This is a genomic window from Sinosporangium siamense (assembly GCF_016863435.1).
GTDB classification, from domain to species: domain Bacteria; phylum Actinomycetota; class Actinomycetes; order Streptosporangiales; family Streptosporangiaceae; genus Sinosporangium; species Sinosporangium siamense.
Genome location: NZ_BOOW01000054.1, coordinates 1 through 57,184, shown reverse-complemented (window position 1 = coordinate 57,184; position 57,184 = coordinate 1). Strand labels below are relative to the sequence as shown.

Annotated in this window: 50 protein-coding genes and 2 pseudogenes (1 of these 52 cut by a window edge); 16 read left to right on the top strand and 36 right to left on the bottom strand. The window is 69.3% G+C overall.

All coding sequences use genetic code 11. From position 1 onward, the window contains the following. The 8 genes from Ssi02_RS35755 to Ssi02_RS35720 all read left to right on the top strand — a co-directional run. A protein-coding gene (locus Ssi02_RS35755; RefSeq protein WP_204032443.1) for an ATP-binding cassette domain-containing protein crosses the window boundary here: on the top strand, positions 1–22 show its end. The gene continues 2,555 nt to the left of window position 1, outside the view; the window shows 22 of its 2,577 coding nt (coding positions 2,556–2,577); its start codon lies off the left edge, out of view; the stop codon is at positions 20–22. Positions 23–84: 62 nt separating this feature from the next. After that, positions 85–1,878: an adenine deaminase C-terminal domain-containing protein gene (locus Ssi02_RS35750; RefSeq protein ID WP_204032441.1), complete on the top strand. Its 1,794-nt coding sequence runs from the start codon at positions 85–87 to the stop codon at positions 1,876–1,878. A gap of 67 nt (positions 1,879–1,945) precedes the next feature. Then, positions 1,946–2,908 carry an NAD(P)-dependent oxidoreductase gene (locus tag Ssi02_RS35745; RefSeq protein WP_204032439.1) on the top strand — a complete coding sequence of 321 codons (963 nt, stop codon included), beginning with the start codon at positions 1,946–1,948 and terminating at the stop codon, positions 2,906–2,908. Then, the gene (locus Ssi02_RS35740) at positions 2,905–4,146 is read left to right on the top strand and encodes a M24 family metallopeptidase (RefSeq protein ID WP_204032436.1); all 1,242 of its coding nucleotides are present in this window, start codon (positions 2,905–2,907) and stop codon (positions 4,144–4,146) included. The genes Ssi02_RS35745 and Ssi02_RS35740 overlap by 4 nt, the downstream gene beginning before the upstream one ends. A gap of 34 nt (positions 4,147–4,180) precedes the next feature. Continuing rightward, complete coding sequence (locus tag Ssi02_RS35735; RefSeq protein WP_204032434.1) at positions 4,181–5,644, top strand: NAD-dependent succinate-semialdehyde dehydrogenase; 1,464 nt, start codon at positions 4,181–4,183, stop codon at positions 5,642–5,644. A 130-nt stretch (positions 5,645–5,774) separates the two neighbouring features. Then, a complete protein-coding gene (locus tag Ssi02_RS35730; protein ID WP_204032432.1) occupies positions 5,775–6,311 on the top strand; it encodes a VOC family protein in 537 nt (178 codons plus the stop codon). Continuing rightward, a complete protein-coding gene (locus Ssi02_RS35725; RefSeq protein ID WP_204032429.1) occupies positions 6,308–8,488 on the top strand; it encodes an alpha-ketoacid dehydrogenase subunit alpha/beta in 2,181 nt (726 codons plus the stop codon). Before Ssi02_RS35730 ends, Ssi02_RS35725 begins: the two co-directional genes overlap by 4 nt. Before the next feature lies 1 nt (position 8,489). Beyond that, complete coding sequence (locus Ssi02_RS35720) at positions 8,490–9,803, top strand: 2-oxo acid dehydrogenase subunit E2 (protein ID WP_204032427.1); 1,314 nt, start codon at positions 8,490–8,492, stop codon at positions 9,801–9,803. Between the two features lie 171 nt (positions 9,804–9,974). Here the strand turns inward: Ssi02_RS35720 and Ssi02_RS35715 are convergent, their stop codons facing one another. From Ssi02_RS35715 to Ssi02_RS35640, 16 genes are all read right to left on the bottom strand, one after another. Next, a complete protein-coding gene (locus tag Ssi02_RS35715; RefSeq protein ID WP_204032424.1) occupies positions 9,975–11,015 on the bottom strand; it encodes a LacI family DNA-binding transcriptional regulator in 1,041 nt (346 codons plus the stop codon). 373 nt (positions 11,016–11,388) lie between these two features. Then, on the bottom strand, positions 11,389–12,168 hold the full coding sequence (locus Ssi02_RS35710; protein ID WP_204032422.1) for an IclR family transcriptional regulator: 780 nt from the start codon (positions 12,166–12,168) through the stop codon (positions 11,389–11,391). Positions 12,169–12,177: 9 nt separating this feature from the next. Then, positions 12,178–12,351 carry a hypothetical protein gene (locus tag Ssi02_RS39525; protein ID WP_204032492.1) on the bottom strand — a complete coding sequence of 58 codons (174 nt, stop codon included), beginning with the start codon at positions 12,349–12,351 and terminating at the stop codon, positions 12,178–12,180. A gap of 54 nt (positions 12,352–12,405) precedes the next feature. Then, the gene (locus Ssi02_RS35700; RefSeq protein ID WP_204032419.1) at positions 12,406–13,524 is read right to left on the bottom strand and encodes an ABC transporter substrate-binding protein; all 1,119 of its coding nucleotides are present in this window, start codon (positions 13,522–13,524) and stop codon (positions 12,406–12,408) included. A 71-nt stretch (positions 13,525–13,595) separates the two neighbouring features. Next, positions 13,596–14,447 (bottom strand): ABC transporter permease, encoded by an 852-nt coding sequence (locus tag Ssi02_RS35695; RefSeq protein WP_204032417.1) that lies wholly within the window; start codon positions 14,445–14,447, stop codon positions 13,596–13,598. Between the two features lie 3 nt (positions 14,448–14,450). Continuing rightward, positions 14,451–15,242: an ABC transporter ATP-binding protein gene (locus Ssi02_RS35690; RefSeq protein ID WP_204032414.1), complete on the bottom strand. Its 792-nt coding sequence runs from the start codon at positions 15,240–15,242 to the stop codon at positions 14,451–14,453. An 80-nt stretch (positions 15,243–15,322) separates the two neighbouring features. Then, entirely contained in the window at positions 15,323–16,423 is a 1,101-nt protein-coding gene (locus Ssi02_RS35685; RefSeq protein ID WP_204032412.1) for a Gfo/Idh/MocA family protein, read from the bottom strand. A gap of 10 nt (positions 16,424–16,433) precedes the next feature. Then, positions 16,434–17,729: an acetyl-CoA hydrolase/transferase family protein gene (locus tag Ssi02_RS35680; protein WP_204032410.1), complete on the bottom strand. Its 1,296-nt coding sequence runs from the start codon at positions 17,727–17,729 to the stop codon at positions 16,434–16,436. Then, positions 17,726–18,826: a 2-hydroxyacid dehydrogenase gene (locus tag Ssi02_RS35675; RefSeq protein WP_204032407.1), complete on the bottom strand. Its 1,101-nt coding sequence runs from the start codon at positions 18,824–18,826 to the stop codon at positions 17,726–17,728. Before Ssi02_RS35675 ends, Ssi02_RS35680 begins: the two co-directional genes overlap by 4 nt. Continuing rightward, complete coding sequence (locus Ssi02_RS35670) at positions 18,823–19,620, bottom strand: enoyl-CoA hydratase-related protein (protein WP_204032405.1); 798 nt, start codon at positions 19,618–19,620, stop codon at positions 18,823–18,825. The genes Ssi02_RS35675 and Ssi02_RS35670 overlap by 4 nt, the downstream gene beginning before the upstream one ends. Further along, a complete protein-coding gene (locus Ssi02_RS35665; RefSeq protein ID WP_204032403.1) occupies positions 19,617–21,131 on the bottom strand; it encodes a class I adenylate-forming enzyme family protein in 1,515 nt (504 codons plus the stop codon). The genes Ssi02_RS35670 and Ssi02_RS35665 overlap by 4 nt, the downstream gene beginning before the upstream one ends. A 14-nt stretch (positions 21,132–21,145) precedes the next feature. Then, the gene (locus tag Ssi02_RS35660; RefSeq protein ID WP_204032400.1) at positions 21,146–22,621 is read right to left on the bottom strand and encodes an aldehyde dehydrogenase family protein; all 1,476 of its coding nucleotides are present in this window, start codon (positions 22,619–22,621) and stop codon (positions 21,146–21,148) included. A 24-nt stretch (positions 22,622–22,645) separates the two neighbouring features. Continuing rightward, entirely contained in the window at positions 22,646–23,452 is an 807-nt protein-coding gene (locus tag Ssi02_RS35655; RefSeq protein ID WP_204032398.1) for an SDR family NAD(P)-dependent oxidoreductase, read from the bottom strand. Beyond that, on the bottom strand, positions 23,449–23,889 hold the full coding sequence (locus tag Ssi02_RS35650) for a Zn-ribbon domain-containing OB-fold protein (protein ID WP_204032396.1): 441 nt from the start codon (positions 23,887–23,889) through the stop codon (positions 23,449–23,451). The genes Ssi02_RS35655 and Ssi02_RS35650 overlap by 4 nt, the downstream gene beginning before the upstream one ends. Continuing rightward, on the bottom strand, positions 23,886–25,070 hold the full coding sequence (locus tag Ssi02_RS35645) for a thiolase family protein (RefSeq protein ID WP_204032394.1): 1,185 nt from the start codon (positions 25,068–25,070) through the stop codon (positions 23,886–23,888). Before Ssi02_RS35645 ends, Ssi02_RS35650 begins: the two co-directional genes overlap by 4 nt. Positions 25,071–25,072: 2 nt before the next feature. Beyond that, the gene (locus Ssi02_RS35640; protein WP_204032391.1) at positions 25,073–27,190 is read right to left on the bottom strand and encodes a CaiB/BaiF CoA transferase family protein; all 2,118 of its coding nucleotides are present in this window, start codon (positions 27,188–27,190) and stop codon (positions 25,073–25,075) included. Positions 27,191–27,293: 103 nt separating this feature from the next. On the opposite strand from Ssi02_RS35640, the gene Ssi02_RS35635 reads away from it, so the two are divergent. Then, complete coding sequence (locus tag Ssi02_RS35635; protein ID WP_204032389.1) at positions 27,294–29,480, top strand: WD40 repeat domain-containing serine/threonine protein kinase; 2,187 nt, start codon at positions 27,294–27,296, stop codon at positions 29,478–29,480. A gap of 81 nt (positions 29,481–29,561) precedes the next feature. Here Ssi02_RS35635 and Ssi02_RS35630 read toward each other — a convergent pair whose 3' ends face one another. Beyond that, positions 29,562–30,788, bottom strand: a complete 1,227-nt coding sequence (locus Ssi02_RS35630) for an MFS transporter (protein ID WP_204032387.1) — start codon at positions 30,786–30,788, stop codon at positions 29,562–29,564. Continuing rightward, the gene (locus Ssi02_RS35625; RefSeq protein ID WP_204032385.1) at positions 30,781–31,032 is read right to left on the bottom strand and encodes a hypothetical protein; all 252 of its coding nucleotides are present in this window, start codon (positions 31,030–31,032) and stop codon (positions 30,781–30,783) included. Before Ssi02_RS35625 ends, Ssi02_RS35630 begins: the two co-directional genes overlap by 8 nt. Positions 31,033–31,129: 97 nt before the next feature. Between Ssi02_RS35625 and Ssi02_RS35620 the strand changes: the two genes are divergently transcribed. Beyond that, positions 31,130–32,128 carry an NAD-dependent epimerase/dehydratase family protein gene (locus Ssi02_RS35620; RefSeq protein ID WP_204032383.1) on the top strand — a complete coding sequence of 333 codons (999 nt, stop codon included), beginning with the start codon at positions 31,130–31,132 and terminating at the stop codon, positions 32,126–32,128. 87 nt (positions 32,129–32,215) lie between these two features. On the opposite strand, the gene Ssi02_RS35615 is transcribed toward Ssi02_RS35620, so the two are convergent. The 3 genes from Ssi02_RS35615 to Ssi02_RS35605 form a co-directional block, all read right to left on the bottom strand. Then, entirely contained in the window at positions 32,216–32,659 is a 444-nt protein-coding gene (locus Ssi02_RS35615) for a DUF8820 family protein (protein WP_204032380.1), read from the bottom strand. A 10-nt stretch (positions 32,660–32,669) separates the two neighbouring features. After that, a complete protein-coding gene (locus Ssi02_RS35610) occupies positions 32,670–33,758 on the bottom strand; it encodes a DUF6745 domain-containing protein (RefSeq protein WP_204032379.1) in 1,089 nt (362 codons plus the stop codon). Positions 33,759–34,255: 497 nt separating this feature from the next. Further along, complete coding sequence (locus Ssi02_RS35605) at positions 34,256–35,545, bottom strand: MFS transporter (protein WP_204032377.1); 1,290 nt, start codon at positions 35,543–35,545, stop codon at positions 34,256–34,258. 218 nt (positions 35,546–35,763) lie between these two features. Here Ssi02_RS35605 and Ssi02_RS40060 point away from each other — a divergent pair. Beyond that, positions 35,764–35,901, top strand: a pseudogene (locus Ssi02_RS40060) (acyl-CoA dehydrogenase family protein); the annotation flags it as partial. A gap of 97 nt (positions 35,902–35,998) precedes the next feature. Here Ssi02_RS40060 and Ssi02_RS39125 read toward each other — a convergent pair. Further along, positions 35,999–36,517 carry a hypothetical protein gene (locus Ssi02_RS39125; protein WP_239130314.1) on the bottom strand — a complete coding sequence of 173 codons (519 nt, stop codon included), beginning with the start codon at positions 36,515–36,517 and terminating at the stop codon, positions 35,999–36,001. Positions 36,518–36,724: 207 nt separating this feature from the next. On the opposite strand from Ssi02_RS39125, the gene Ssi02_RS35595 reads away from it, so the two are divergent. Next, positions 36,725–37,150 (top strand): YbaB/EbfC family nucleoid-associated protein, encoded by a 426-nt coding sequence (locus Ssi02_RS35595; RefSeq protein WP_204032373.1) that lies wholly within the window; start codon positions 36,725–36,727, stop codon positions 37,148–37,150. 98 nt (positions 37,151–37,248) lie between these two features. On the opposite strand, the gene htpG is transcribed toward Ssi02_RS35595, so the two are convergent. The 3 genes and pseudogenes from htpG to Ssi02_RS35580 form a co-directional block, all read right to left on the bottom strand. Further along, positions 37,249–39,126, bottom strand: a complete 1,878-nt coding sequence (gene htpG / locus Ssi02_RS35590; protein ID WP_204032371.1) for a molecular chaperone HtpG — start codon at positions 39,124–39,126, stop codon at positions 37,249–37,251. Between the two features lie 493 nt (positions 39,127–39,619). Continuing rightward, positions 39,620–41,319, bottom strand: a pseudogene (locus Ssi02_RS35585) (AMP-binding protein). A 173-nt stretch (positions 41,320–41,492) separates the two neighbouring features. Then, positions 41,493–42,860 (bottom strand): alpha/beta hydrolase, encoded by a 1,368-nt coding sequence (locus Ssi02_RS35580; RefSeq protein WP_204032369.1) that lies wholly within the window; start codon positions 42,858–42,860, stop codon positions 41,493–41,495. A gap of 483 nt (positions 42,861–43,343) precedes the next feature. Here Ssi02_RS35580 and Ssi02_RS39520 point away from each other — a divergent pair, with 483 nt between their 5' ends. Further along, the gene (locus tag Ssi02_RS39520; RefSeq protein WP_275410791.1) at positions 43,344–43,478 is read left to right on the top strand and encodes a hypothetical protein; all 135 of its coding nucleotides are present in this window, start codon (positions 43,344–43,346) and stop codon (positions 43,476–43,478) included. Positions 43,479–43,630: 152 nt separating this feature from the next. Here Ssi02_RS39520 and Ssi02_RS35575 read toward each other — a convergent pair whose 3' ends face one another. The 9 genes from Ssi02_RS35575 to Ssi02_RS35535 all read right to left on the bottom strand — a co-directional run bounded on the left by Ssi02_RS35575 (position 43,631) and on the right by Ssi02_RS35535 (position 52,704). Further along, positions 43,631–44,620 (bottom strand): hypothetical protein, encoded by a 990-nt coding sequence (locus Ssi02_RS35575; protein WP_204032368.1) that lies wholly within the window; start codon positions 44,618–44,620, stop codon positions 43,631–43,633. 20 nt (positions 44,621–44,640) lie between these two features. Continuing rightward, on the bottom strand, positions 44,641–45,855 hold the full coding sequence (locus tag Ssi02_RS35570; protein ID WP_204032367.1) for a pyridoxal phosphate-dependent aminotransferase: 1,215 nt from the start codon (positions 45,853–45,855) through the stop codon (positions 44,641–44,643). After that, positions 45,852–47,231 carry an aldehyde dehydrogenase family protein gene (locus Ssi02_RS35565; RefSeq protein WP_204032366.1) on the bottom strand — a complete coding sequence of 460 codons (1,380 nt, stop codon included), beginning with the start codon at positions 47,229–47,231 and terminating at the stop codon, positions 45,852–45,854. The genes Ssi02_RS35570 and Ssi02_RS35565 overlap by 4 nt, the downstream gene beginning before the upstream one ends. Then, complete coding sequence (locus tag Ssi02_RS35560; protein ID WP_204032365.1) at positions 47,228–47,815, bottom strand: thiamine pyrophosphate-dependent enzyme; 588 nt, start codon at positions 47,813–47,815, stop codon at positions 47,228–47,230. The genes Ssi02_RS35565 and Ssi02_RS35560 overlap by 4 nt, the downstream gene beginning before the upstream one ends. After that, a complete protein-coding gene (locus tag Ssi02_RS35555) occupies positions 47,815–48,348 on the bottom strand; it encodes a hypothetical protein (RefSeq protein WP_204032362.1) in 534 nt (177 codons plus the stop codon). Before Ssi02_RS35555 ends, Ssi02_RS35560 begins: the two co-directional genes overlap by 1 nt. Then, positions 48,345–49,325 (bottom strand): threonine ammonia-lyase, encoded by a 981-nt coding sequence (locus Ssi02_RS35550; RefSeq protein ID WP_204032360.1) that lies wholly within the window; start codon positions 49,323–49,325, stop codon positions 48,345–48,347. The genes Ssi02_RS35555 and Ssi02_RS35550 overlap by 4 nt, the downstream gene beginning before the upstream one ends. A gap of 76 nt (positions 49,326–49,401) precedes the next feature. Next, positions 49,402–49,782, bottom strand: coding sequence for a RidA family protein (locus Ssi02_RS35545; RefSeq protein ID WP_204032358.1), 381 nt, complete (start codon positions 49,780–49,782; stop codon positions 49,402–49,404). Between the two features lie 9 nt (positions 49,783–49,791). Further along, positions 49,792–51,273, bottom strand: a complete 1,482-nt coding sequence (locus Ssi02_RS35540; RefSeq protein WP_204032357.1) for an MFS transporter — start codon at positions 51,271–51,273, stop codon at positions 49,792–49,794. A 135-nt stretch (positions 51,274–51,408) separates the two neighbouring features. After that, a complete protein-coding gene (locus Ssi02_RS35535) occupies positions 51,409–52,704 on the bottom strand; it encodes a metal-dependent hydrolase family protein (RefSeq protein ID WP_239130312.1) in 1,296 nt (431 codons plus the stop codon). Positions 52,705–52,820: 116 nt separating this feature from the next. On the opposite strand from Ssi02_RS35535, the gene Ssi02_RS35530 reads away from it, so the two are divergent. Further along, a complete protein-coding gene (locus Ssi02_RS35530) occupies positions 52,821–53,840 on the top strand; it encodes an Lrp/AsnC family transcriptional regulator (protein WP_204032355.1) in 1,020 nt (339 codons plus the stop codon). Here Ssi02_RS35530 and Ssi02_RS35525 read toward each other — a convergent pair. Further along, complete coding sequence (locus Ssi02_RS35525) at positions 53,831–54,475, bottom strand: TetR/AcrR family transcriptional regulator (RefSeq protein ID WP_204032354.1); 645 nt, start codon at positions 54,473–54,475, stop codon at positions 53,831–53,833. The genes Ssi02_RS35530 and Ssi02_RS35525 overlap by 10 nt on opposite strands. Before the next feature lie 78 nt (positions 54,476–54,553). Here Ssi02_RS35525 and Ssi02_RS35520 point away from each other — a divergent pair, with 78 nt between their 5' ends. After that, positions 54,554–55,408: an enoyl-CoA hydratase/isomerase family protein gene (locus Ssi02_RS35520; RefSeq protein WP_204032352.1), complete on the top strand. Its 855-nt coding sequence runs from the start codon at positions 54,554–54,556 to the stop codon at positions 55,406–55,408. A 3-nt stretch (positions 55,409–55,411) separates the two neighbouring features. After that, positions 55,412–56,173 (top strand): hypothetical protein, encoded by a 762-nt coding sequence (locus Ssi02_RS35515; protein WP_204032349.1) that lies wholly within the window; start codon positions 55,412–55,414, stop codon positions 56,171–56,173. 161 nt (positions 56,174–56,334) lie between these two features. Here the strand turns inward: Ssi02_RS35515 and Ssi02_RS35510 are convergent, their stop codons facing one another. Continuing rightward, the gene (locus Ssi02_RS35510; protein ID WP_204032347.1) at positions 56,335–57,114 is read right to left on the bottom strand and encodes an SAM-dependent methyltransferase; all 780 of its coding nucleotides are present in this window, start codon (positions 57,112–57,114) and stop codon (positions 56,335–56,337) included. Between the last annotated feature and the right edge of the window lie 70 nt (positions 57,115–57,184).

Here is a 57,184-nt window from a genome sequence, read left to right as displayed (position 1 = left end):
CAGGAGGGCCGCGAGCGCATGAGTGTGAGCGAAGCCGCCGGCATCCGCGACAGACGACCGCGTAACGAGAAGCAGGTGAACACGATGGATTCCTCTGCAACGGAGAGCTCGCCCGCCGGGCGGCGGCACGCCGCCGACGTGGCCGCGGGCCGCGAGCCCGCCGATCTCGTCATCACCGGCGGCCGCGTCGTCGACGTCCTGACCGGGTGCATCTACCGGGGCGACGTGGCGGTCGCCGGAGCCAGGATCGCGGCGGTCGGCGACGTCGGGCACTGCGTCGGCGACGGCACGGAGCGCATCGACGCCACGGGCGTGTTCGTGCTGCCGGGGTTCATCGACCCGCACTTCCACGTGGGCTTCTCGCAGGTGACCGTCGAGCGGCTGGCCGAGCTGCTCGTGCCCATGGGAACGGTCGCGCTGAGCAGCTGCTTCTCTGAGTCCGCCTACATCGCGGGCCACCGCGCGGTGGAGGCGCAGCTGGAAAGGGGAGCTGGCACGGGCCTGGACGCCCTGCTCTCGCCCTTCTTCGCCGGCGCGCTCGGGTTCGGCGAGTTCGGCTGCCTGAACCGGTTCTCGATCGAGGACCTGCGGGCGCTGGTCGAGCACGAGCAGTGCGTCGAGCTGCGTGAGTGGAACGACGACGCGAGCCGGTTGCCTGTCCCCGGGCTGGCCGGGGTGTGGGCCGAGGCGATCCAGCGCGGCCGGGTGATCGGCGGGCACATGGAGGGGCTGTCCGGTCCTGCCGTACAGGCCGCGGTGGCGCAGGGCGTGGCCTCCGACCACGAGGTCACCACGGTTGAAGAGGCACTTGAGCGTGTACGGCTCGGCGTGGTCGTCCAGCTGCGTGAGGGCTCCTCGACCCAGGACCTGCTCAACGTCCTGCCCGCCATCACCGAGTTCGGCGCCGACCCCTCGATGTTCAGCGCGTGCAGTGACGAGCAGGAGCTGCACAGCCTCGCCGAGCTCGGGCACCAGGACCACAAGCTGCGCATGCTGGTCCGCAACGGGGTCGCGCCGGTGGACGCCGTCCGCATGGTGACGCTGAACGCGGCCCGGTCCATGGGCCTGGAGCGGGACTACGGCGCGGTGCTGCCCGGCCGTCTGGCCTCGCTCGCGCTGGTCGAGGACCTGGCCTCTTTCCGGGTCGTGCGCACGCTCAGCCGTGGCCGGCTGTGCGCGGAGAACGGCAGGTACCTGCTGCCCAGCAGGGTTGAGGACTATCCGGCCGAGTGGAACGACATGGTGCGGGTGGGCCGCACCCTCACAGGGGACGACTTCCGGCTGCCGGTGGCGGACGGAACTCAGGCCCTCAGGGTGATCGGGATAACCCCCGGGTCGCTCCGTACGGCGGAGCAGTTGCTCGACCTGCCGGTCCGCGACGGCGGGCCGGTGGCGGACGAGGACCGGGACATCGCCAAGATCGCCGTCGTGGACCGGCACGAGGCGTCGGGCCGTCTCGCGACGGCGCTGATCGGCGGGCTGGGCGTACGGCGAGGCGCGGTCGCGGCGACGATCAACGCCGGGGTCATGAACCTCATGGTGGTGGGGGTGGACGACGAGGACATGGCGCTCGCGGCCAACCGCTGCGCCGAGCTGAAGGGCGGGATCGTGGTGGTCCGTGACGGCGAGGTCCGGGCCGAGGTGGCGTTGCCGACCTTCGGCATCGTCTCGCACGCGCCCCTTGCCCAGACGCTCGCGAGCTCCCGGAGCGTCGCGGAGGCCATCAGGGACGAGCTCGGCTCGCCGCTGCCCGGCCTGGTGCCGAGCGCCGGGTTCGCCTGCCTGGCGGCGAGCATCCCCGGGCTCAAGATGACCGAATACGGGCTGGTCAGGGTCGCGCGCGGCGGCATCCGGGAGTGGGTCCCGCTCGCCGGGTGACCACCGGCGAAGAACAGCATTCTTTTCACGTATTAGTTGGCAAACGATTGCATAGAATGGAACGACGATGACCGAGACGACTACCGGAGCAGCTCCCAGAGTCGGCTGGATCGGCGCCGGCCGCATGGGCGCAGCGATGGCCGAGCGCCTGGCGAAGGCGGGGGTGGACCTGGCCGTGTGGAACCGCACGGCCGCCAAGGCCGCGCCGCTCAAGAAGTTCGGCGCCACCGTGAGCGAGACCATCGCCGGTCTGCGCGACCGGGACGTGGTGTTCACGATGGTTTCCACCTCCGAGGACCTGGAGCGCGTGCTCCTGGGCGAGGGCGGCCTGCTCGCCGGCGAGCGGTGCCCCGCCGTCGTCGTCGACTGCTCGACGGTCTCCACCGACGCCTCCGAGGCGCTGCGGCGGCAGTGCGCGGAACGCGGCGTCGACTTCCTCGCCGCGCCCGTCAGCGGCAACGGCAAGGTCGTCCGGGCCGGTGCGCTCAGCATCGTGGTCTCAGGCCCGGAGGAGACATATGCCAAGGTCGCGCACCTGCTCGGGCACATCGGCGCGTCGGTCACCTACGTCGGCGAGGGCGACATCGCGCGGCTGGTGAAGATCGCGCACAACCTGATGCTCGGCGTCGTTACCCAGACGATGGCCGAGATCACCGTGCTGGCCGAGAAGGGCGGGGTCTCCCGCAACGCCTTCCTGTCCTTCCTGAACGACAGCGTCATGGGCTCGGTCTTCACCCGCTACAAGTCGCCCGCGTTCGTCAACCTCGACTACACGCCGACCTTCACCCCGATCCTGCTCCGCAAGGACTTCGACCTCGGGCTCGCCGCGGCCCGCAAGCTCGACGTGCCCATGCCGGTCACCGCGGCCACCGCGCAGCTCGTCCAGGCCAGTGTCGGCAGCGGCCGGGTGGAGGAGGACTTCGCGATCCTGCTCGACCTGCAGGCCGCCGCCTCCGGGATCACCCTCAAGCCGGAGGACGTGTCCGTGGACGACGGCCTCGGAGCCGCCGACGAGGCGGCGCGGTCATGAGCGGGGCACCGCTGCCCGCGCCGGGGCACATGGGGGTCGACTACGAGCAGCGCGTCGACTTCGACCGGCTGCGGAGCTACCGGCTGGAGCGGGCGCAAGCCTCGCTTGAGGCGAGCGAGTGCGGGGCCTTCCTGCTGTTCGACTTCTACAACATCCGCTACACCACCCAGACCTGGATCGGCGGCGCACTCGGCGACAAGATGACCAGGTACGCCCTGCTCACCAGGGGCGGCGAGCCGATGCTGTGGGACTTCGGGTCCGCGGCCCGCCACCACAGGCTGTACAGCCCATGGCTCGACCCGGACAACTGCCACGCCGGAATGCTCGGCCTGAGGGGCGCCATCGCCCCCACCGCCGGCCTCATGCGGGACGCCGTACGCCAGATCAAGGGCCTGCTTGAGGACACGGGGGTCGCGGACGCCCCCGTGGGCGTGGACGTCGTCGAACCGCCGTTCCTCTTCGAGATGCAGCGCCAGGGGCTGACGGTGGTGGACGCCCAGCAGGCCATGCTCGACGCCAGGCAGATCAAGTCGAACGACGAGATCATGCTGCTCACCCAGGCGGCGGCGATGGTCGACGGCGTCTACCAGGACATCCTGGAGGCGCTCAAGCCGGGGATCAGGGAGAACGAGATCGTCGCGCTCGCGAGCAAACGCCTGTACGAGATGGGCTCCGACCAGGTCGAGGCGATCAACGCCGTCAGCGGCGAGCGGTGCAACCCGCACCCGCACAACTTCTCCGACCGGTTGATCAGGCCGGGCGACCAGGCGTTCTTCGACATCATTCACTCCTTCAACGGCTACAGGACCTGCTACTACCGGACGTTCGGCGTGGGCAGCGCGACGCCGTCCCAGCGCGACGCCTACACCCGGGCCCGGGAGTGGATGGACGCCTCGATCGACGCCGTCAAGGTGGGCGCGAGCACCGCCGACGTGGCCGCCGTGTGGCCGGCGGCCACCGAGTTCGGCTTCGAGAACGAGCTGGCCGCCTTCGGCCTCCAGTTCGGCCACGGCCTCGGGCTCGGCCTGCACGAACGGCCGATCATCTCGCGGCTCAACAGCATGCGGGAACCGGTCGAGCTGCAGGCCGGCATGGTGTTCGCGCTGGAGACCTACTGCCCCGCCTCCGACGGCTTCTCCGCCGCCCGGATCGAGGAGGAGGTCGTCGTCACCGAGGACGGCCCTCGCGTGCTCACCCTTTTCCCCGCCCGTGACCTCGTCGTCGCCAATCCCTACTGAGCCCGCTCCGCACCGTGAAAGAAAGGAGGAAGCCATGGCGGACAACAACACCCTGACAGCCGGCCGCGACCTGCTCACCGACCTCTACCTCGGCGGCAAGGCGGTCCCGGCCGCAGGCGGCGCCCGCTTCCCCGTGGTGGACCCCTCGACCGGCGAGGTGATCGCCTCGGTGGCGGACGGCGGCGTAGAAGATGCGATCGCCGCCGTCGACGCGGCGGAACGCGCGGCGGCCTCGTGGGCGGCGACGCCACCCCGGCAGCGGGCGGAGATCCTGCGCACGGCGTTCGAGCTGATGGTCGAGCGCGCGGCCGACCTCGCCTGGCTGATCTCGCTGGAGAACGGCAAGTCCCGGGCGGACGCGCTGGGCGAGGTGGCCTACGCCGCGGAGTTCTTCCGCTGGTACTCCGAGGAGGCCGTACGAGGGGCCGGCACCGTGACCACGGCCCCCGGAGGCACGAACCGGATCCTGGTGCAGCGCAAGCCGGTCGGCATCTGCGTGCTGGTCACCCCGTGGAACTTCCCCGCCGCGATGGCCACCAGGAAGATCGGCCCGGCGCTCGCGGCGGGCTGCACCGTGATCCTCAAGCCGGCCAGCGACACGCCGCTCACCGCGCTGGCCATCGCACAGATCCTTGAGGCCGCGGGCGTGCCCGACGGGGTGGTAAGCGTCCTGCCCAGCCGCCGCTCCGGCGCGGTGGTCTCGGCGATGCTGCACGATCCCCGGGTGCGCAAGCTGTCGTTCACCGGATCGACCGAGGTCGGCCGCGCGCTGCTGCGCGAGGCCGCGGACCAGGTGATCAACACCTCGATGGAGCTCGGCGGGAACGCGCCGTTCATCGTGTTCGCCGACGCCGACCTCGACGCGGCGGTCGACGGCGCTATGGTGGCGAAGATGCGCAACGCGGGGGAGGCGTGCACCGCCGCCAACCGGTTCTACGTCGAGTCGCCGGTCGCCGCCGAGTTCGGCAGGCGGCTGGCGGAGCGGATGGCGGCGCTGGTGGTCGGTCCCCCCGAGGCCGAGGACACCGAGGTCGGGCCGCTGGTCAACCGGGAGGCGGCCGACAAGGTCGACGAACTGGTGCGCGGCGCCGTCGCCGAGGGCGCGACCGTGCTCACCGGGGGTGGCAGGCCGGACCGGGCGGGCTTCTACTACACCCCGACCGTGCTGGCGGACGTCCATCCGGGCGCGGCCATCCTGAACGAGGAGATCTTCGGCCCGGTGGCCCCCATCGTCGCGTTCGACGACGAGGCCGAGGCGATCCGGCTCGCCAACGCCACCGAGTACGGGCTCGCCGCCTACGTCTACACCGGCGACCTGGCTCGGGGGCTGCGTGTGAGCGAGCAGATCGAGTCGGGCATGGTCGCGCTCAACCGGGGCCTGGTCAGCGATCCGGCGGCGCCGTTCGGAGGGGTGAAGCAGAGCGGCCTCGGCCGCGAGGGCGGCCACGAGGGGCTGCTCGACTACATGGAGGAACAGTACGTCGCGGTCCAGTGGTGACCCACCGCCCGGCGTCGTGACCCCGGCCTGCCCGTCCTCAGGCGGGCGGGCCGGCAAAGGGCCGAACACCTCGTGGAGAGCCACTCGACCCGGCAGCCGGTGGATCCATCCAGGACAGAGGAGAACAAGGATGAAGGCAGGGCTCCCCGGGCTGACCCGCGTGGACCACATCGGCTTCACGGTCCCCGATCTCGAACAGGCCCGTCACTTCCTCGTCGAGGTGCTCGGCTGCGAGTACATGTACTCGCTGGGCCCGTTCCGCGACGACGGCGGCGACTGGATGTCCGAGCACCTCAACGTCCACCCGCGCGCCGTCATGGAGCGGCTGCACTTCTTCCGCTGCGGCGACCAGGCCATCTTCGAGGTCTTTCAGTACACCGCCCCCGGCCAGGAGCGTGCCGCGCCGAGGAACAGCGACGTCGGCGGCCACCACGTCGCCCTGTACGTCGAGGACCTGGACGCCGCGATCACCTACCTGCGCGAGCGGGGGGTCGCGGTCCTGAGCGGCCCGACCACCAGTGCAGGGCCCAGCGAGGGACAGCGCTGGATCTACTTCCTCGCCCCCTGGGGCATGCACTTCGAGCTCGTGTCCTATCCCGGGGGCAAGGCCTTCGACCGCGAGACGCGGCACCGCAGTTCGGCAAACGATTGTATGGAGATGACATGACCCAGGAGAACCGGCTCGAACCTGCGGCTCCGTGGGTGGAGGTAGTGGCCACCGACGCCGACTGGGACGCCGCAGATCCGGCGCTGCTGACGAACATGCTCAGCCACCTCGTCCTCATCCGGGCCTTCGAGGAATATGTCCTGGAGCTCGCGCGCGACGGGCTGATCCACGGCCCGGCGCACTCCAGCATCGGGCAGGAGGGCGGCGCCGTCGGCTCGGTCCTCGCCCTCACCTCGGCCGACACCGTCAACGGCTCACACCGGGGACACCACCAGTTCCTGGCCAAGGTGCTCGCGCACGTCGCCCCCGGGGGGATCGACCCCACCCTGGACCTGCCCGACGAGGCTCGTGCCGTACTGCTCCGCGGCCTGGCCGAGATATGCGGCCTCGACCGGGGCTTCAGCCACGGCCGGGGCGGCTCCATGCACCTGCAGTGGAAGGAGGCCGGAGCCATCGGCACGAACGCCATCGTCGGCGGTGGCGTCCCGCTCGCCGCGGGATCCGCGTGGGCGCACCGGCAGGCCGGAACCGACGCGGTGGCCGTGACGTACTTCGGCGACGGCGCGATCAACATCGGCTCCACGCTTGAGACCTTCAACCTGGCGGCTGCCTGGCGCCTGCCGCTGTGCTTCTTCGTGGAGAACAACCTGTATGCGGTCTCGACGCACGTGGCGGAGGTGACCGGTGAGCCCCGGCTGTCCGCCAGAGGACCGGGCTTCGGGATCCCGAGCTGGAAGGTCGACGGCATGGACCCGCTGGCCGTCCACCTCACGATGCGGCAGGCCCTCGCCCACATGCGCTCAGGCGGAGGGCCCGCGCTGATCGAGGCCGACGTCTACCGCTACTTCCACCAGAACGGTCCCTTCCCCGGCAGCGCCTTCGGCTACCGCACCAAGGAGGAGGAGAAGGCCTGGCGCGACCGGGACCCGATCAGAAGGGTCTCGGCCCACCTCACCCGCCGGGGCATCCTCACCGAGGACCAGATCGAGGCGGCGATCGGCCGCACCGCGAAGCTCATGGCGGGCCTGGGTGAGGAGCTTCTCGAACCGTTGCCCGGCGGCAAGCCGGGACAACGGCGGATCAGGCCGCAGGAATGGCCCGACCCGGCCTTCGCCGACGTCGGGGTGCGCGGCGACCTCAGCGAGTTCGCCGGCGCCCGGTTCGAGGACCTCGAGACCTTCTCCGGCACGCTGGCCGAGCAGAAGTTCATCGAAGCGGTCGCCGCGGTGATGACCCGCCGGATGGAGTCCGACGACACCATCGTCGTGATGGGGGAGGACGTGCACCGTCTCAACGGTGGCACCAACGGCGCCACCCGGGGACTCCCCGAGAGGTTCCCCGGCCGGATCCTCGCGACCCCGATCAGCGAGAACGCCTTCACCGGGCTCGGCGGCGGCATCGCGCTCGACGGCCGCTTCCTGCCCGTGGTCGAGTTCATGTACGCCGACTTCATGTGGGTCGCCGCCGACCAGCTCTTCAATCAGATCGGCAAGGCGAGGCACATGTTCGGCGGCGACGGCGAGGTGCCGTTCGTGCTGCGCAGCAAGGTCGCGATGGGCACCGGCTATGGCTCACAGCACTCCATGGACCCCGCGGGCATCTTCGCGACCGCCCCCGGCTGGCGGATCGTCGCGCCGTCCACGCCGTTCGACTACGTCGGCCTGATGAACAGCGCCCTGCGCTGCAAGGACCCCGTGGTCGTGCTCGAACACGTGGACCTGTACACCTCGGTCGGGCAGGGGCCGGTCGGAGACCTGGACTACTGTCTCCCGGTCGGCAAGGCCGCGGTACGGCGCAGCGGATCGAAGCTCACCGTGATCTCCTACCTGGCCATGGCCAACCACGTCCTTGAGGCGATCGACTCCCTGGGCGACGTCGACGCCGAGGTCATCGACCTGCGCTGGCTCGACCGGGCGAGCATCGACTGGGACACCATCGGCGCGAGCATCAAGAAGACGAACATGGCGCTCATCGCCGAACAGGGGCCCGCCGGCACCTCCTACGGGGGCTGGCTGGCCGACGAGATCAACCGCCGTTTCTTCGACTGGCTGGACCACCCGGTGGAGCGGGTGACCGGCGGTGAGGCGTCCCCGAGCATCTCCAAGGTGCTGGAGCGCGCGGCCATCGCCAGAAGCGAGGAAGTGGCCGTCAAACTAACCGAGATGGCGGGGTACTGACATGGCGAGGCTGCTGCACATGCCGGAGGTCGCCGCGAGCGCGGCCGAGGCCGTTCTCCAGAGCTGGCCCGTCGCGGAGAACACCTCCTACGCCGCCCAGGACGTGATCGTCACCATCGAGACCGAGAAGGCCGTGGTGGACGTGGAGGCCGAGAGCGACGGGGTCATCCTCAAGGCGCTGGTGCCCGAAGGCGCCCGCGTCGAGGTGGGCGCGCCCATCGCGCTCATCGGTGAGCCGGGCGAGCGGGTGGCGGACCTCGACGCTCTGCTGGCCCGGCTCGGCGTGACGGCTCCCCGGCCACGGGACACCGCCGGCCCTGGCGCCGCTCCTGTCTCCCGGCCCCCGGTCCCCCAGCCCCCGGTGGAGGTCCTTCCCGGCGCCGCGGCCGGCTCCCGGCCACCGGCCGACGCCGGCCCGGACGGATCCGGCCCTCGGATCTTCACCAGCCCGCTGGCGCGCCGGATGGCCGCGGAGGCCGGGATCCCCGTCGAGGAGATCACCGGCACCGGCCCGCACGGCCGCATCGTCAGAAGGGACGTGGAGGCCGCCGTCGCCGCCCGCGACACGCGCCCCCACTCCCACGGCGTGCCGGAACGGCCCGCCGCGGGCGCGCCGCAGGCTCCCGCTCCGGCATTGCCGTACAGTGACCTCCCGCACACGCGCATGCGCCGGGCCATCGCCACGCGCACGGCGGAGAGCAAACGCTCCGTCCCGCACTTCTACCTGCGCGGGACGGCCAGAGTGGACGGCCTGCTGGAGGTGCGCCGCCAGCTCAACGACGGCGCCCAGGTCCGCGTTTCGGTCAACGACCTGGTCGTGAAGGCCGTGGCCCGTGCCCACACGCTGGTTCCGGCGATGAACGTGATCTGGACCGAGGACGCGGTGCGCTCGTTCTCCTCCGTGGACGTCGCGGTCGCGGTCGCCACCGAACGAGGGCTCGCCACACCCGTGGTGAGGTCGGCCGAGCAGGTGAGCGTCTCCTCCATCGCCTCGACGGTGCGGGACTTCGTGGAGCGGGCGAAGAACGGCAGGCTCGGGCAGGCCGAGCTGGAGGGCGGCACGATCACGGTCTCCAACCTCGGGATGTACGGGACGGAGGAGTTCGCGGCGATCATCAACCCGCCGCAGTCGGCCATCCTCGCGGTCGGCGCCGCACGCAGGGAGCCGGTGGTGGGGAAGGACACGATCGAGGCGGGGACGGTGATGAGGGTGACGCTGTCGGTCGATCACCGGCCCGTCGACGGAGCGGTCGCCGCCGAGTGGATGAGGGAGTTTCTCACGCTCATCGAGAACCCACTCCGCATCCTGGCCTGACGAAGGGGGGTAGTGGTGTTCGCCGTCCCGTTCGTTGATCCGGCATTGCCGTCGGCGGAGACCCTGGGCGGGAACGGGGTGGTGAGCGGCCACGGTGCTCACCGTCCTGTCGGGGAGCTCCGGGAGCCCGGTGTCACGCGGGTCGCCGGGCTCCCGGCGGATGACCGGTGGTCAGAGGCCGAACAGGCCGGTGCCGGGGAGCGGCGGGGGAGCCGTGGACTCGCGGATCATCAGGGTGACGGGCAGGGTCACCGTCGAGATCTCCCGCTCGCGATAGATCATGTCGAGGAGCAGATCGGCCCCCCGAGCCCCCAGCTCATATGTCGGCACGCGGACCGTGGTGAGGGCCGGAGACATCCGCTCGGCGAAGTCGATGTCGTTGAAGCCGACCACGGAGACCCGTTCGGGACAAGGGATCCGGTTCTCCTTCAGCGCGTCGATCACCCCCAGTGCGAGCAGGTCGTTCCCTGCCACCACGGCCGTGAACGGCTTGCCGCGATTGAACAGGTCCCGCGTGCACCGGGTGCCGGCCGCGATGGTGTAGGCCTCCGCGCACACGACGAGCTCGGAGCGCCGCTGCAGGCCGTATCGGTCCAGCGCCGCTTCGAACGCCTGCAGGCGCACCTGTCCGGTGCTGGTGTCACCGGGGCCCGCCACGTGCGCGATGCGCTCGTGCCCCAGAGCCACCAGGTGGGCCATCGCGTCGGCGATCCCCTGCGGGTCGTCGGCGATCACCGCCGAGGTCCGGGCGTTGGCGCTCGTCCGGTTGAGCACCACCACGGGGACGCCGTTCTGGAGGAGCTCCTCCAGCGCCTGGTCCTCCAGGCGGGCGCTCGCGATCAGGAAGCCGTCGACCTGCCTGCTGAGCAGCGCCGCGATCATCCTGCGCTCGCGCTGCGCGTTGTTGTCCGTGCTGGTGATCAGCGCGGTGTATCCGGCCTTCTCCAGGCTGTCCTCGACGCCCCGGACGATGCGCGGGAACAGGGGGTTGGCGAGGTCGGGGATCAGCGCGCCAATGGTCTGGGTGCGCTGAGTGCGGAGCGCGCGACCGGCGATGTTCACCTCGTAGCCGAGCCGCCGTGCCACCTCGATGATGCGCGCGGCCGTCTCCGCGTTGACGCGCGACCGGGTGGCGGGATTGAGCGCCCGCGACACAGTCCCGACGTGCACGCCGGCTTCCCGCGCCACGTCCACCAACTTCGCCCCAGCCATGATGCAAACGATAGCATCTCCAAGCAAATGATCTTACCTGTTCGTGCCGCCCGCGCCCGGTTGGGCCGGCACGGGAACAGGCGTCGCCACGTCAGGCCGCCCGGCCTTAGGCGATGGACGGCCAGATGCAGGCGCGGGTCCTCCTCGCCGGTCGGAGGGGTGAACGGGCGGCCACGGTCGTCCTCCAGCACGGGTCTGGTCGGCATCACTGTTGATTTCCCCGATCCGTGCGATTTTCGGGTTAGACGGATGGGGTGGAAGCGCTGGGTCTTGCTGATCACTCTCTCTCATGCAGATCTCGTTCTAAGCATTACGCCCGGCCAGTGCGGCCGGGCGTTCCCATGCATCTCAAGCGACGATCAGCCGCCTCCGGTCAGGGAATCATCTGCCCGATGGCACCCGCCGCACGACGCAGTGTTGAAGCCAGCGGGGAAGCCTGGTCCATCTGATCTCCAAGGTCGACCCCGGAGACACTGATGGACGCGACCGGGGCCTGCCGTCGGGACAGGATGACGGCGGAGATCGCCTCCACTCCAGGCACCGCTTCGCCTCTCGACAGGCCGATGCCGCCGGAGGCTCGCGCGCTCTCCAATATCGGAGCCAATTCACTGCTCAGCTCAGGGCCGACGACGTCCACGAGTTTCTCCGGCTCGTAGTACGCCAACATGCTCCGCCCACTCGCGGTGCTGTGAATCGGGAACGTGTCGCCCACGGCGAGCACGAGGTCTAGCGGCGTGTGAGGGGTCCAGATTCGCTCGATGACCGCGGAGACATTGCCGACCGCGATGGACAGGGTCGCCGTCCACGGTTTGTCGGCGATCTCCCCGGCCTGCAACTCCACCATGTACGGCAAGGCCAGACGCCGCACCAGCAGATCGTCGTGGTAGCGGTTCGCCAGCAGGACAGAGGCCGGCCCGACCCGGAACAGGCCGCGTTCCTCCATCACCATGTCCGCCTGGAGCAGCGAACGCAGGAGCCGGTGGACCACCGTGCGGTCCAGGCCGGTGCCGCGGGCGATCTCTTGCACGGACAGGGGCGAACTGGTGTCACGCAGCAGGTGAAGCACGTCGAAGGCGCGGGTCACAGATTGCACCACCGACCGCCGGGACACCTGCTCTTCGGCACTGCCCTCGGTCCTGCCCGCTGCCGCCACTACCCCTCCTCAAGTTAGCGCACCCAGTCCAGAATAGTGCATTTTGCGTGCGTAATGCGCAACTTTTGTGCGCCAATTGTCGCGCGGGAGCCCGACGTCACCGGCCGAGACGCCCGGCGCGGCCATCAAGCCGAGCAGGCAGCGGGCCGGCGTGCTCTTGCCCGAGCCCGACTCGCCGACCAGGCCGACGCTCTCGCCCGGCTTATGCCGTACGGCGTCCCGGAAGGTCTGCGCGGCTCACCTCTTGGCGGGCTTCCAGCCGATCGCACTCAGCGCGGCGTCGGCGAATCGCATGTCGACCACCTCGTCGAACGGGAATCCCGTGGCGTTCGTGTCCGCCACGAGGCCGTTGTCGAACCACGCGGTGAGTGAGTCGCGTGTGACGTGCGGAGAGCCCCAGGAGCTCTGGATCAGCTTCCACGCGTAGTTCCAGATCGGCTCTTCGAGCTGGCTGAACCTCGTTTTACGAAGCAGAGCGCCGGCGCCCGCGGGATCCTCGACGAGTGCGCGCATCCCCCGGATCTCGGCCCGCATTATGGCCTGGTAAAGGTCCGGGTTCGCGTCCACGTCCTGAGTGCGGGCCTGCAAGGACATGCCCTGCATGCGGTCGCCCCCGCTGATCTCACCTTCCTGGTTGATGAGAAGGGGGACGGCGCCGAGCTCAAGCACCGCCTTCTCCGCCACAGGAGGCACTCCGACGAAGCCGTCGATCTGGTCGTTGGCCAGTGCCGCCAGCGAGTTGCCTGCGGTCTGCAACGGCACGATCTTCGCGTCCTTCGCCGGATCAAGACCCGCCTGCTTCGCGGCGAGCCGGGTGAAGCCGTCGGTCAGGCTGCCCGGGGCGGTGATGCCGAACCGGCCCCCTTTGACCTTGCCGATGGCCGTTCTGCGTTCTTCGAGGGAGCTTTCCGCGGTGACCCCGGCCCGATCGGCGAATTTCTTACTGACGACGAGCATGGACGGCATGCTGTTGGTGTGCGCGAGCAGCGTCTTGAGCCGCTGCCCTTTGCCCACGGCGGCCAGCAGTTCTCCGGGAGCGGACAGGTTGGCGTGGCCCGCTCCGGACAGCAGGCCGGTAAGCGCCGCCGGCCCTCCGCCGAGGAGGATCCGCTCAACGGTGAGGCCCTCCTCCTTGTAGAAGCCCTTGTCCTCGGCCAGGTAGGTCACCGACCACAGGACGAGCGGGTCCTTGGACGCGTGGATCAGCTTGACTGTGCCGGACTTCTTTCCGGCCGCGCCGGGAGCCGGCGCGCCGCATGCGGACAACACCGGTACGGTGGCCGCTGCCGCAGCCCAGCGGAGCAGCCGGCGACGGGACAGCTGGGTGGCGGAAGAGTTCGTGAGGGGGGACGTCATTGTGGACCGTTCCTTACTCTGGCGATGAAGAATTTCGGGTGACCGCCCCCTGATGGCCAACCGGTTTTTGATCAAGCGTTGTTCGAGCGCCACCGGAGAGTTCGCCGCTCCGCCTGGCTCACGCCCCAGGTGAGGACAAGCCCGAGCACGGTCGTGACCAGCAGGCTGGCGAAGGATCCGGCGGTGTCGTATTGGTTGGCGGTGACCGCGATCAGATAGCCGAGGCCCTCGTTGGAGGTGAACATCTCGGCGATCACCGCACCGATGAGTGCGAACGGAATGGACATTCGAAGGCCGGCGAACACCCACACCAGCGCGGAGGGAACGAACACCCGCCGGATCACGTCGAGCCGCGAGGCGCCCATCACCCTGATCACGTCGATCAGGTCGCGGTCGACGTCGCGAGCACCGGCGAAGGTGTTCAAGAAGACCGGGAAGAAGACCAGGGTCGCCGCGAAGAGCACCTTCGTTTCGAACCCGATGCCGAACCACAGGATGAACAGCGGGATCAGGGCGACCCGGGGGATGGAGTTCAGAGCGACGAGGTAGGGGTCGAGGATGCGGGCGATGATCGGGCTGATCCCGAAGGCCAGGCCGACGAGGATGCCCGCGGCGCCTCCGGCGGCGAAACCGGCCGCCGTCTCCAGCAGTGTCACCCACACCGCGGGCACCAGCTGGCCGTCGGCGGTGAAGCGCAGCAGCGCCGACCAGATCGCACTCGGGCTGCTGATCCAGAAGCTGGAGATCAACCGGTCGCTGGCCAGCTCCCAGGCCAGCAGGCCCGCAACGGCCAGGGCGATGCGGGCGACGGCCACGATGACCGTCTGCCGGCGCCGGGCCCTGACGCTGGGATCGACGAGGAAGACCTCGTCGATCGGCGGTCGCGACTCGACGCCTGCCTGACTTGCTACTGTTTCGGCCATCGCTCAAACCTCCTGTCCCTGATGGATGTCCTCCCTGAGTGCGGACCACAGTCGCTCGAAGTAGTCCCCGAAGCCGGGGACGAAGCGGATGCCGAAGACATCGCGTGGCCGGGGAAGGTCGATGTGCTCGATGGCCCGGATGCGGCCCGGCCGGGACGACATCACGATCACGCGGTCGGCGATCGTGATGGCCTCGGCGAGATCGTGGGTGACGAACACGAGCGTCTTGCCGGTTCCCTCCCACATCCGCAGCAGCTCCGCCTGGAGGACGAGCTTGAGCTGGGCGTCGAGCGCGCCGAACGGTTCGTCCATCAGCAGGACGTCAGGTTCGTAGACGAGCGACCGGGCGAGTTGCGCCCGCTTGCGCATGCCGCCGGACAGCTCGCTCGGGTAGTGCTTTTCGAATCCGGTCAGCCCGACCAGTTCGATGTAGCGGGCGATGCGCTCGCGACGGTCGTCCTTCGACAACTTCGCGTGTGCGCCGAGTTCCAGCGGAAGCGCGACGTTGTCCTCGACAATCCGCCACGGCAGGAGGTTGTCCTTCTGTGTGACATAGCTGACCTGCGTGTTGACGCGGGTGAGTGGCTGACCCCGGTAGAGCACCTCCCCGGTGCCGGGTTCCATGAGCCCGGCACTGAGGTTGAGCAGCGTCGACTTACCGCAACCGCTCGGACCGACGATCGCGAGCAGCTCACCTTCCTCCACCTCGGCCGTAACGTGAGCCAGGGCATGAACCCGCTGCTCGCCTTTGAAAAAAACCTTGGACAGGTCCCGAAATTCCAGGATCGGGGTCATACGTACCACCTGCGTCTATGTTCGGCACGCTAGGGGAGTTTCTATCCCACGCTGTGCGCATTGCGCGTAACGTGTGCGCTCTAGTATGAGTACGGGCTTACAACGCTGTCAACGGCCTGTGTGCTGATATCGGCCAGGAATTCGTGGAGGTTCACAGCGGCCCGAAAATCCGGCAGGGCAACGTCTGCGCGCTCCTTGCGGACGGCTGCGGCCAGCGCGGCATAAGCCGAGGCCACGTTGTGTCCTGGATGCTCCGCGGGCAGCGGCGATGCGTAGGGCAGCCCCGGACGCGGCTCCACCGTCTCGGCCGTGCCAGACCCGGGCGGGGTCACGCTGAGCGTCAGCCCGCCGAGCTGGGGCTGGCAGCTTCCCGCCAGGCGCAGCAGGCCCTCGGTGCCGAGGATCTCCAGTTCGAACGACTCGCTGGGGCCGGTCTGGGAGAACTGGGTGACGGCGACGACCCCGTCGTAGTCGAGCAGGACCACAAGATTGTCCGGCGCGTCTCGTGGCAGCCGCTCTCCTGTGTCCGTCAGGAACTCCGGCACGGCGGCCCACAGGCGGGCGGCACCCACCCGGGCCGGGCCCAGGATCACGCCCAGCATGTCGAGGGTGTGGCCTCCCTGGATGCTCAGTACGTTCGCGGCGACGTCGCTGTGGCGAAGATGCGCGCGATGCGCCGGCCGCGCCATCAGCCCGTGGGGCAGGAACAACCGCAGGTTGGCCGTCAGCGGCCTGCCGATGCGGCCGGCCGCCAGCAGTTCCGCCGCCGTGCGCACCTGCGGCGAGAAGCGTCCCTGCAAGCCGGTCAGATGAACCCGGTCGGGCCTGCCCTCCGACAGCGCGGCGAGCCTCTTGGCCTCCGCCACGTCACGGGCCAGTGGCCATTCGCAGTAGACGTGTTTGCCCGCGGCGATCGCCGCCTCGACGATCGCCGCGTGCCGAGGCACACGGACCGTCACGGACACGATGTCCACAGTGTCGTCGTCCAGGACCGCGTTCAGCTCGTGCGTGGCGTCTATCCCCCATCGCTGCGCGGCGGCGGCAGCCGAATCCGGATTCGAGGTCACCAGGCGGCACAGCCGCAGGTCGGCTGAGGCCGCGATGGCGGGAATGTGCGCGGTGCCGCTCCAGTGGTCGGCGCCGGCGCCGACCACTGCGACACCCAGTGCGTGTTTACTCATGAAAACTCTCCTATCGATATCCGGCGACGTGATCACGTGCCTGCCGGTCCAGGGACTCCCGATCCTCCGGGTGCGCGATCGCGATCATGCGGCGCACCCGCTCCGCGATCGGCCGGCCGCGTAGCTCGGCCTTGCCGTATTCAGTGATGATCACGTCCGCGTCGGCACGTGCCGTGGTGACCACGCCGGAGGCGATGCGCGGCACGATCCGCGGCCGGCCGGACGACGCGGTGCGCGACGGCAAGGCGATGATCGACCTGCCGCCCGCCGAGGCGAATGCGCCCCGGGCGAAGTCCACCTGCCCGCCGATCGTGCCTACGTAGGCGGAGCCCGCCACCTCCGCGGCCACCTGCCCGGTCAGGTCCACCTCCAAGGCCGAGTTGATCGCGGTCAAGCGAGGCAGCCTGCGGAGAATGTCCAGGTCGTGAGTGTAGGTGACCGGTTCCACCCGCACCTGGTCGTTACCGTGTGCGAAGTCGAACAGCCGGCCGGTGCCTATCAGCCCACCGGTCACGCTCACACCCCTGTCCACGGGCTTGGCGGCGTTGGTGACCGCGCCGGAGCGGATGAGGTCGACCACGGCGTCCCCGATCACGCCGCTGTGCAGGCCGAGATCACGCCTGCCCGTGAGCAGACCGGTGACCGCGTTCGGCACCGAGCCGATTCCGAGCTGTACGGTCGCCCCGTCCGGGACCAGGTCCACAACGTTGGCGGCGATGGCCTCGTCGATCGCCGACGCAGGCCGTGACTTCACCTCGACCAGGGGGCGCGACGTACGGACGGCGATGTCGATCCGGCGGGCGTCCACGGGGTGGCGGGAGTGAGTCCACGGCGCCTGGTCGTTGATCTCGGCGACCACCGTCCGCGCGGTGGGGATCGTGGTGGCGACATAGCCGCCCGCCGGTCCGTAGCTGAGCTCCCCCCGATCGTTCTCGCTGAGCTGCGCGATCACCACGTCGACCCGGAGCACTCCGCCGGCGATCAGCCGTGGCAGGTCGGAGAGATGGCAGGGCAGGATGTCGGCGACGCCTGCCGCGGTGAGAGCCCGGTTCGAGCCGACCGCGCCGAGTGTCTGGAAGGAGATCACATCGGCGTGCTCAGGGCGCACGACCTCGGCGAAGCCCGCACCGCCGTACAGGACCGAGAACCGGCCGATATCATGCCGCTGTGCGAGCAGCCGTTCCATGAGGGGCAGCGGCTCGCCCACCCCCTGGGTCCACAGTACGGTGTCGCCCGGCCGGACGATCCGCGTGAAGTCGAGGTCCGCGAGCGCGACGGCACGCGGCGCGGTCCGGTGGGTCGTCATCCCGCACCCACCACGCGTCCGTACGGCGGAGCCTCCCCGGCGAGGGCGTGCCGGATGTTGTCGAACATCAGGGCGGCCTCTTCGAGCACGTCAAGCCGGGAACCTCCGGCGATGTGCGGGGTCAGCACGACGTTGTCGAGGGCGCAGAACCTGTCCCGGGCGGGACGCGGTTCCACGTGGTGCACGTCGAGTCCCGCTCCGCCGAGCCGTCCCTCCACCAGGGCCTCGTAGAGGGCGTCCTCATCGATCAGCCGGCCGCGGCTGGTGTTGACGAGCAGTGCGCCCGGCCGCATCACGGCGATCTCCGCCCGGCCGAGGACCGGTTGCCTGGCGGTCGTGCCCGGGGCGTGCAGGCTCACCACGTCCGCTTCGGCGAGCAGCCCGGCAAGCCCGCGATACTCGACGCCCGCCTCGGCCTCGCGGCTCGGCGGCAGACGGACGGGGTTGGAATAGAGCACCCGCATGCCGAAGGCCCGCGCCCGCTCGGCGACGAGGCCGCCCACTTCACCCAGTCCGACGATGCCCAGCGTCCGTCCGGCGAGACGGCCGAGTCCGGTGAGGCCGGCCCAGTTGAAGGCGACTCCGCCCGGCGTTCCCGGACGGGCCACACCGGCGCGGACCGCTCGGTCGGCCACCGGGAGGCGCTTGACCAGGGCGAGCATCAGCAGAATCGCGTGCTCCGCCGTACACACCAGACTCGGCCGGGCAAGGCAGGACACCTCGACGCCGTGTTCGCGCGCGGCGGCGAGATCGATCCCGTCGCGGCGCCGCCCGAGCCGCTGCACGAGCCGCAGCCGCGGACTCGACTCGATCAGGTGGCGGGTCACCTCGCCGCGGCGCAGCACGAGCACCGTCGCCTGGGCCGGGGAGCGCACCGCCGCTACGCCGTCGGCGGATTCCAGGCCGGTGCGCATGCCTCGCAGTGCCGCCGGATCCACCCTGTCCGGCGCGAAGAACTCGGTCACATCCGCCCAGTCGGCGTCCGTGCGCGCGGTGAGCAACAGCCGGACGACGCGCAGGACGTGATCGTCGTCGAGGAACGCGACGCCCGCCGTCGCCCGCGAGGCAGGGGGGCGGGACAGCGAGACCTCGATCACGGCATGACCCCGCGGAAGTCCGGTTTACGCTTGGCACGCCACGCGTCGCCGCCTTCCTTGGACTCCGCGGTGCCGAAATACAGGGCGAGCGCCTGGAAGGCGAGCAGCCCGGAGCCCCGGATGCTCTCGCTGTCGGCGTTGAACGACCGCTTGGCGATCGCGAGGGCGGTGGGACTGAGGTCGTTGATCTCCCGGCACCACCGGTCGACCTCCTCGTCCAGTTGGTCGTCCGGGACCACCTGATTGATCAGGCCCATCGCCAGCGCCTCCTGTGCCGGATATTTCCGGCACAGGAACCAGAACTCACGCGCCTTCTTCTCCCCGACGACCCTGGCGAGCAACGCGGTGCCGAAGCCGGGATCGACCGAGCCCACCTTGGGACCGGCCTGCCCGAACACCGCGTTCTCGCTCGCGATCGCCAGGTCGCACAGGGTCACGATGACGTTGCCGCTGCCGATCGCATAACCGCGCACCTTCGCGATCACCGGCTTGGGCACGTCGCGGATGGCGGTCTGCATCTCCTCCACGGGGATGCCCAGCATCCCGCGGCCGTCGCCCACCCGATCGGACTTCTTCTCCGACGAGTCACCGCCCACCGCGAACGCCCGGCCACCGGCCCCGGTGAGCACGATGGCACCGATGTCCCGGTTCCACCCGGCGCGGAGCACCGCATCGGCGACCTCCGCGTAGGTGCGTCCGCGGAAGGCGTTGAGCCTGTCCGGACGATTGAACGTGATCGTCGCGACGTGGTCTTTCTCCTCGTAGGTGATGTCCTGATAGCTGTGCTCGGTCATATCCCCTCCAGGGGCTCGGTGGTCGCCGCGCGCAGCTCGGTCTTGAGGACCTTGCCGTAGGCGTTCTTCGGCAGTTCGGATACGACGTGGTAGCGGCGGGGGCGCTTGAACCGGGCGATCAGCTCGCGGCAGTGCCGGTCCACGGCCACCTGGTCGAGGCCGGTGCCCTCCGCGGGAACGACGAACGCGACGACCAGTTCCCCCCATTCGCGGTCCGGCACTCCGATCACCGCGGCCTCCGCGACGGCGGGGTGCGCGATGAGGACGTCCTCGACCTCGCGCGGATAGATGTTGGAGCCGCCGGAAATGATCACTTCTTTGGACCGGCCGGCCAGCGTGAGATAACCGTCCTCGTCCAGATGCCCGAGGTCCCCGGTGCGCAGCCAGCCGTCACGCAGGGCGTCCGCCGTCGCTTCCGGGTTACGCCAATACCCCGCCATGACCGTCAAGCCCTTGACCTCGATCTCCCCGGTCTGTCCCGGCGGGAGCGGGCTGCCGCCCGGGGCGCACACCCGCACTTGCACCACGCTCTGAGCGGTGCCGACACCGGCCAGCCGGTGCTCGTACTGCGGAAGCCCGGTGTCGGCGTGGTCCTGCCGGGACAACGAGGTGATGGTCATGGGCGACTCGCCCTGACCGTAGATCTGCACGAAACGCTGCCCGAGAACCGAGATCGCTTCCTGGATGTCGGCGAGGTACATCGGGCCGCCGCCGTAGATCACGGTCTTCAGCCCCGCCCCGTCCTCGCCCTTCGATCGGGCGGCGGATACGAGACGGCGGACCATGGTGGGGGCGGCGAACATGGATACCCGCCCCACCGTGCGGGCGAGGACAAGCACCTCGCCCGGATCGAACCGGCCGCTCTCCGGAAACACGTGCCGGGAACCCGCGCGCACGTGGGCGAGGCCGTACAGACCGGCGCCGTGTGAGATCGGGGCCGCATAGAGCACCGCCTCGTCCGGTCCGACGGCATCGACGTCGGCGAGATGACACAGCGACATCGCGATCAGGTTGGCGTGGGTGAGCATGACGCCCTTGGGGCGCCCCGTGGTGCCCGAGGTGTAGAACAGCCAGGCCACATCGCCTGGTTCCCGCTCGACCGGCGCCGCCGGGCCCGGCCCGGAGTGCCCAGGCCGGTCACCCGCGACGGGCAGGAACGCCACGCCCGGAACGTCGGGAGGAGAGTCGTCGTCGGTGAACACGACCGATGCCCCGGCGTCCGTGACGATCGTGACGACCTCCCCGGGAGCGAGCTTCCGGTTGACGGGCACGGCGATCGCGCCGCACCACCAGATGCCGAAAAGACACTCAAGGTAACGGGCGCTGTTGACGAGGTGGATTGCCACTCGATCGCCCGGCCTGACGCCGTGCCGCTCAGCGAGGTGACCGGCGATCGACGCCGCGGAGGCTGCGAAACCGGCATAGTCGGAAACCGTCCGGTCGCCGGTGAGCAGGGCCGGCGCGTGCGGCTGCCGGCGCGCGGTCGCGGCGAGCCACTCTGCGATGTTCATGCGTGCTACCGCCCTTACCGCAGCAGGATCTGCACGGTCTTGAGTTCCTGGAACTCTTCGAGACCGACTTCGCCGAACTCGCGGCCGGTGCCGCTGTTCTTGTAGCCGCCGTGCGGCATGTCGTCGATGCCTGCGGTGTTGTAGCAGTTGACGAACATCTTGCCGGTCCGCACGCCCTTGACCACCCGCAAAGCGGTGTCCATCGATCCGGTCCACACGCCGCCCGCCAGGCCGTAGGCGCTGTCGTTCGCCAACGCGACGGCCTCCTCCTCGGTCCCGAACGAGATCACCGAGAGCACCGGACCGAAGATCTCTTCCTGCGCCAGCCTGGAGGAGTTGCTCACCTCGTCGAAAACGGTCGGCTCGACGAAGTAGCCGCGCTCCAGCGCCGGGTCGGCCGGCCTGCCGCCACCCGTGAGCAGCTTCGCCTCGGCACGTCCGAGATCGATGTAGCCGAGCACCCGCTCGTACTGCCGGCTGCTGATGAGCGGGCCCATCGTGGTCGTCGTCTCACGGGGATCGCCCAGCACTTGCGCGGCCGCGTATTCCTTCAGCATCGCTGTGAATTCGTCGTGGACGTCGCAGTGCACAAGCAGCCTGCTGCCCGCCGAGCACTGCTGGCCGCTGTTGAAGGTGAAGGCGCCGATCGCGGTGCGCGCGGCGTCCTCAAGCGGCGCGTCGGGGAACACGATGTTGGCCGACTTCCCGCCGAGTTCGAGCGCCACCCGCTTGGTGTTCGCCGCCGCGGCCCGCATCACGGCCTGGCCGCTGGCGGTGGACCCGGTGAAGGCGACCTTGTCGACCTTCGGCGAGGAGGCGAAGTGCTGGCCCACCACCGCGCCCTGCTCCAACTCGGAGGTGACCACGTTGAAGACGCCGCCGGGCAGCCCGGCCTCACTGAGATATCGGGCCAGCAGCACCGTCGGTCCCGGGCAGAGATGGGAGGGCTTGGCGACGACGGTGCAGCCCGCGGCGAGGGCGGGCGCGAGCTTGCACACCACACCGAGCAGCGGGAAGTTCCACGCGGTGATGAGCGCGGCGACCCCGACCGGCTCCCGCAGGATGAGGCCGAGTGCGCTCGGGTTCCGCTCGCTGACGGCCGATCCCTCCGCGGACAGGGCGAGTCCGGCGTAGTACTGCAGGCAGCGAACGGAGGCCGCCACCTCGCCCAGGGCGAGTGTGACCGGCTTGCCCGACTCCAGCACCATGCGCTCGGCGAGCGCGTCGGCATTGACCGTCAGCAGCCTGGCCGTCTCGGTGAGGACCTCGTAGCGCCGGCGCGCCGGACTGGTCGGCCAGGTTCCGGTGTCGAACTCACGGCGCGCGATGTCGACGGCTCGCTCGGCGTCCTGCTCGCCGCCGTCCGCGAAGACCCCGGCCGGAGCGCCGTCGAACGGGCTGTGCCGCGCGAAGCTCGCGCCTGAGGCGGCGGGGCGGGCCGAGCCGTCCAGCCATAGGTCGAACTGAGGTGATCCGTTTGATGGCTTCACTGGATTCTCCTTGCGGGGGGTGGATCAGGTGTGGGTGAGGCCGCCGTCGCAGGCGATGGTCTGACCGGTGATGAACCCGGCTGCCGGGGTGCAAAGGAACAGGGCGAGGCCGACGAGGTCCATCGGCACCTCTTCCCGGGGAATGCACTGGTTGCCGATGAGCTTGGCCTTGCCCTCCGCGGTCACCGTCTGGCGCGGCACCTCGGTGAAGGTTCCGCCCGGCTGCACGGCGTTGACCGTGATGCCGTCCGCGCCGAGTTCCCTGGCCAGCGAGTTCGCCATGCCGACCATCGCGGCTTTGGACGTCACGTAGTGCAGGTAGTTCCGCACGCCGAGGGGCACCGCACCCGACATGATGTTGACGATGCGCCCCCAGCCGGCTGCGCGCATGTGCGGGGCCACCGCCCTGGCGCACAGGAACGAACCGGTGACGTTGACCCGCAGCACCGCGTCCCACTCGTCGAGCGGGATCTGCTCGAACGGCCGCATGGCCAGGCTGGAGAAGATCGCCGCATTGTTGATGAGCGCGTCCACCCGGCCGAATTCGTTCAGCACGGCGCCGACAAGCGCGTCGACGGACGCCGGATCGGCGACGTCGGTGCGTACGGCGAGAGCCTTGCCGCCGGCCTCCTCGATTTCCTTGACCACGTTGCGGGCCGAATCCTCGTTGATCTCGGCGATCACCGGCAGCGCACCCGCCGCGGCGAACTGGCGCGCGTATTCGCGGCCGATTCCCTGGCCGCCGCCCGTGATGACGACAACGCGGTCGCGGACGGCGAAGTCACGCCCACGCGGCACATCGGCGGCCCGCACGATATCTGTCTGGGTCATTCCTGCTCCTCAAGGGTTGATGAAGGGCCGAGGCGGGTCCATTGGCAGATGCGCAGTGGACCATCGGTGGTGGTGACGTCCTCGAAGACGGCGGTTAGCGGCATGCCATGGATGAGGTCGCCAACCGCAGTTCCGGCGATGTTCCCGATCAGGATCGGTCCCTCTGCCGTGCGCACCGCGGCGACGGCGTAGGGCACCGGAATGCCGGGGAAGTACTGGCGGTGGAACACGGTCCAGGCGAGGAGCGATCCCCGTCCGGACAGCGCCGTCCATTCGTGCTCCTCCGCGAGGCAATCCGGGCAGGCCGGTCCGGGCGGGTAACGGAAGCTCCCGCACGCCGAGCACCGCTGCAGGCGCAGCTCGCCCGCGGCGGCATATCGCCAATAGGGTTCGTCGAAGATCCCGCGCTGCGGCGCGGGACGAGGCGTGGTGGTCATGCGCGCGCCCTCCGGTAGATCAGTGAGGTGACCTTGCCGGCGACGTCGGAGATATATTGCGTGGTCCTGGCACCGGGAACCTGGCGCTCGCCGGCCTCGCCGCGGAGCTGGCGCACACACTCGGCCAGGTGCCCCCAGCCCTGCATATAGCTGCCTGAGAGGTGACCGCCGGAGGTGTTCACCGGCAGCCGCCCACCCGGGCCGAGGTCGCCGGAGGACAACAACTTGCCCGCCGATCCCTCCGCGCAGAAGCCGAACCCTTCCAACGCGAGGGGGACGTGGATGCTGAAGCTGTCGTAGACCTGCAACACGTCCACCTCGGACGGCCCCATACCGGCCATCGCGTAGACCTGCTCGGCCGCGTTCCGCTGGGCCGGGCGGTAGAAGTCCATAAGGCGCGGACGCAGGCTCGTCGCCTCGCGGTTGTGGTCGCTGCGCCCGATCCCGCTCAGCAGCACCGCGGGCCGGCGCAAGCGCCGGGCGCGTTCGGCGGTCGTGACGATCAGCGCGACACCTCCGTCGTTGACCAGGCAGTAGTCGAACAACCGCAGCGGCTCGCAGATGTAGCGGCCGGCGAGGTAGTCCTCGACGTCGAGCGGTTTCCGCATGACGGCGTTGGGGTTCAGCCGCGCGAAGGCTCGTTGCGCGACGGCGACCCCGCCGAGTTCGCGTTCGGTCAGCCCGGTGACCTCCATGTAGCGGTTGGCGAGGAGCGCGTACAGCGCCCCCTGCGAGGTGAGGCCCCATGGGGCGTAGTAGGTGTAGGCGAGGTGGCGTTCACCGCCCATCGCGCCCGGCCCGCCGTACGCGGTGCCTCCGGTGCGCTGGTCGTTGCCGTAAACCAGGGCGACGCATTCGGCGACACCGGCGTGGACCGCCAGCGCGGCCTTCACCACCGCCTGGACCGCGTCGGCCTGGTCCGCCCACCGCACGTCCATGCCGAGCACCTCACCGAGCCGCTCACCGGCGAGGGCCGGGCCGGCGACCAGCCCGTCGATGTCGCGGCGTTCGAGGCCGGAATCCGTGAGGGCACGCCGGAAGGCGGTCGCGGCATAGCCGTAGGCGTCTTGATATCGCTCGCCCCGGCGGGCGCGGCCGTAGTCCTCCGGGTAGTCGGTCTCGCCGACACCCACGATTGCGACGGTGTCCCGCAACGCGGACAGGCGCGCGAGGTCAACCATGATCACGATTCCTTTCCGGACAGGGAAGCGGCCCGGAGTGTCCTGCCGTCCTCCGCCGCCACCAGCCCGAACTCGGCGGCGAGGGCGGGGTCCAGCACCCCGAGCCGGGGCATGGCGGTGGAGACCACGGCAGGAGTGGACAGCAGGCGCATCGGTGAGCCGAGAACGGTCCAGGAGCCGCCGTCGGCGGCAGGCCGGTCGAGCACGAGCCCCCGGGCCGTGGTCTGGGGGTGTGCGAGGACGTCGTTCACCGTCGACACCGGCGTGCGCGTGCCGTCCTCGTCCAGCCACAGGCCGTCCTCGGCGGCGACGATGCGAGCATCCGCCGGGCTGACGTTCCACAGCCGATGGGTCGCCCACGCGGATCCGTCCTGCATCGCGAGGTCGAGGGCAGGTGCGGGGCCACCATGCGTCTCCCGATGTTCGACGGCGGCCAGAACCCCCAGCAGGCCGAACAGCCCGCCGAGCTGATCCGAAACGGAGATGCCCGCCTTCGTGGGGACGCCGTCGACCGTCGTCGCGCTCATCACTCCGGACATCGCCTGCACGACCGTGTCCAGAGCCGGTCGCCCGGGATATACGGTGTCGTGGCCGAATCCGTTGATCGAGCAGTAGACGAGATGTGGCAGGGCCGCCTGAACCTGCTCGGGGCCGAACCCCAGGCGATGCAGCGAACCCGGCTTGAGATTCTCGATGAGCACGTCGGCGGAGGCGAGCACATCCCAGAGCACCTGCCGGTCCGTTTCCTGGCGCAGATCGAGTACGAGCCCTCGTTTGTCGGTGTTGAGCAGAGCGAAGATGTATGACTGCCCGTCGGAGCGCAGTGGGGCGTTGTGCCGGTTCGCGTCTCCTCTCGGCGGCTCGATCTTGATGACGTCGGCACCGAGCGCGCCGAGTTGCCGACCGGCCAGGGGGCCGACGGTGTTCATGCCGATCTCCACCACCCGGATGCCCTCAAGCGGCCGCACCTCGGACACGGGATCGCCGCTGACCTCGCCGGCTGTCGGTCGGCTGGGGATGAGGGCGCCGATCTCGGTCCGATCCGCGTCACGGGCCGGAATCTGCGGGACCGGCTCTGTGCCGCGCCACCGGACCGGGCAGCCCGGGAGCAGCACCGCCTCTCCGGTTTCCGAGTCGACCGCGGAACGCACCATCCCCCGATGCCGCAGGTTCGGTTCGCCGGCCAGGCCGCCGACAGGTGTCACGGGACCGCTGGGGATCACATGGCGGCTGAGCAGGCCGACGCATTCCGCCACGGATCTCTGTGCCGTCCAGGCCCCGACGACGGCATCGATCTCGTCGGTGTGGTCCATCCGGCCGCTCGTCGTCGCGAACCGCAGGTCGTCCACCAGTTCGGGGCGATCCATGGCCTCACACAGCCGCACCCACTGCTCGTCGGTCGGCGCGCAGATCAGCACCCACCCGTCGAGGGCCCGATAGGAGTTCCACGGCGACAGCGTCGGATGGCGGTTGCCGTTGCGGGTCGGGACCCGGCCGATGAACGTCAGCGGGAGAAACGTGGCCAGGGCGTTCACCGCCACGTCATAGAGGGAGACGTCGACGCGCTGGCCGAACCCGTGCCGGCGCCGGACACGGAGCGCGGCGACGACCGCCGATGCGGCGTACACCGCGGACTCCATCTCCAGCAGCGGCGCGCCAAGCACGACCGGAAGCGCGTCGCGCCGTCCCGTCGTGTCGGCAACGGCCGAGACAGCCTCGACGAATGCCTCCGATCCGGGCACTCCGGCGAGGGGTCCTTCATGGCCGAACGCCGTGATGTCACAGAGAATCTGGCGGCCGGGCCGGGCCGATCCCCACAGCGCGCGGTCCTCGTCCGACAGATCCGAGGACAGGAGAACGACGTCCGCCGCGCTGACCAGGTCCTCAACCAGTTTCCTGTCGTCGGCCGAGGCTCGATCGACCACGATGCTGCGTTTGCCGGCGGCGGTCACGGCCCGGTCGCTCCACTTGTGGTCCGCCCTCTGCCGCGCCGGCTCGACGAGGACGACGTCGGCGCCGAGTTGCGCCAGCAGGCCGCCACATGCGGCGACCGCGATCCGTTCGCCCACCTCGACGACGAGACATCCCGCCAGCAACCCGGTGGAAGTCGCTGTTTCCATCTACACCTCTTGTGCGCAATGCGCTCGTTACGTGCGCTTTGCGTCGAGGTTACATCCATCCCGCAGGGTCGTCCAGAGGCGATGTGGCTGTTGATCGGCTTCGATGGCTACTCTCGATCGCGTGACGACGTCCGCTTTACAGCCACTTCGCCAAGGAGATCCCGCTTCCATAGGCGGTTACCGCCTGCTGGGCCTGCTGGGGGAGGGGGGACAGGGCACCGTCTACCGCGCCGAGGGCGAGGGCGGGCAGCAGGTGGTCGTCAAACTCCTGCACGCACGGCTCGCGGGCGACGCGGACGCGCACCGGCGATTCCTGCGCGAGGCGGAGGCGGCCAGGAAGGTCGCGCCGTTCTGCACGGCTGGTGTGCTCGCGGCGGGCATCGCCGAAGACGGCAGGCCTTACATCGTCAGCGAGTTCGTGGTCGGGGTCACCCTGCTGGAGCTGGTGCGCACCCAGGGCCCCCGCACGGGCAGCGGCCTGGCGCGGCTGGCGGTGTCGACGGTGAGCGCACTGGAGGCGATCCACCGCGCGGGCGTCGTGCACCGGGACTTCAAACCGGCCAACGTGCTGATGGGCGCGGAGGGACCGGTGGTGATCGACTTCGGCGTCGCCAGAGACGTGGACCGTACCACTCAGACGGTCGGCATCATCGGCACCCCGCGCTACATGTCGCCCGAACAGGTCGGGGGCGGCCCCATCGGCCCCGCCTCCGACGTGTTCAGCTGGGCCGCCACCATGGTGTTCGCCGCGACCGGCCACCCGGCGTTCCCCGGCGACGCGATGCCCGCCGTACTCAACGCGGTGCTGAACGGGGAGCCGGACCTGTCGGGGGTGCCGGAGCCGACCGCCGCACTTCTCCGCGCCTGCCTCGCCAAAGACCCCGCGGCCCGCCCGTCCGTTTCCGACATCCGCGAAACCCTCAGCGGGAATCGCCTACCGGCTCCACAACAGCCTTCGGAGCCCACAAAACACGAGCCTGCAAAGCACGAGCCCGTAAAAGGACACGAGCTCCCAAGCACCATGCCGACCCCGGTCTCCCCGCCGCACCCCCTCCCGCCTCCCGTCGCCTACCGCCCCCTCGACGACCGGCAGCACACCCTCCCCCCGCCGAACCCGGAGAGTACGGCGGAGCCCACGAGACCCCCATCCCCGCGCCGCATCCCCCGCCGCGCCGCCCTGCTGGCCGGCGGAGCGCTGGCCGCCTGCCTGCCCTTCGTCTACCTGTTCGCCCGCCCCGACGACGCCTCACCCGACCCCGAAGCTCACACCCGCGTGACCCCGGCGACCCCGGCCCAGGCCCCCTCACCTGTGGCGTCCGCCGTCACCCCACCCCCCTTCGGCCGCTACATGCGCCAGAGAATCGACCTCGCCGAACTCGGCGGCAAGCTCACCGGCCTCGCCGTCACCTCCCTCGACGCCACGACGGTCGCCGTCACCGCACACGACAACGGCCGTGTCGGCGTCTGGGACCTCCGCACCGGCGCTCTCGTCGCCAAGCACACCGAGAGCCGCGCCGGGGGAGTGACCGCCGTCGGCGGCCTCGACGGCCGCCCGGTGCTCGCGTACGGCAACGCCTCCGGAGCCATTCGCCTATGGGACCTGCGCACCGGGGAGTCCCTCGCCGAGCACGACGTCCGCGACCCGATCATCGGGGTCTTCCCCGGCGAGCGCCCCGTCGCCGTCTCCCAGAAGTACGACCCAATGCGCGACCTGCGCGGCACCGTGCGCTTCTGGGACATGCGCACGGGCCGGCAGATCGGCCCCACCGACAGCAGAAGCCACTGGCAGGGCGTCGACGCCCTCACCTCGGCCGGCGGTCTCATCGTGACCGGCGACGGGGGCGAGACGGTGCGGCGATGGGATCCGGCGGACGGGAAGATGCGCGGCAGCTTCGACACCGGCCGGATCGGCGGCATCGACAAGCTCGTCTCGGCCGTCCTCGACGGCGACGCCGTACTCGTCAGCGCCCACCTCGACGCGACCCTGCGCATCTGGAACCCCGCCACCGGCAAACGCCTCAAGAAGTGGCCCTTCTCCGACTACAGCCCGGACGACCGGGGCGTGGCCTCCATGGCGGTCACCACGGTCGGCGCGGACGTCATCCTGGTCACGGTCCACCTGTGGGACAAACGTATCCGCGCCTGGGATCTGAAGTCGGGCAAACGGATCGGCGAGCCGTTCGCCGGCATCGCGGAGACCGCCGTGGCGGCGGGCACCCTGGACGGCGTGCCGGTCGCCGTCGCGCACTGGAGGGGAACACTCCGAGTCTGGAGCCTCGCAGGCCGCTGACCTTCCGGCCTTTAGGCTCCCCGTCCAGAACAGCGCCCAGCCGGTCTGTCACTCATGGATCAACCCCAGTTGTGTCGAGGTTTACGGTTGACTGACCTCCGGGTCCGCGGGGCGCAGCGCGAAGAGGCCGAAGGCGGCGGTGACGAGGAGAAGCAGCAGGCCCGAGGCGATGATCGAGGTGGCGACGCCGGCCAGCTCGGCGGTGATGCCGCCGAGGACGACGCCGACGACGGTGACGTTCATTATCAGGGCGTTCATCAGCCCGACACCCCGGCCGCGCACATCCTCGGGCAGATCGCGCAGCATGATGTTGGCAAACGGCACCTGGAAGAGCCCGGAGCCGACACCGCTCAGCACACACCAGAGCCCGATCACCCCGAAGCCGAGGAGTTCCCGCAGCCAGCCGGTGGGGGCGAGCGCGATGAGCGACACCCCGAACAGCGCCACCGCGCCGATCAGCAGCCCGCTGGACGAGTGGCTGCGCCGTACCAGCATCGGCCCGATGAGGGCGCCGAGCACCGACCCGCCGCCGAACATCGCCTGGGCGAGGCCGAACTCGAAGGGCGGCAGGTGGAAGGCGGTCAGGAGCTGTGCGTTGAGGTTGGTGGTGAACAGGCCGAGCACCAGCATGACCGGCACGAGGAACGCCGCGAGGAACCGCAGCGACGGCACCCGCAGCAGCCCCTGCATCCCGGCCCGCATGGCCTGCCAGTAGGGCTCCCTGCCGCGCCCCTTCGGCACCTCGCGCAGCACGCCCATGCTGCCGAGGAGTACGGCGGAGGCCAGGAACGTGGCCGCGTTGAGGCCGAGCACGACCGGCACGCTGCCGAGCGCTATCAGCAGCCCGCCGAGTGCCGGTCCGACCAGGTTGAGGGTGTGGTTGGTGCTCTGGAACAGCGCCACGGCGGCCGGGAGGCTGTGCGAGCCGACGATCTTGGGGATGGCGCTGATCCGGGCGGTCTCGAAGAACGCCTTGCCGACGCCCTCCAGGAAGATCAACACGATGAGCAGCCAGAGTGTGTCGAGCGCCGGGATCATCGCCAGCACGATCAGCGCTCTGCCCAGGTCGGAACCTATCAGCAGCACCCGCGGCGAGACTCGGTCGGCCAGCGGCCCCACGAACGCGCTGAGCATCCCCACCGGCAGCAGCTGCGCGACAACGACGAGCGCGATGACGAGCACCGGCGCGTCGGTCAGCGTGGCCGCGACGTAGATGAGAGTGATGCGCGCGGTCGCGTCGCCCAGGAAGGAGGCGACGACGGCCAGCCAATAGCGGATGTAGGTTCCGTCCTTCAGCAGTTCAAGCATGCGGGTCCTCGTCGTCTTCGGCGTCTTGTCCGAACACCTCGCCGAGGACCGCGGCCACCTCGCCGACCTGGAACGGGCGCATCATCGTGTAGTGGTTGCCGCCGACGCCGCGCACCTCCAGCTCGCCGAGTGCCAGATCGCGCCACGGCCCCGACGGGTCGTACTCCTCGCTCGCGCGAAGCAGGGTTATCCTGCCCGCCTGCGGGGCGGCCCGGTAGTCCCAGAAAGGCCGGAGATTCGCCACCCACAGGTCGAGAACACCACTGATCTGCTCGTATCCGGCGCCGGCCGGAAGATAATCGGCCGAGCGTCATACAGAGAAGAGGGAAGGGCGGACGGGCATGAGGTTGCTGGTGCTGGGCGGCACCGAGTTCCTCGGGCGGGCCGTCGTGAGCGAGGCGCTGGCGCGCGGCGCGCACGTGACGGTGTTCAACCGGGGACGGCACGAACCCCCGCCGGGTGTGGTCGCGCTGCGCGGGGACCGCACCGCCCCGGGCGGTCTCGCCGCCCTGGCGGAGGGCGAGTGGGACCACGTGGTGGACACGTGGTCGGGCCGGCCGGTCCCGGTGCGCGACGCGACCCGGCTGCTGGCGGGCCGGGCCGAGGGATATGCCTACATCTCCAGCCGGTCGGTCTACACCTTCCCGGCCCCCGCCTACGCGGCCGAGGACGCACCGGTCGTCGAGAGTTCCCCCGGCGCGGGAGAGGACGGCGGCGAGGTCGGCTACGCCGAGGCCAAGCGGGGTGGGGAGCTGGCGGCCCAGGCGGTCTTCGGCGACCGGGCGCTGCTGGTGCGGGCCGGTCTCCTCGTCGGGCCGCACGAGAACACCGGGCGGCTGCCCTGGTGGTTGTGGCGGTTGTCGCGCGGCGGCGCCGTGCCCGCGCCGGGGCCGCACGACCTCGACCTCCAGCACATCGACGCCCGCGACCTCGCCGCATGGACCCTCGATGCGCTCGGCGCCGGGCTCGGCGGGGCGTTCAACGGCGTCGGCCCGCCCGGTTCGACCACGATGGGGGAGCTGCTGGAGACATGCCTGCGGGTGGTGCGGTCGGACGCGGAGTTGCGGTGGGTCGAGCCGGAGGCGGTGCTGGCGGCGGGAGTGGAGCCGTGGACGGCCCTGCCGATCTGGATGCCGCCCGGCCCCGGGCACGGCGGCCTGCACCGCGGGGACGTCGGCAAGGCCGTCGCGGCGGGGCTGCGGCTGCGCCCGCTTGAGGAGACGGTCGCCGACACGTGGGCCTGGTGCGGCGGCGCGCCGGAGGCGGTGGCGAACCGGAAGGCGGGCCTTGACCCCGCGCAGGAGTCGGCGCTGCTCGCCCTCTCGAACGGCCGTCCTTGACGGCGGCTTACCGGCTGGCTTCGCCGTACCTCATGTGGAGTGCCGGGCCACGCTCCGGTGCCGGAGTGCCGGAGCGTGGCACAAGGGTCAGTCGGCGACGAGGCGGCGGCCGCCGCGGCTGTGGCCGAGTTCGCGCTGGCGGCGCACCACGTAGACACCGGGGGAGAAGCCGGTCGCTCCGTGTTCGGGATGCAGCATGTAGGCCGGTTTGGTGTTGCGGAAGATGCCGATGGCGAGTTCGAAGGTGTCGCGGGCCTGCGTCGTCCAATGGCAGGTTGACGCGTCGGCGACCAGTGTGTGCGGGTTGCCGCCCGCGGCGCCGCGCAGCACTTCGAACCCGTCGGCGGGCACCTCGCGCCAGGTCGCCCAGTTGTCGATGCTGACCGCTGTGGCGATCATGCGCAGTGGGACGATGAGGAGATCGCCCTGGGCTTGGAGTCCGTCGATGACGGGGATGGCGACCTGCTTTTCGAGATGGTCCAGTACGGCGAGGCCGGTGCGCTGGGACAGGATGGCGAGGTTGACGGTCATGTGGCTCCTCTCAGGTGCGTCGAGCGAGGGTCGAGTAGTCCGCGGCGGACAGACCGTAGGTCCACGCGGCCGCCGCGACGGGGTCGTCCAGGAAGACCGGCACGCCGAGGCCGTAGCGCCTGCGGCTGCCGTCGCGTTCGGCCGAGCCGTTGACGGCCAGCAGCACACGCGCCATGCCGCCCCACGTCTGCTCCGGCAGGTCGTATAACAGCAGGTCGAAGCCGGGATTGCCAGGGTCGGCCGCCGCCGCGACCATCCGCAGCTCGGCCAGCTCGATATAGCGTTCCCAGCCAAGGTTTTCGATCGCGCACCGCCGCACCTCGACGTTGGGCTCGGCGGCGATCCGCTCGGGGGTGGGATCGGTGATCACCCATTCCGGCACGAGCGTGCCGTGCCAGGCGTGTACGGCGAAGCCGTCGGAGAAGCCGACGGCCGGTCCGCCGGCGTTGTGCGGCCTGAGGTCCTCGATCCGCTGGACCGCCGGCCGCTCGGAGATCACGCAGACCTCCTCCCCGGCCCACCACCACCCGCAGGAGCGGGCCACCGCCGCCCAGAGGGTGAGCTGCCGCTCCTCCGGGGGAAGGTAGACGCGGCGGCCGACCCGCCTCCAGGCGTCGTAGTGCGCGATCCACGACACGTCGTGCTGGCCATACCACGTGAGCCGCTGCCGCATGTCGAGCGCCGACCGCATCGCCGAGCGGATCCGGTGCACGGCGTCCTGCAGCGGCCGGGACACCATGGCGTCGAGCTGCCTGAGGTCCGTTCTCCAGCCCGGGGTGTCCCACTCGTGGCCCACCCGGCGGTCGAGGGCTCTGCGCAGGTTGAAGGTGAGCGCGGCGAGACGCTGCACCAGCGGGAGGTCGGCCAGGGTGTTCATCCCGGCGAACGCCGCGGTCTCGCCGGCACTTGGCGGCACGAGATCCATGGCCGCCCGGGGTGAGGCGACCCAGGTGAAACGGGGTGCGGGATGCCGGGCCAGTTCGTAGAGCGAGGAGATGGCCGCTTCGGCGGCCGGTCTGTCGGCGGGGAGCGTCGAAAGCGCGTGTCCCAGCCATTCGTCACGGATGTCGGCGGCTTCAAGCCGCCAGCGGGCGCTCACTGAGCGGGGGCGCTGCCGCCCCTTTCAACGATCAGGTCAATGATCATCATGCTGGACAGCATGGCATCCGCCGTACGGTGCCCGCAAGGTGTACATCCGGCTCTTCTCCGGCAATCGCCGGCGCGCTGTCCGCGCCGGGGGGCGGTGCCCGCGCCGCCCGGCCTCGGGGGGCGAGGGGCACGGGCGCCGCGGTCCCAGCGGACGGGTTCACGCAGGCCGATCCCGCAGGCGTCGACGATGGCGCCGACGACGTCACGAGGCCAGGAACCAAGGTAGAAGTGCCCCCCGGGAAGGCCCGCAGAGCGAACCTGGCGCCGGAATATCTCCGCCAGGCGGACGCGTAGCCGAGCGGCACCTTGGGGTAGTGGTCGCCGAACATCGCGCCGAGCGGCACATCCACCGGCGGCCCCGGCGCGCAAACGTAGGTCTCGGCCGCCTTGTAGTCCGCGCGGAGCCCGGCTGCCGGTGAGCGTCGTGGTGGTCACCCAGCCCTCAACTCACCCGGTCCAGTGGCGGCGGAGGAAGGGCGCCGCGGTCGCGGAGGAGAGGGCGAAGGTGGCGGCGACCGCCAGCCAGGCTGCGCCGTACCCCCATATGTCGGTTAGGAGGCCGAACAGCGGGGGGCCGGCGGCGAAGCCGGCGAAGAAGCCCGCCGACACCAGGCCCGAGGCGCGGCCGGCGCGGGCGGGGCCGACACGTTTGATGACCACGACCATCGAGACGGCGTTGGCCGCGACGGCGAAGGCGCCCACGGCAGCCGCGCCGAGCCACACCAGGAAGGGGGCCTGGGTCGCGGCGGCGAACAGCAGCGCCGCGGCGGACGCGCCCGCGGTCAGCGGGGCGAGGAGCACCTCGGCCCGCGCGAGCCGGCCGGCCAGGCGTGCCCAGCCGACCCGCCCGGCGACACCCGCGATCCCCAGCGCGGCGACGAGCCACGCGGCCACGACGGGGCCGAGTGAGAGCCGCTGGGCGCCGAACAGCGCGAGATAGGTGTTGACGGCGGCCAGTCCGCTGCCGAGCAGGAAGGAGAAGGCGGCGAGCCGCGCGAGGGGAAGCCCGGCCGGGCTGGGCTGAGCCGTCGCCTCGGGCGCGTGCGGTGCGGAGCCCGGTTGAGCACCCGCACCGGATGGGGCCGGTGCGGAACCGGGCCGGGCCCCGGGCGCGGCGGAGTCGGCCGGCAGTGTGCGCAGTGCCGCATACGCGACGAGGAGCGCCACACCCGCAGCCGTCCACACGGCGCCCCGCCACCCCGTCCACGCGGCGAGCGCGGCGAGCGGAAGGCCCGCGGCGAAGGCGCCGAACTGCACCCCAGACTGTTTCCACCCGGTCACAGGCCCCCGCCCGTCCGGCTCGACCTCCGACAGAATGATCTTGTTCGTGGCGGGGTTGGCCAGCGCCTGCGGCAACCCGCCGAGAGCCAGCGCCGCGACCAGCGTCCACACCCCCGAGGCCGCGCCGATCAGCGCGAGCGCCGCCGAGGCCAGCACGAGCAGCACGATCAGGCTGCGCCGCGCCCCCAGCCGGTCCACCCAGTGCCCGGCCGTGAGCGACAGCAGCGCCGCCACGCCGAACCCGGCGGTCGACGTCAACCCGATCGCGCCCACGGGGATGCCCGCGTCCTCCACCAGCCGCGGCCCCAGCGCACCGACGAGGAACAGCTGAAGCATCGAAACGCCCATGGTGGCGGTGAGCAGCACGGTGATCCACCGCTCCCGGCCGAGCCCGCTCGCGGACCCCGTCCGCCGTTCCCGCCGCATCGTCGTCTCCTCGTCCCGGTCGGCCCGCACACGTCGCCTCTTCGTCAGACAGTCGCCCGGGACCCCGCCGGAGTTCGGCGCAGGCCCTCGGGCCCGCGCCCCTCCAAGGTTCACAACCCCCGGAATGCCACCCCGATTCCGTATGGCAAAGCCCCAGCCCAGCGCGCTTTCACCCGCCTCCGCGACCGAGCCCGGCCCCCGCCCCACCTCCGACCGGGCACCTCGCCGACCTTCGACTCGTCCAGCGTTTGGCTTTCGAGGCTCTCCTGGCCGTCCGCACCGCCCGGCCTCTGGTCCACGAGGCTGTTACCCTGCACGCCTCCGGCGACGACGCCCGCCTGGAAACCGCCCTGGCCAAGGTAGCCGTCACCCGCACGCTGGAACAGGTCGTCGATGCCGCCATCCAGGTTCACGGCGCCGCCGGGTTCGGCCCAGACACCCCACTGCCCGTCCGGCCCGCCTTCTCGACGGGCCGGACGAACTTCACATCGCTTCGGCGGGGCGGCGCATTCTGCGCTGATTTCGAGCGCGAGCGCGCCGCCGCCTCGGGTGTTTATCTGTCGGGATTGCGGGTGGTCCAGTCGAACTCCGTGCCGCCGGGGGGAGTTTGGGGGGCTGGCCGGGTTCGCGTTTGGGGGGTTCGTGGAAGGAGGCGAGGTCTTTGGTGTTGACCTTGGCGGCTTCGAAGTTGATGGCGCCGCCGCCGGAGGGCAGGGCGTGTTCGATTTTCAGCATGGTGGAGTTGAGTTTGGCCACTGCTGTGGCGGCGCTGCTGGTGAATTCGACGCCCAGGGTGCCGGCCAGGGCGTTGGACCAACTGGTCTTCGCCCGGCGCATCGCCTCCTCGTTGCCCTGTGCGCCCTCGACCAAGAGGTAGATGCCGATCGCCGAGATGCTCACGCCCGACACCAGTTTCCAGGTGCGTGTCGCCGCGGAGGGCACTTTGGGGGCGGACGACGGCGGCGGCGGCACGGTGGGGGCGTAGGTGGGCGGGGGTGGCACGGGCCTCCCCACGGCCGGGGGATTGGTCGGGCGTGGTGGAAATGCGGGTTTCGGTGGGTAGGGCGGGCGTGGGGGTTCCGTGGAGGCTGCCATGCGTACCTCCCCGTATGAGAACGGCGGATCCTCCCGAAATTCCGCCCTGTAGGCAGAAGGTTATGGGGTAAAGAATCATGAATGCGGGGGTTGCCGCTTGCTAGACATAGATCCATGGCGACCTTCGAGACCCCCTTCGACCTCGACCGCATGCTCAGCGAGAGCGAGCAGGCGCTCCGCCGCCTCAACGAGGCCACCGCGGAGCTTGAGTCGGTAGTCGGCGAAGGGCAGGCGGCCGACGGCACGATCAGGGCGAGTGTCGACCAAGGGGGCCGGCTGCGCGAGATCACGCTCGACCCGCGGGCGATGCGGAACGACAGCCAGACACTTGGGGAATTGGTCACCGCGGCTGTGCAGGTGGCTCAGGACGATGCCGCTCAGCAGGTGCAGGCGTTGCTTACGTCGACACTGGGCGACGACATCGGCAATCCACTTGATTTGAGCACGATGCAGGCTCAATTCCAGGCCGCGGAGGACGCCTTCAGCCGCGCCCTTGCCGGACACAGCGACAACCTGGACCGTCTCGGCCGCGACCGCTAGCCGGGCCGGCTTCGCCGTACGGGACCACCCTGCTCATCGGAAAGAGAAGAGGCGTGGCGGCCGGGGAAAAGTCACCGGCCGCCGTCGCATCCGTGGGCTCAGGACTCGTCGGTGAGGGTCACCAGGAGGCCGTTGAGCCGGTCGACGAAGGCCGTCGGGTCGTCGATCCGTGCCCCCAGGGTGAGCACGGCCTGGTGGAACAGCACGTTGGCCCAGTCGGCGAGCCGGGTGTCGTCCTGTTCCTCCTTGAGGCGTTCCACCAGCGGGTGGCGTGGGTTTATTTCCAGCACCGGCTGGTTGGGCAGGCCCGAGCCGCGGAGCCGCTGCGCCAGGTTGAGGTCGGTGTCGGCCTCGTTGGCCACGATGCAGGCCGGTGATGTGGTGAGCCGGTTGGTCACGCGCACGTCGTAGGCCTTGCCGTCCAGGCTCTCCTTGAGCCGGGTGAGCAGCGGGGCGAGGTCGGCGGCGGCCTTTTCTGTCTCCTGCTTCTCGGCCTCGTCCTCCAGGTCGCCGAAGTCCGGCACTCCCTGGGCGACCGACTGCAGCGCCTTGCCCTTGAACTCCTGCAGCAGGCCGGTCACCACCCAGTTGTCCACGGCCTCGCCCAGAAGCAGCACCTCGATGCCCTTTTTCCGGAATGCCTCCAGGTGGGGGCTGCTGGAGGCGGCGGACAACGTCGGGGCGAGCAGGTAGTAGATCTTCTCCTGGCCCTCCTTCATCCGCTCGACATAGGCGTTGAGCGAGACGTCCGGCTCCTGCGTCGCCGAGTGGGTGGAGGAGAAACGCAGGAGTTCGGCGATCTCCTCGCGGTTGGAATAGTCGTCGGCGACGCCCTCCTTGAGCACCGCGCCGAACTGCTTCCAGAACGTCGCGTATTTCTCCGGCTCGTTGTCGGCCATGTCGCGGAGAAGCTTCAGCACCTTCTTGACCGCACTCGACCGGATGTGGTCGACGGCGCGGCTGCTCTGCAGGATCTCCCGGGAGACGTTCAGCGGCAGGTCACTGGAGTCGATGACCCCGCGCACGAATCTCAGATATGCCGGGAGCAGCTGTCCGGTGTCCTCAAGGATGAACACCCGCTGCACGTGCAGCTTGACGCCGTGGCGCGACTGCTGCGCCCAGAGGTCGTAGGGGGCACGGGACGGGATGAAGAGCAGCAGCGTGTATTCATAGCGGCCCTCCACCTTGGCGTGCAAATAGGCCAGCGGATCGGTGAAATCGTGGCCGATGTGCCGGTAGTAGTCGTGGTAGTCCTGCTCGGTCAGCTCGCTCTTGGAGCGGGTCCACAGCGCCGACGCCCGGTTGACGGTGGTCTCCTCGCCGCCCTCCTCCTCCGGCGCCATCACGATCGGCAGGCTGATGTGGTCGGAGTAGCGCTGGATGATCGACCGCAGGCGGTAGGAGTTGAGCAGCTCCTCCTCGCCCTCGCGCAGATGCAGCACGATCGAGGTGCCCCGCTGCTCCAGCTCCACGGCTTCCAGGGTGTATTCGCCCTTGCCCTCGGAGGACCAGCGCACCGCGTCGCCCGCGGCGGCGCCCGCCCGGCGGGTGGTGAGGACCACCTTGTCGGCGACGACGAACGCGGAGTAGAAGCCCACGCCGAACTGGCCGATGAGCGCCGCGTCCTTGCGCTGGTCACCGCTGAGCGACTTGAGGAACTCGGTCGTGCCGGACTTGGCGATGGTGCCGATGTTGGCGATCACCTCCTGCCGGCTCATCCCGATGCCGTTGTCGGAGATGGTGATCGTGCGAGCCTCCGGGTCGAAGGCGACGTGGATGCGCAGCGGCTCGTCGTCGGCCAGCTCGGGGCGGGAGAAACGCTCGAAGCGGAGCCGGTCGATCGCGTCGGAGGCGTTCGAGATCAGCTCGCGGAGAAAGATTTCCTTGTTGCTGTAGAGCGAGTGGGCCATCAAGTGGAGGAGCTGGGCCACTTCGGTCTGGAAGCTGAATGTCTCTTCGGTCGCCTCTAGGGTCATCGGCCACCTCTCTGGTTAATCGGCACGGCAAAAGGGGAGTACGGCAAGGCGGCATCAGTCCATGATCGGCCCGAGCCTGAGGAGGCGGACCTGCCCGGTCAACCGCGATAGCGGGGCATGCACGGCCGGCGGGGGAAGAGCACCTGGTGGGGGTGCTAATGAGCGGATGATGCGACGCCGTATCCACCATGATATCGAGGTTCGTTTTTGATTCCTGCCATAGTGGATGTGGCGCAAATGGGGGCGTGCTTAAGCGGCAGACAGGCTGCCCGAAATGCGAAGTTATGGCGCCCAATGAACGCATAAAAGCGGATAAAGCGCGTGGAGGGCGGGCGCGGGCGGCGGGGGCGGCCCAGGAGTTCCCGGCTCTGCCGTGCCAGGTGGGGGCCCGGGGCTGGTATGGAGAGTCCCGGACGCCCCCACTCATCAATTGTCTACCCCTCGGGCGCCAAAAAAGGTTATCGCCCGGTCAGAGCAAGGCAAAGGGAGCTGCTCAGGACCTCAGCTCAGGAAACTGATCGTCCCGCCACTCCCCGGCGTGAGGCTCCGCGGAGGCCGCCTCCCTGGCCCGCAGTTCGACGCGGCGGATCTTCCCCGAGGTCGTCTTGGGCAGCTCGCCGAATTCAAGCCGGCGGACCCGCTGATAGGGCGCGAGGTTCTCCCGGGCATACCTGAGAATGGCGAGCGCGGTCTCACGGCCGGGACTCCACCCCGCCGCCAAGGTGACATAAGCCTTGGGCACGGCCAGCCGCACCGGATCGGGCGCGGGCACCACGGCGGCCTCCGACACCGCGGGGTGCTCGATGAGCACGCTCTCCAGCTCAAACGGGCTGATCTTGTAGTCGGAGGCCTTGAACACGTCGTCCGTACGCCCGATGAAGGTGATGTAGCCGTCGGCGTCGCGGCTCGCCACGTCGCCCGTGTGGTAAAAGCCGCCGGCCACGGCGTGCGCGGCCTGCTCGTCGTCGCCGACGTAGCCGGTCATCAGATTGAGCGGCGCGGAGGAGAGATCAAGGCAGATCTCACCCTCGCCCGCGGCCCGCCCGGTGACAGGATCGAGCAGGACGACGTCCACCCCGGGTAGAGGCCGGCCCATCGACCCGGGCTTGCCGGGGAGCCGGGCGTGTTGCCGATCAGCGCCGTCGTCTCGGTCTGCCCGAACCCGTCGCGTACGGTGATGCCCCACGCCTGCTCGACCTGCGAGATGACCTCCGCGTTGAGCGGCTCACCCGCGCTGATCCCCTCCCGCAGAGCCCCGGGACCACCGGACAGGTCGGCCTGGATCAGCATGCGCCACACCGTGGGCGGCGCGCAGAACGTCGTCACCCCGGCCCGGCGGATCTGCGTGAGCAGCGCCCCCGCGTCGAACCGCGAATAGTTGTGGACGAACACCGTCGCCTCGGCGTTCCACGCGCCGAAGAAGCAACTCCAGGCGTGCTTGGCCCACCCGGGCGAACTGATGTTGAGATGGACGTCCCCGGGGCGGACACCGAGGAGGTACATCGTCGACAGGTGCCCGACGGGATAGGAGACCTGTGTGTGCACCGCCAGTTTCGGGCGTGACGTCGTGCCCGAGGTGAAGTAATAGAGCAAGGGGTCGCCGGGCGCCGTGCGAGCGGAGAAAGTGCGCGGAGCCCCGGAATATGCCTCGCGATAGGACAACCACCCAGGCCGTCGTTCCTCACCGACCAGCACCCGCGTGTAATCTCCCGGAACCTGGTCGAACTTGCCCGTGTCAGCCGCATTGGCGATGACGAAGCGGGCGCCGCCGCGCGCCACCCGGTCGGCGAGCTCGGCCGGGCCGAGAGCGGTCGTGGTAGGCATGATCACCGCCCCGGCCTTCATCACGGCCAGCATCGTCTCCCACAACTCGACCTGATTGCCCAACATGACCAGCACCCGGTCGCCGACGCCGACCCCCGCGTCCTCCAGCCAGGTCGCCACCTGGTCGGAGCGCCGTGCCATCTCGTCAAAGCTCACCTTTGTCTCGCGCCCGTCCTCCTCCAAGATCCACAGCGCGGTGGCGGAGTTGCCGCGGGCGATCATGTCGAACCAGTCGGTGGCCCAGTTGTATGTCACCCCGACATCCGGCCAGCGAAAACGCGCCACGGCCTCGTCACGGTCACCTGAAAATCGAAGCAGAAGGTCGCGGGCGGCGCGGAAACCGCCGGGGGAGGCGTCGAGTGCAGTCACGTTGGAACCTCAGCGCTAGAGCGAAGTGCATTGCCCGTACGGTGCCCCGATGCCGGGCCGTCACTCTCGCCGGTCCCGTCGCGGCACGGCTCCAGCCTAGCTTTACGACCAACCAGTTGGTAGGTCTTCTTTGACCAAGAGCCGGGCGGTGGGGACCGCCCGGCTCCAGTGGATCAGAACCCCCAGCCGGGCGGACCTGGCAGAGGCACCGATGCCGGCGGCCCGCTCTCGCCCGCCGCCGTGGGGACCGGTACGGCGGGGCAGTGGGTGCCGCGTGCCGGAAGGGTCAGCGAGACGAGGTAACGGTCGACGGCCTCCGCGACACACGGACTCTTGCGGTAGGACTGGTAGCCCCAGCCGTCATAGGTGAGCAGCACCCCCTGGCGCCCCAGTTGGGCGGCGACGTTGGCCGGCCACTCCGTGCCGGTCTCCACATCGTGCCTGGCGTTGACCAGCAGGAGCGGAGCGCTTCCCCTGACGCGCAGCCGGCGCTGGGGGTTCGGAATGGAGTCCGGGTGGCCGAGGCACGTCGCGATCGCATAGAGCGTGTACGCGCTGAACTCCATGTTGGGCGCGATCCTGGCGGCACGCCGCAGGTGGCGGGCATACTCGCGGTAGTCGCGAACGGGGAGGTAATAATCCTGGCAGAACGCCTGAACGGGCTGGGGCCAGGTCTGCACCGGCAGCTGCGCCTGAGCGGCTGACGTCATGACTCCCTCGTCTATGGCCTTGAGCATGCGGGCGAGGAAACGCCAGACGGGTATATGGAGACTGCCGAGGGTGGAGGAGATCAGGTGCCACCTCGTGAGCTTGATCAAGGGATAACCCGGAAGGTTAAGCTCGCCGCGATCGGCGCGCACTTTGAGGTTCGCCCAGAACTGCCGGATGTCCCGGCCGTGCAGCACACAGGCGGTCTCACGCTCACACCAGTCCGCGAACTCGTTGAAGCCGTCCTCCGCGGCCCGCGCCTGGCTGTCGAACATGGCCCGGGTGCCGAGACTGTGGTCGTAAACGCCGTCCAGGGCGAGCGCTCGCACACGGTGGGGGAAGGTCTCGGCGTAGAGCTGGCCGAGCAGCGAGCCGTACGACATCCCGTAGAAGGTGAGTTGCTCATCGCCGAGGGCGGCCCGCAGCAGGTCCAGATCGCGGACGACGCTGAGCATGTCGACGTGGTCGAACAACGGTCCCGTGTGAACACGGCAGTCCGCGCGCAACCTCGCGTTGTAGGCGACCAAGGCGTCGAACTCCGCCTGGCTTTGAATCAGCTCACCGGGGCGGCCGGCGAGCGCGTCGTTCGAGCAGATGATCGGATGGCTCCGCCCGCCGCCGCGCGCGTCGAAACCGACGAGGTCGAAACGCCGGGCGAGCTCAGGACTGGCGTACAACGAGCTGTCGAAGACCATGCCGACGCCCGACCCGCCGGGGCCGCCGGGGTGAAGCACGAGGGAGCCGATCCGTGCGGCCGGATCGGTGGCCTTGCGCCTGGCGACGGCGATCTCGACGGTGCCGCTCTCCTCCGGCTCGCTCCAGTCGATCGGCACCGTGATCTTCCCGCACTCGACCTCGGGCTGCTCGGTGCAAGGTGCCCACTGAATGGGTGCCGGCCGAGGCGGGTCCGCAGATACGGCTTGAGCCGGGGGCAGGGGAGCGAGTGAGACGATTGCGGTAGTTAAAACGGCGAGAAAACGAACTCCTCTACGCAAGTAAAACTCCTTGACGGTCAGGGGATCCGGCGGCCATATAAAGCGACTTCCTATTAAGTCTGTATCAGAGTTTTCCCGGCCGGGCCAGAGAGTTTTCCCTTGATAGGGGGCAGGGAGCTGGGTTCCGTTCCGATGCCGGGTCGCCCGAAGATTCGGTGGCGTATTTGGACCGGTGTATGTCTGAGGGAATCCCGCACAAATACTCAAAGAATGTGAAGGGAAAAGTGTGACCCCGTTCTTGGCGCCGGCGCCCCTGCCTGCGGACCCGCGCCGACGGCACGCGCAGGTCGAAAGACGCGCCGCGCCGGGCCCGGTGGGGGGATGACCGCTGTCGCGTGCTTCCTCGTCAGGGCTTTCGGCAACGCCGACGGGGAGCACGGCAACCCCGCACTTGTGGTGGTCGTCCCGGTCGGCCCCTCGATCACCTCTCAGATCACGGCGCTGTATGACTTGTGAAATCGCTGAAGCCCGGCTCGCACCCCACGGCCTGGAATGCTGGCTTCGCCGTACCCATGCGCGTCGTTACCCGGAACCGTTGGCTATGACGAGCCGGGACCAAACCGAGACCGGAGTTTGCCGATGACGACAGTGTTCGAGACCACTCGTGATTATCGGAAGCCTCGATGTGGTGATGCGATGTCGATGATGTCTCTTACCAACGAGAGCGCGGCTCCGAGCGGGTGCGATCGGCCGCCGCTGACGGTGACGTCTCCACCGTCGGGGGATTGAAATGTGACGGCCTTCTCCGGGCCGGCCAATGCGTAGAGCGGGTCGCCGGGCGCCGTCTCCTCGAGGACGACGCGCACGAGGTGCGGCGCGGCGAGGTGGGCTTGCGCCACGGCGCGCAGTCGTCCGCCGCGGGCCGCCACCGCGACCGCCCTTTCGCTCGTGCCGGCGTCGATCTCGTCGCTCTCGACGCGGACGCACTCGGGGTTCCACGCCCACAGGAGCGCGGCCATGAGTTTGAGCTTGGTCGCGGAGTCGGCGCCGGAGAGGTCCGCCGACGGATCGGCTTCGGCGATGCCCCGGCGCTGCGCCTCGCGGACGGCGTCGTCGATGGAATCGCCGGCGGCGAGGCGGTCGAGCACGAAGGTGGCCGTCCCGTTCGGGCAGGCGCGGATGCCGTTGCAACCGAGCCCTCGCATCGCCGAACGCGCGAGGTCGCCGGCGGGAAGGGCGGCCCCTGTCGCCCCTGAGATCCGGATCCTTGTTCCGCTCTCGGCCGCGGCCTGGCCGAGTCGCGACCAGTGCGTGAGGAGATGGCTCTTCGTCGCGGTGACGACGTGGACGCCGTTTCGCAGAGCGGTGAGCGCTTCCTCGGCGGCGAATTCTCGCAGGGCGGGAGTCGAGGGGATCGCTTGGACGAAAATGTCCGCCTCTGCCCCGTTGAGCGCGGAGCGAAGCGGCGTGAGGGGCCGCCAATCCGATCGCGGCGGAACCGGCCCATCACCGTCCAGGAGACACTGCTCGGTGCCGGCTCGCACGGTCTTCACCCGGACGTGAACGCCGTATTCCCGCGCGAGGTCGTCGCCGTGGCTGTGGATGTGTTCGACGAACGCGCGGCCGACACGCCCTAACCCGGAGAGTACGACATTCACCGGCGTAACTGCAGCGTGCTTCATCGGCGGCCGCCGTCCGACAACCGGTCGATACGTCGCAGGATCCGTGAGACACCTTCGCGGATGTCGTCCACCGAGCGGGCATATGACACTCGCAGCGAGTGAGCGCCGGCACCTGTGGGGTCGAACGCCGCACCTGGAACGACGGCGACGTGATCCTCTTCGAGAAGCTCGCGTGCGAACCGGTCGCCGGGCCCGAGGTGCGGCGGATAAGTGAGGTAAAGGTAGAAGGCCCCCGCGGGGTTTCCGATGTGCAGGCCGGTGCACCCGTTCAGCAGGTCGAGTGCGGCGCGGCGGCGCTCGGCGAAGGCGTCGCGCATTTGTGCCCGTTCCTGCGCGGTGTCGCGGAGAGCGGAGACGGCGGCGTCCTGCGTGAATGTGGGCGGACACGCCGTGGTGAACTGCCGGATGCGCAGGGCCGGCGTGGCGAGCTCACGGGGGGCGGCGAGCCAGCCGAGCCGCCAGCCGTCCATCGCGTATGCCTTTGCGAACCCTCCGACAGTGAGCGTGCGCATGTGCAGGTCGGCGACGGTGGCGACCGGCACGTGCCTGGTGCCGTCGTAGACCAGCTCGCTGTAGATCTCGTCGGAGAGGACAAGCACGCCGGTGTGGCGGAGCACGTCGGCGAGGGCGCGAAGACGTCCCGCGTCGACGACGGCGCCGGTGGGATTGTGGGGAGTGCACACGACGAGCATGCGCGTGCGCGGGGTGAGACGTGCTCGCACGGCTTCCGGGTCGAGAGAATAGCCCTGTGCGGGATCGAGCGGGAGGAAGACGGGTGTGGCGCCGGCGAGCCGGACGCACGCTTCATATGCCGGCCACGCGGGCACGGGGATGAGCACCTCGTCGCCCGGACCGCAGAACGCCATGATCGCGAGGAAGACGGCTTCGCTGGCGCCGATGGTGACGATCACCTCTCCGTCCGGATCGTAGACCGGTCCGGACGCGGCGGCGAGAGTCCGCGCGATCGCGGTGCGCAGCTGCGGGGTGCCGGCGTTGGGTCCATAGTGCACGCGTCCGGCGGCGAGAGACGCCGTCGCGGCCTCCTTCACCAGGGTTGGGGTGTCGAAGTCGGGGCGGCCGATCTCGAGATGCAATACCTCGATCCCGTCCGCTTCGAGCTCGGCGGCCCGGTCGAAGACGACGCGGATCGTGGACGGAGTGATGCCGGCGAGGCGTGCCGCGGGACGCGCGAAGGAGGGGATGTCGTTCATGATTTGCGGATCCGTACTGCTTGCAGGTTGGCCAGTTCGTGGACGCCCCACTTGCCGAGTTCGCGGCCGTAGCCGCTGGCTTTCACCCCACCGGTGGGAAGTCGGGGGTCGGTGGCGGAGATGGTGTTGACGAACACCGCGCCGGCTCGGATGCGCCGGCTGACGGTGTCGGCGTGATCGAGGTCTGTGCTCCAGACGCTGCTGCTCAGACCGTATCGTGACGCGTTCGCGAGCCGGACGAGCTCGTCGTCGGTGGCGGCGGTCGTGAGCGCACCGAGCGGTCCGAAGGTCTCCTCGGAGAGCAGAATCGAGTCGTCGCCCGCCACCTCGATGATCGATGGTGAGAACCATGCTCCATTCTCGTCCTCGGGCGCCTGGGTTTGGGCGAGTATCCGGCCGCCCTCGGCGAGGGCGGCTTCGCGTTGCGAGCGGAGCGTGTCGCGCAGATCAAGGCGGGCAAGCGGGCCCACCTCGGTCGCGTCGTTCGCGGGATCGCCGACGCGCAGTTCCTGGACGTGCGGGACGAGGGCGTCGACGAAGGCGTCGCGGACGTCGCGGTGCACGAGGAGGCGTTTGGCGGCGATGCAGCTCTGTCCGTTGTTCAGGAACCGGGAGCGCACCGCTGCCACGGCGGCGGCGGAAACGTCGGCATCGGCGAGGACGACGAACGGGTCGGAGCCGCCGAGCTCGAGGACGCATTTCTTCAGCGCCGCTCCCGCGCGCGCAGCGACGAGAGCCCCCACCCGGTCGCTGCCGGTGAAAGTGACCGCGGCCACACGGGGATCGTCGATGATGCCGGCGACCGTGGGCGCGTCGACGATGACCGTCTGCAGCACTCCGTGTCCGAAGGCGGCGGCGAAGACTTCCTCGATGGCCATCGCGCTGCCGGTGACGGCCTCGGCATGCTTGAGGACCACGGTGTCGCCGGCTGCGATGGCCGGAAGCATCGCCCGGATGACCTGCCACCATGGATAGTTCCACGGCAGAATCGCGAACACCACCCCGATCGGCGCGACGCGCACGATGCCGACGTCCCCGTCGAGGTCGAGCCGTTCGGGTTCGAGGATTCCGGGGAGCTCCCTCGCGTAGAACCGGCATGCGGACACGCACTTGTCGATCTCGGCGCGCGCCTGCGCGATGGGTTTGCCCATCTCGCGCGTGATCAGCGCCGCGAGCGTCTCGCGCCGGCCGCTGATCGTGTCGGCGAGGCGTTCGATGGCGCCGACACGGTCGCCGACGTCCGAGACGCCCCACTTGGAATCGAGAGCGGTCTCGAGGACACGATCGACGGTGGACGAGCTGGTGTAGGGGTAGAACGCCAGGTCATCGCCCGTTGCCGGGTCGACGGTTACGATGCCTGCACGGCCGGCGGTCACGCCCCCACCTCTGACGCGTGCTCTTGTCGCAGCCATCGCGAGAATCGGGTGGTGATGGTGACGGGATCGATGAGCAGCTTCGCGACATCGTGCGCATTGCCCTCTTCGATGCGTGCGTAGAGGAATGCGGGGCCGTCGATCCCGCATAGCTCCTCAAATGCCGCCCGCAGCCCTTCGACCGAGTCAGTGGAGCGGGTGATCCATGCGGCGGCCTCGGCGAGCCGTGCGAGGTTCACGCGGGCCGAGTAGGTCGGGAGTGCCCCGGTGGAGCCGTACACACCGTTGTCCAAGAGGACGAGCAGCAGATTCGGCGGGGCGAGGTAGCCCCCGGTGGGCAGGACGTTCGGGTTCATCAGGAGCGACCCGTCCCCCTCGATGCAGACCACCTTCGGCGCGTTCGGTGGGACGCTGAGGGCCAGACCGGTGGCGACCGAGCCGGCCAGTCCCATCGCGTCGAGGAGATAGAGGTGATTGTCGCTGTCTTTCACTGCCGCGAGCTCCCGGCTCGTCGCGGCGCACGTGACGACCACGGGGTGGCCGGAGGTGAGGTCGGCGAGCACTCGGAGGGCTTCCAGCCGTTTCATCAGGCGACCTTTCCGTCGGTGTTCCAGAACGACCCGAGCACGACCACGGGGCGATAGGTCATGACGGCGTGCACGCCGCTTTCGCGCACCGCCTCGTGCCAGTCCGCGGCGCTGCTGCGGCGGTCCAACTCGATGACCGGCAACCCGAAAGCGCGCAGCACGCCGGGCATCGGCCCACTGATGGAGTGGATCATGGAGTTGTACTCCCCGAGGCTGCCCCGGGTGTTCGCGAAGATCAGCAGCGGCAGGTGATACGACAGCGCGAACGTGGTCAGGGCCGTCAGGGCGTTTCCGAAACCGTTGTCCTGCATCACCACCGCGCCGAGCCGGCCGGTGAACGCGACGGCACCCATCACTCCGATCGCCTCCTCCTCGCGGGAAAGCGGCGTCACCCTGGGCGAGACGCCGTCGGCACCGCCGTCCGTGGCGACGAGTGAATTGATGACCGGCGCCACCGTGACCGACGGGATGTATCCGACGCGTACGGCGTTCGCCGCCCAGATGCCGTCCGCGACGGCTTCCGCGTAGCTCATGAGAGGGAGTGGTCCTTTCGCATTGATTCACAGAGCGCCCGGGCGAGAACGGGCGGGTCGATGTTGCCGCCCGACACGACGGCCACGGAGCGGCCGTAGCGGGACGGGCCGGCGAGATGCGCTGCGACGGCGAGGGCGCCGCTGGGTTCGGCGACGAGGTGTGCGCGTCTCGCCAGGGCCGATACCGCGGCGAGGATCTCGTCCTCGGTCACGGTCACGATCTCCGCGACGGTGGCCCTCATGATCGGGAACGTCAGTTCGCCCACCACCGTCGCACGTGTCCCGTCCGCCGCCGTCCGTGAGGTCAGGGCCGGGTCCCAGGAGACCCGGCGCCCTCGCACGAGTGAATCGCGCGCGTCGGCCGCGAGCTCGGACTCGACGCCGACAACGCGGGTCCTCGGCGACAAGGACGACATCACGGTGCCCACCCCTGAGATCAGACCGCCACCGCCGACCGGAACCAGAACGGTGTCGATCGAAGCCAGGTCGTCGAGCACTTCCAGCGCGAGAGTGCCCTGCCCGGCGATCACGTCGAGATGGTCGTACGGCGGCACGAAGGTCAGCCGCCGCCGGGCCGTGAACTCGTCCACGGCGGCGGCACGGTCCTCTGCGGGCACGACGACGACCTCGGCACCCAGCTGCCGGATCGCTGCGGTCTTCACCGCGCTCGCGCCCTCCGGTACGACGATCACGGCGGGCACGCCCCGCCACCGCGCCGCCCACGCGACCGCCTGCCCGTGATTGCCGCTGGAATGCGTCACGACACCCCGTGCCCGTGCTCGCGGATCCAGCCGTGCGATCGCGTTCGTCGCGCCGCGGATCTTGAAAGCCCCGATCGGTTGCAGGTTCTCGGCCTTGAGCCACAGATCGCCGCCAGACCACGGTGCGGCGATCAACGGCGTCCGCACGATGTGATCCGCGATCGTCGCCGCCGCGGCTCGCACATCGTTGATATGGCAGCAGGCAGGCGCCGTCATCGTGCACCGTTTTCCGCAGGCGCGATTTGGTGCAAGAGGGCCACGAGCGGGTCGCCTGGTCGTGCGGCGGAAATGCTCAATTCGTGGTCCTTACGGCGATGGCATCGAGTTCCACGAGCGCCTGGTAAGGGAGTGCGGCGACGGCGATGCACGTGCGCGCGGGCAGAGGGTGGGGAAGGGCCTCCTGATAGACAAGGTCCATCCCGTTGCGATCGTTCATGGACGCGAGGTACACGGTGATCTTGACGATGTCGGCAAGTCCGAGGCCGCCTGAGGCGAGCTTGGCTTCGAGGTTCGCCAGAGCCTGGCGTGTCTGATCCGCGATACCACCGTCGACGATCCGGCCGTCCGCGATCCCGAGTTGTCCGGAGACGAATACGAGCCCGGTTCCCGTGTCTCGCAGGGGGCTGTACGGATGTCGTGCGTGGGCGGGGCTCGTTGGGGCGAGGTCTGTCATGGTGTCCCCTTAGATGTGGCTGAAAGAGGCGGTGTCGGTCGAGACGCTGACCTGTCGCCGCATCTTGCGCATGAGGAAGAACGCGGGGATCGCTGCGAGAAGGAACACGCCCCCGATGGTGGCGATGTACGCATAGATGCCCGTCGCCGTGTTGACGGTCTCGCCGTCGCGGACGACCGAGGTGGCACCGAGAATCGCGGAGCCGACGAAGTTCATCGTCACAGACCCGATGGCGATCATGACCATGACCATGCCCGACACGGTCGCCTGCCGCTCCGCCGGGGCGAGGATCGACGCGAGATTGAACCCGGAGGTGACGAGGTTCCCGGCAGTGAGGCTCAGCAGGAACGACGCGGTCACCGCGACGGGGAGGGTGCTGGGTCCGTTGCCGAAGAACATCAGCGTGCTGGCCGCCGTGCCGGTGACGATGCCGGCCGTGAGGCACCAGGCCGGGCCGACGCGTTGCGCGATGTAGCCGGCGCCGATCCCGCCGAGCGCGATGCCCATGGAGGGGATGCCGAACATCAATCCGAGCGCGAGCGGGCTGGCCAGGCCATAGCCCAGGCCTTCATCCGGAGAGACGTCGACCATCATGCCGACCAGCTGGAGCTTGCTCTGGTAGGCGCCGGTCCCCATCACCACGATCAGGAAACCAAGACCGAGCACGAGCGAGATCGCGCGTATGTCGATGACGGGTTCGGGCCGGCGGCTGATCACCAGGAACCAGAGCAGAAGGGCGGCGATACCGACTCCGAGCGAAAGGAGGGAGGGTGCGCCCAGCCATCCGAAGACCTGGCCGAGGCTGATATAGACCAGAACACCGGCGAGTCCGATGCCTAGGACGACGGCACCGAGGACGTCCACCCGGCCGGGCGTTCTGCGTTTCGTGTCGGGAACGATGACGCGCACCAGAATCGCGGCGAGAGCGGCGAACGACGCGGAGGCCACGAAAACGGCCTGCCACCCAAAGGTCTCCAGCACAGGCTCGAGAACGAAGGGGGTGGCGATTCCGAACAAAGCCGATCCCGTGGTCACGATGCCGGTGACGGCCAGCGCGAACTTCGGAACGCAGATGTCGCGAATGATGGCGACCGTCAGGAACAGGGACGCGACGGCGGCACCCTGGAGAAGGCGTCCCACGACGAAGACAGCGAGGTTGGGGGCGAGGAGTGACACGATGCCACCGAGCCCCGCGACGAGAAGGGTGATGACGAGCACTCTGCGTTTGCCGTAGACGTCTGCGCTTTTGCCCAGTAGTGGCGCCCACATGGCGCCGGAGAGCATGGCGCTTGCGCCGATCCAGGCGAACTGGTCGGTGTCGAATGCTCGCGCGAGGTGGGGGAGGACGAACGTCGGCGCGGCCAAGACGGTGTCGACCATGACGTTGACCATGATGAGGATGGCGACGTAGGCGACCACACGCACACTCCAATGAGAGTGCAGTGTGCTGGGGTCCTGATCGGTGGTGGCGGCGGTGCTGGTGTCGTGCATGGATATCCCCTCTCTGATGGGGGTGATGTCCTCGTGTCGATGCGGGGGACGGGTAACGCGTTTCAGGACGGCTGAGGTGCTGAGAGGGATTGGGGCGCCGCGGGGAGCTGGTTGAGCGTCGGGAGGTAACGCGTTTCAGGACGGCTGCGATGCTGAGAGGGGGGACGTGAGAGCGCCGGTGACACCATCACAGGGAAGCGTCGACTTGTGGATGATTCCCTGTTGCGCGACGAAGGTGATGCCGTCCGGGCGGGACAGCGCCCGGATGTCCTTGAGCGGGTCTTCCGCACACACGATGAGGTCGGCGGCATAACCGGGTCGCACGGCACCGAGGCGATCATCGACGCCGAGGAGTCGCGCGCTGTTGAAGGTCGCGGCCCGGATGGCGTCCATCGGTCCCATCCCGAGCTCGACCAGACACCACAGCTCCGTCGCGTTCTCCCCGTGCGGGGTCATTCCCGAGTCGGTGCCGACGGCGATGTTCACTCCACGCGCGATCGCCGCGGCGATGTTCGTCTTGGTGCGTTCCGCCCAGCGGACCTTCTTGTCATACCGCCACTTCGGCGTCTTGGCGGAATCAAGCGGCTGGAACGCCGTGGAGACGGTGGGCACGAGGAACGCCCCGGCTTCGCCGAGCAGATCGCAACCCTCGTCATCGATCCCGAAGCCGTGCTCGACCGATCGCACACCGCCGCGGATCGCGGCGAGGATTCCTGCGCGTCCTTGCGCGTGCGCGGCCACGTGCCTGTCGCGATGGCGCCGTCCCTCATCGACTACAGCGGCGATCTCCTCGTCGAGGAGGCCCTCATCGTCGGGGTCGTCGTGCGCACTGCTGATCCCGCCGCTCGTGCAGATCTTGAGCACATCCGCGCCCGCGCGCAGCATCCGGCGAGCCGCCACGCGGACGCCGGTGACATCGTCCGCGAGCAGCGTGTAGTCGAGGTCCAGACTGCGTCCACCGGGCAACGTTCCATCGGCGTGACCACCGGTGTGGCTGATCACTCCGACCGCGGTCTGGATGCGTGGTCCGGGGATGAGCCCCGCCTGCACGGCGGCCCGATATCCGGAGGGAAGGCCGCCCAGATCGCGTACCGAAGTGATTCCGGCCCCCAGCGTACGGCGCAGCCTCTCCGCGCTCTGGAACGTTCCCAACACGGGATCAATGAGCAGGGCGGCCTCGATCAAGGACCGGTCCGAAGGGAAACCGAGATGGGTATGGCAATCGAAGAGCCCGGGCAAGACAGTGCCGCCTGCGCCGTCGATGAGCGTAGTCCCCTCGCGCCGCGCCGGGCTCGTCGCCGCGAGCCCAGCGTAGGTGATCCACCCATCCGCGTCGACGTCCACCACGGCGTCTGCGATCGGGACATCGTTCACCCCGTCGATCAGCCGGACATTGTGGATTCGGAAGGGAGCGACGGTGCGGTTGAGCACGGGGACCATCCTTAGGAAACAGGCTGCTGATGAGAAGCTAAGATGACCGACACCCGAGCCCGTCAGATTGCATGAAAACAACACGAGAGCACCTTCCGGTGCATGGAAGGGACACCGTGGCCGACCAAGTGGTGTTTGACGAAGTCGATCTCGCGCTCGTCGACGCCGTGCGCACCGCTCCCCGGGCGAGCTGGCGAACACTCGCCGATGTGCTCGGCGTGGACCCCGCAACTGTCAGTCGCCGGTGGGCTCGGATGAACAACGCGGGCGTGGCATGGGTGACCGCGCACCCGTCCGGTGGGATGACACCCGCGTGCGCGCTGGTCGAAGTCGACTGCTCGCCCGGGCGCTCTGCGGACGTCGCGCGAGCCCTCGCCGACGACGTGGAGGCCGCGACGGTGAAGATCACCAGCGGTGGCCGGGACGTGGTGATGATCGCACAGGCGCCCGACCTGCCGTCGTTGTCGCACTACCTCTTGAAAGTGGTGGGACGGGTTCCGGGCATCCTCCGGCTACGGAGCCATGTCGTGACCCGGTCCGCGCTCGAGGCGAGCCGTTGGCGAGAGGGCGCCCTCAACAGTGCGCAGAAGCTCCGCTTGAGTTCCGGGCACGGTCCGGACATGCGGCCCTTGGACAGCTGGGACGAGATCGACCGGAATCTCGTGCGAGTACTGCACGCCGACGGGCGGATGTCATTCGAACGTCTGGCGCAGAACGTCGGGATGAGCCCCATCTCGGTGCGCCGGAGAGTGCAGCGCCTTCGCGAATCGGGGCTTGTGACGCTGCGCTGCGACGTGTCACAACAGCTGTCGGGCCGGTCGGTGGCCGCGGTCTACTTCGGGTCACTCGACATGCAGGACCTCGGCACGGCAGAGGAACGAATCCGTTCGTTGCCCGGAGTGCGCGCGGCGACATTCGTCGCAGGCCCCTTCAATGTCATCGTCGATGCGTCGCTCCGTTCCATCGCCGAGGTGCACGACCTCGAATGGCGGATGGGGCAGGCGCTGCCCGAGATGCGTGTCCAGGACCGCTCGGTGGTGCTGTCGATGGTCAAGCTGCTGGGTCGTGTCCTCGACTCCGAGGGGCGGTCGGTGAGAGCTGTCCCGCTGCTCCGGGACGACGACGTTCAAGCGTAGGCTCGCAGGAATGCGTCCACTCCGTCGTCGATGATCTTGTCGGTGCCGGCGTCGCCGGCCACCTCGAACTCTCCGTCTTCGAGCGCATCGATCGCGATGCCGATCGTGAGGGCCGTGAAATGGCGCACCGCCAGGCTCGCGTCCGTCGCCTGGAACAGACCGTCACGGGTCAATTCGGCGAACCGCTTTTCGAGCAGGCGCTCCGGCCGGTTGCGCACCGAGCTCGGCAGCGCGGGAGGTTGCGCCTGCCGAGCGGTCAGCCGTTGAAACACGGCGTATTCCGATGACGGAACCGTCTCCGTGACCACACGGCGGGCGAAGCCGACGAGCGCCTCCCGCACATCGCGGCCTGGTGGGATCTCCTCGCGAATCGCATCGCTGATCGTGGTCAGGAGTGTGTCGCTGAGACGTTCGACAGTCCGCGCGTAGATCGTGGCCTTGTCTCCGAAATGGTCATACAACGTGCGTTTGGAGACCCCGGCGCGGGCGGCGATCGCGTCGACGCTCGTGCTCGCATATCCCTGAGCGACGAAGAGTGCCTCGGCGGCGTCCAGGATCGCTCCGCGCTTGAGCTCGGAGCGCAGCTTCCGGCCCGGCGTCTGAACCTCTGCTAGCGACCTTGGCACGACCCTCATGATACGCGCTCTATACAATCCACACTGTCCGGTGTACTTTTCGACGGAGTGCGGGCAGCACCGACACGGAGGTGGAACATGGCATTCGATCCGGCCGACCATTGGGATGGCTACGTCGCCCCTCGGTCTTTGGAGGAGTACTCGGCGCGATACGCGGACTTCTTCCGCATGCGGCGAGAGGACGGGATCATCGAGGTGCGTCTGCACACCGACGACGGCCCATATGCGCATACGCACGCCGCGCACAACGCGTGGCCGCGGGTGTGGCAGGAGATCGGCAACGATCCCGGGAACCAGGTCCTCATCATCACCGGCACGGGCGACAGATGGATGACGGGCAACCCGAAGGGCATGAACCCCAAGCCCGCCTCCGAGCTCGACCCCGACCACATCTACCAGCGCATGTACGACGGCTGGAAACTCATCGAGAGCTTCACCGGCAGCATCGACATCCCCACAATCGCCGTCGTGAACGGACCGGGAGTCCACACCGAGTTCGCGGTGATGTCAGACATCACCCTCGCCGCACCCGACGCCGATTTCATGGACCCGCACTTCTGGCTCGGCTCACCCCCCGGCGACGGGCAGGGCATGGCCATCCAATCGCTCATCGGCGCCAAGCGTGCCGCCTACCACATCTACACCGCCAAATCGATTCCGGCGGATAAGGCACTCGAATGGGGGCTCATCAACGACGTCCTGCCACGCGAAGACCTCCTCGACAGGGCGTGGGACCTCGCTCGCTTCATCATGAAACGGCCGCGATACACCCGCTGGGCCGCACACAACATCCTCTCCCGTCATTGGAAAAAGACCGTTGCCGAAGACTTCGGCTTCCACATGGCCCACCAGATGCTCGCCAACGTGGCGAGCAAAACCAGGGTTCCGAACGCGGAACTGATCGACGACTCCGACATGCGAAAGCTCTTTTGACCCGTGGACGGGCCGCTTGCGGACGCCGCCCGCCAATGGGACGACTCCGCGCCGTGGATCGTCGTCGCCGCGACGTTTCCCGGCGATGCGGAGGACCTCTTGGACGCCTTACACGCGTCGACGATCGAGCGCCGCGTACGGCGAGAGGCCGGCAGTTGGCCTGCGCCGATCCTTGCCGGCGAAGAGCCGCCGCGGCGCCGTCCCGAGTCGCTGACCATCACGTCGAGGAGCGCTGATCCGCCGAAAGACGTGGTCGTCGAGTTGCGTGCGGGCGGGAGCATCGTCGCCGCCGTCCAAGTCGGATCGGAACGTTCCCGCCCTGCCGACGGTGCACAAGTCTGCGCGATCGGCGAAGGCGCCGTGGCTTGGATTACCGCCGTCCTTCTTCGCCTGACGGCGGCGTGCGCTCAAGAAGTCGGTATGGACACGATGACGGTGCGGGCGGACATCGTCGATCTTCGTCCCGTCTCCGCCGACGTCCCGCTTGAGCTGTGGAGCCACTCTCAAGGCATCCTCCAGCCGGCGGGAACGTGGCGCGGGGACGACATCGGTGAAGTGCGATTGGACGTCCGGACGGCGGAGTGCCTGACGCCGGAGTTGTTTCTCCGTGCTCGCGCGATCCTGCTTGGACTTCTCGATCGGTTCGGCGTTAAGGACTCGCGGCACATCGACGAGCACGGTGTTGTCCGTCGAAACGCATTCGTCGGACACGCCGACCGTATCCGCACTTGGCTGGAAGCTCTCGGCGCCTCCTCGGCACCTTGACCACAGTGCGGGCGGACGCCGCTGGCCTATGAGTCGCCGACAGGATTCCGCGCGTTTCCCGGCCGCATTGACCGGCGCCGGTGATGTGTGAGGTCTGGTCACCTGGGCGCCGGTCAATCAGCCGGACTTCTCCGTACTCCTGGCTTGGTTGAGAGCGCAGGTTAGTGCGTCTTTTTCGCTACCCCGCCCAGGGCGAACACATCCGTGGGGACCGGGGCGGTGTCGGGGCGCCAATGGCTGACCGACACCACGCCGGGGTTCACCAGTTCCAGGCCGTCGAAGAACTGTTCGAGCACTGCGGGGCTGCGCAGTTTGTAGGGGATGGCGCCGCTCTCGTTGTAGCTCTCCGAGGTGGCCGCCGCGTTGGCCTTGTGGGTGTCGACGCTGTCGTTGAAGGCGAGGTAGCTGCCCGGGGGCAGGCCGTCCAGCAGTCGGCGCACGATCGAGTGCGCCTCGTCGTCGTCGGTGACGTGCCCCATGACCTGCATGAGGATGAGTCCGACAGGCTGGGTGAGGTCGAGTGTCGCGGCCGCGAGATCGAGGATTCGTTCGGGGTTGCGCAGGTCGGAGTCGATGTAGTCGGTGCTGCCCTCGCCGGTGCTGGTGAGCAGGGCGCGGGCGTGTGCCAGAACCAGTGGGTCGTTGTCGACGTAGACGATCCGGCACTCGGGGTTCGCCCGCTGGGCGACCTCGTGGGTGTTGTCGACGGTCGGCAGGCCGGTGCCGACGTCGAGGAACTGGCGGACACCCGCCTCGCTCACCAGATATCGGACGGCGCGCTGCATGAAGTAGCGGGAATGGCGGGCGAGATCGAAGATGCCAGGGAAGATCTGGGCGAACTGGTCACCGACCTCACGGTCGACGGGATAGTTGTCCTTGCCGCCCAGCCAGTAGTTCCACACCCTGGCGGAGTGCGGAACGGTCGAGTCGATGCCCTTCATCAGATACCTCCGAGGAGACCCCCGCCTTCAGGCGGGGGAGGAATCGGGCCCCTGCCCAGCAGGACAGGGG

Excerpts from the sequence above, each read along its gene's own strand:
- Ssi02_RS35750 (WP_204032441.1), top strand. The coding sequence starts at position 85 with ATGGATTCCTCTGCAACGGAGAGCTCGCCCGCCGGGCGGCGGCACGCC.
- Ssi02_RS35745 (WP_204032439.1), top strand. The coding sequence starts at position 1,946 with ATGACCGAGACGACTACCGGAGCAGCTCCCAGAGTCGGCTGGATCGGC.
- Ssi02_RS35740 (WP_204032436.1), top strand. The coding sequence starts at position 2,905 with ATGAGCGGGGCACCGCTGCCCGCGCCGGGGCACATGGGGGTCGACTAC.
- Ssi02_RS35735 (WP_204032434.1), top strand. The coding sequence starts at position 4,181 with ATGGCGGACAACAACACCCTGACAGCCGGCCGCGACCTGCTCACCGAC.
- Ssi02_RS35730 (WP_204032432.1), top strand. The coding sequence starts at position 5,775 with ATGAAGGCAGGGCTCCCCGGGCTGACCCGCGTGGACCACATCGGCTTC.
- Ssi02_RS35725 (WP_204032429.1), top strand. The coding sequence starts at position 6,308 with ATGACCCAGGAGAACCGGCTCGAACCTGCGGCTCCGTGGGTGGAGGTA.
- Ssi02_RS35720 (WP_204032427.1), top strand. The coding sequence starts at position 8,490 with ATGGCGAGGCTGCTGCACATGCCGGAGGTCGCCGCGAGCGCGGCCGAG.
- Ssi02_RS35715 (WP_204032424.1), bottom strand. The coding sequence starts at position 11,015 with ATGGCTGGGGCGAAGTTGGTGGACGTGGCGCGGGAAGCCGGCGTGCAC.
- Ssi02_RS35700 (WP_204032419.1), bottom strand. The coding sequence starts at position 13,524 with ATGACGTCCCCCCTCACGAACTCTTCCGCCACCCAGCTGTCCCGTCGC.
- Ssi02_RS35695 (WP_204032417.1), bottom strand. The coding sequence starts at position 14,447 with ATGGCCGAAACAGTAGCAAGTCAGGCAGGCGTCGAGTCGCGACCGCCG.
- Ssi02_RS35690 (WP_204032414.1), bottom strand. The coding sequence starts at position 15,242 with ATGACCCCGATCCTGGAATTTCGGGACCTGTCCAAGGTTTTTTTCAAA.
- Ssi02_RS35685 (WP_204032412.1), bottom strand. The coding sequence starts at position 16,423 with ATGAGTAAACACGCACTGGGTGTCGCAGTGGTCGGCGCCGGCGCCGAC.
- Ssi02_RS35680 (WP_204032410.1), bottom strand. The coding sequence starts at position 17,729 with ATGACGACCCACCGGACCGCGCCGCGTGCCGTCGCGCTCGCGGACCTC.
- Ssi02_RS35670 (WP_204032405.1), bottom strand. The coding sequence starts at position 19,620 with ATGACCGAGCACAGCTATCAGGACATCACCTACGAGGAGAAAGACCAC.
- Ssi02_RS35665 (WP_204032403.1), bottom strand. The coding sequence starts at position 21,131 with ATGAACATCGCAGAGTGGCTCGCCGCGACCGCGCGCCGGCAGCCGCAC.
- Ssi02_RS35655 (WP_204032398.1), bottom strand. The coding sequence starts at position 23,452 with ATGACCCAGACAGATATCGTGCGGGCCGCCGATGTGCCGCGTGGGCGT.
- Ssi02_RS35650 (WP_204032396.1), bottom strand. The coding sequence starts at position 23,889 with ATGACCACCACGCCTCGTCCCGCGCCGCAGCGCGGGATCTTCGACGAA.
- Ssi02_RS35645 (WP_204032394.1), bottom strand. The coding sequence starts at position 25,070 with ATGGTTGACCTCGCGCGCCTGTCCGCGTTGCGGGACACCGTCGCAATC.
- Ssi02_RS35640 (WP_204032391.1), bottom strand. The coding sequence starts at position 27,190 with ATGGAAACAGCGACTTCCACCGGGTTGCTGGCGGGATGTCTCGTCGTC.
- Ssi02_RS35635 (WP_204032389.1), top strand. The coding sequence starts at position 27,294 with ATGGCTACTCTCGATCGCGTGACGACGTCCGCTTTACAGCCACTTCGC.
- Ssi02_RS35630 (WP_204032387.1), bottom strand. The coding sequence starts at position 30,788 with ATGCTTGAACTGCTGAAGGACGGAACCTACATCCGCTATTGGCTGGCC.
- Ssi02_RS35620 (WP_204032383.1), top strand. The coding sequence starts at position 31,130 with ATGAGGTTGCTGGTGCTGGGCGGCACCGAGTTCCTCGGGCGGGCCGTC.
- Ssi02_RS35615 (WP_204032380.1), bottom strand. The coding sequence starts at position 32,659 with ATGACCGTCAACCTCGCCATCCTGTCCCAGCGCACCGGCCTCGCCGTA.
- Ssi02_RS35595 (WP_204032373.1), top strand. The coding sequence starts at position 36,725 with ATGGCGACCTTCGAGACCCCCTTCGACCTCGACCGCATGCTCAGCGAG.
- htpG (WP_204032371.1), bottom strand. The coding sequence starts at position 39,126 with ATGACCCTAGAGGCGACCGAAGAGACATTCAGCTTCCAGACCGAAGTG.
- Ssi02_RS39520 (WP_275410791.1), top strand. The coding sequence starts at position 43,344 with ATGACCGCTGTCGCGTGCTTCCTCGTCAGGGCTTTCGGCAACGCCGAC.
- Ssi02_RS35570 (WP_204032367.1), bottom strand. The coding sequence starts at position 45,855 with ATGAACGACATCCCCTCCTTCGCGCGTCCCGCGGCACGCCTCGCCGGC.
- Ssi02_RS35560 (WP_204032365.1), bottom strand. The coding sequence starts at position 47,815 with ATGAAACGGCTGGAAGCCCTCCGAGTGCTCGCCGACCTCACCTCCGGC.
- Ssi02_RS35555 (WP_204032362.1), bottom strand. The coding sequence starts at position 48,348 with ATGAGCTACGCGGAAGCCGTCGCGGACGGCATCTGGGCGGCGAACGCC.
- Ssi02_RS35550 (WP_204032360.1), bottom strand. The coding sequence starts at position 49,325 with ATGACGGCGCCTGCCTGCTGCCATATCAACGATGTGCGAGCCGCGGCG.
- Ssi02_RS35545 (WP_204032358.1), bottom strand. The coding sequence starts at position 49,782 with ATGACAGACCTCGCCCCAACGAGCCCCGCCCACGCACGACATCCGTAC.
- Ssi02_RS35540 (WP_204032357.1), bottom strand. The coding sequence starts at position 51,273 with ATGCACGACACCAGCACCGCCGCCACCACCGATCAGGACCCCAGCACA.
- Ssi02_RS35525 (WP_204032354.1), bottom strand. The coding sequence starts at position 54,475 with ATGAGGGTCGTGCCAAGGTCGCTAGCAGAGGTTCAGACGCCGGGCCGG.
- Ssi02_RS35520 (WP_204032352.1), top strand. The coding sequence starts at position 54,554 with ATGGCATTCGATCCGGCCGACCATTGGGATGGCTACGTCGCCCCTCGG.
- Ssi02_RS35510 (WP_204032347.1), bottom strand. The coding sequence starts at position 57,114 with ATGAAGGGCATCGACTCGACCGTTCCGCACTCCGCCAGGGTGTGGAAC.